Consider the following 57,671-nt stretch of genomic DNA (forward strand, 5'->3'; position numbering starts at 1 on the left):
GCAAGAGTGAACCACCTGATCCCTTCCCGAACTCAGAAGTGAAACCTCTTAGCGCTGATGGTAGTGTGGGGTTACCCATGTGAGAGTAAGTCATCGCCAGCTCATTATTCGAAAACACCCCCTGACTCGTGCAGGGGGTGTTTTTTTATGTGTGGAGAAAAGGGGGGAAAGAAGAAATGTAGAAGGACAAACTGGGAAATGATAGATATTTAAAAAGAATAAGGCTAAACAATGCTAAAAATTTACATCAAGGTGAGTTTATATTCTTTATAGTGAAGTACGGTCTCAATGTATAAAAAGAATAGGATGTACATATGCTCCAAAATCTCGATGAAGTCTCTATTTTAGAGATATTGCAGCAACGCTTTGAGGCAAACATGCAGCGTCATCCAGAATTGCTTTGGGATGATGTAAAAAAACAATTGATTGCACAGCCCTCAAAACTAAAAATTTTAATCGAAATGGAAAATACAGGCGGTGAGCCAGATATTGTGACGCTGAATCGGCAATCTCATGACCTGATATTTTATGATTGCAGCTTAGAGTCGCCAAAACCTAGACGAAGCTTATGTTATGACCGTGATGCCTTGGAGAATCGGAAGGATCATCCTCCCAAAAATAACGTTATAGATATGGTGCGAGACATCGGTGCTCAGCTGCTGACAGAAGAGGACTATCGTGCGTTACAGCAAGTTTTTCATTTCGATTTAAAGACTTCGAGTTGGATCGTAACGCCAGCGGATATTCGGCAAAAGGGCGGGGCACTGTTTTGTGATCGACGTTATGATCATGTATTTAGCTATCATAATAGCGCGCAGTCATATTATGCGTCTCGTGGATTTCGCTGTAAGCTAGTGATTGCTTAATCTCAGTGCTATCAAGGTATTTAAAACAATCAAGAGCGTTAAAGTGAGCTTTTCTAAAGATGTAATTGCGTTTGTTTTTTAGACATTTAAAATTTTTCTAAACTAAAGATAGAAATAAATGATGGTGTGTCGTTCTGAAGTTTAATGAAAGAATAGAAGAATTAGACCTGAAAATAAGAGTATTATTATTTAAAAAAATCAGTTAAATAATCATATATTGATAATGTTTAATAATTAAACTAAAACATGAAAAATAACACAATTAACATGCACTTATAAGCAATTCGATTTATTAAACATACGTCTAATATCCCTAGAAATTACTGTTCCGTATATTCCGTGGCTGTTGAATTTTACTTAAAAATTCAATGAATGTTATGGACAAGTACTCATGGGAGATGAGAACGATGACAACGGAAAAAATAGACATAAATTCTGTAGTCGATAAGGCTAAATTTACCCCGTTCCACTTCAATGTAGTGGCTTGGTGCTTATTGATTATTTTATTTGATGGCTACGATTTAGCGATTAATGGCGTGGTTTTACCATTATTGATGCAAGACTGGGGCTTAAGTGCAATGCAAGCGGGGATGCTTGCCAGTACTGCGCTCGCAGGCATGATGTTTGGTGCCATGTTCTTTGGCTCTTTAGCAGATAAGATTGGCCGTAAAAAAGTCATTATGATCTGTATTGTTTTATTTAGTGGTTTGACCTTTGCCGGTGGTTTTGCGTCGAATCCAACAGAATTTGGTATTTTGCGTTTCTTGGCTGGTTTAGGGATTGGCGGTGTCATGCCTAACCTTGTGGCTTTAACGTCTGAATACGCGCCGCAGAAGATGCGTAGCACACTGGTAACGACGATGTTTAGTGGTTATGCAGTCGGTGGTGTGATGGCGGCACTTTTAGGTTCATGGTTCACCCCTGATTTTGGTTGGCAAATCATGTTCTTTATTGCAGGTATTCCACTTTTCCTTTTACCTGTGATTTGGAAATTCTTACCTGAATCTTTGGCATTTATGGTGAAAGAAAACAAACAGGAAAAAGCCCGCAGTATCGTGAAGCGCTTAGCGCCTGAAGTGAAAGTTACTGAAAATACAGTGTTCACTTTACCGCAAGAAAATGTACCTGAAGCTGCTAACGTGGTGAGTTTGTTCCGCCGTGGTCGTGCCGTAAATACATTGCTGTTTTGGGTGGCGTTCTTTACGTGCCTATTGACCATGTATGCGCTAAGCAGCTGGTTACCAAAACTGATGATGGCAGCCGGTTATTCTATGGATAACAGCTTGATGTTCATGATGGTCATGAACGTTGGCGCAGTTGTGGGTATTGTTGGCGGTGGTATTTTGGCTGACCGTTTCCATTTAAAACCTGTGCTGATGGTTTTGGGTATGATGGGCGCGATTGTGATGAGCTTGATGGGCTTCCAGTCAAATCAATTCTTGCTATACATCTTGGTGTTCTTGGCAGGTGCTGCGTCTATTGGTTCGCAAATGCTGCTGTACAGCTATGTGGCGCAGTATTACCCACTTGCTGTACGTTCGACAGGTATTGGTTGGTCTTCTGCCATTGGTCGTATGGGTGCGATTGTAGGGCCGATTCTGATTGGTGGTTTGCTTGGTATGAACTTACCTGCGCATTTCAACTTTATGGCGGTAGGTTTACCTGTACTGATTACTGCAATCGCGGTTGCATTGATCATGCATGAAAATGACAGTGATAAGATTGATGTTAAAGAGGCAACTACAGCCAAAGCTTAAGTTGTGATTCTTTAAAAAGAAAAGCCTCCGAAAGGGGGTTTTTTTAATAGAGAAGTATTTTAATTTAAAAATTTATTGCATAGTATGATTAAGAATTAAACTATTTGAATTATATTACAATGACTTGGTATTCCGATAAAAAATTTGAAGAAAGTATTTTAAGTATTAAGTTCACAGGGGAAGGGCTAGATAAACATGGGGTTAGTATTTATGATTTATCTGAATGTCTTTTAAGTATCCAAAGAATTATTCATAAAGCTTATCTTGCTAAAGAAAATAAACTATATAAAGGTGCTTATCCCAAAAAAGAAATTAGAGAGAAACTTGCTCTTCAATTAGGAGAGCGTAGAAAGGGTTCGGATCTGTTTGGTCTTGTTCCTCTACTTAATCCTGATAGTATCAATAACGTATTAAAACAATGTATTGACTATACTATTTCAGGAGTTATGGGTTACTACATTGGTGATCTATTAAAAAGATTACATGATGAAAAAGATGATAATAAAAAAATTTTTATTGGTTCAATTTATCCCGAGATTAGTAATATTGTAAATAGAGTAGATACTATTGGCGGTATAGAAGCTATTTCTATTGGTACACCATTATTAGGTAGAGAAACAATAGCAGCGTTTGATTCAACTACCAAAGACTATCTTAATTCAATTAAAGATGAATATTGGCTCGGTAAATATCAAGAAATCCAAGGCAGTGTTTATAAATTATATCCGAACAGTAATATGGTTGGTATTCGTCGAGCAGGTGGAAGCACTGTTACAATTTGGTTGAATCCTGAAGATTTTTCAAAAATTAGATATTTAAAAGTATCAGATCCCTTCTTTATTTTTAAAGGACGGCCAAAATATAAATTAGGTATAGAGACTAAGAAAATTACTGAATTTGAGGCTGATGAAATCGAGTATATTGGTGACGATCTAATTGAAAAAGTTTAACTGAATTAAGGTAAGAATTATGAAATTTGATTCTATCTCCCCAATCCCTGAAGATGGTGATGAACTGCATTTGCCTGAACTGGTGTACTGGGCATCTTTAGGTGAACTCGCAGAAGTCGAAAAATCTTTAGCGAATGGCACAGACGTAAACACTGCCGATGAAGAAGGCTATAGCGCACTGCATGCAGCCGCAGAAAACGGCTATTTAGACGTGGTGAAGCTTTTGGTAGCTAATGGTGCAAATGTACAGCATAAGACCCAATACACAGCATTAGAGCTTGCAGAAATGGCAGGCAATGATGATGTGGTAGCTTACTTAAAAAATTTGTAAGCCATATATTTTATGAATCAACATTATAAAATACCCGCATGCAATATGCGGGTATTATCCATTTGTATTATTGTTGCTGTTGCTGTTGCTGTTGCTGTTGCTCAAGCTCCTGCTGAATCGCTTGATTAAACGCAGGCAAGTCATCTGGACAGCGAGAAGTAATGAGCACCCAACCGCCCGTATTACAGCGGTGCACCTGCTCATCGACCCAATGTGCACCCGCATTTTCCAAATCCAAACGAATGCTTTTATAAGACGTCAAAGTTTTATCACGAATTCTTTCAGCATTAATGAGCGCCCAAGGACCATGACAAATTGCAGCAATAGGTTTTTGATGGTTAGCAAAGTTTTGAATGAGCCGCAGCGCATCTTCATCGATCCGTAGATGATCTGCATTGACAGTTCCGCCCGGAATTACTAACACGTCATAGTCTTCAGCATTTACGCTGCTCAATTGGGCATTGGGTTGGACTTCAGCTTCGACCTTTTTGTCGGCTTTTACTGTCTGGACCGCAGCATGTTTAACAGCGGCATGAATGGCTTCAATTCCCTTTTCATTTAAATAATTTAAGGGTTGAATCAGCTCATCATGTTCAACACCGACATTTGACGTTATCACTAAAGCTTTTAAAGTCATGATTGACTCCTTGCAATGAGGATTGTCTACCACGCTAACAAGCTGACGGATTTGGGTATGTAATAATTTCGCAGGAAACTGTAAGAAGTTTTGACAGAGATGTTATGCGAAAGTTCTAGATTAGAGCGAACTTTTAAAAATCAGCTAGAAAAAGAAAACCCCAACATCCTGTTGGGGTTTTCTTCGTATTTCGTATTTTAGATACAACTCCATGTCATATCTCACGTCCTGATGCAGAAACTATTCTTATTGTTTTGGTGTTTCGGAAACTTCCTGTTTCCTGATAACTGTAGATTAGGCCTGTTTGAATAAATTGAATAGCAGCAATTTTCTGCATGTCATGTAAGCCAAAACGTACAAAATTATTCTGTTACCTTTCCAAAGAAAAATCATCTGATTAATTGATTAGAATCAAATGATTATAAAAGGGAAGGGAACAGTAAATGAAACAATGTATACAATATTTTCGAACGCCTAGCCTCATCGTCGGTATCTTGATGACAGCCGCATGCCATGCGGAAAACACCACAACTACAGCACAAGATCAAACACCAAGCCAAGCTCAAAAATCGGCACAAATCCAGCAAGAACAGCGCTTTAAAATACAAAAAATCGCTCAATTTAATGAGCCTTGGGCCATCCAGCCGCTCTCAGACGGACGTTTATTGCTGACAGAAAGAAAAGGCCAGCTGATCATCTTTAACCCGCAAAATCAGCAGAAAATACAGGTGAAAAACCTTCCCAAAGTAGCCTATGGCGGACAAGGCGGATTAGGTGATATTGCACTCGATCCACAGTTTGAAAAAAATCATCAGATATACTTGAGCTATGCAGAAGCCGGACAGGGCGGTTATGGCGCTGTCATCGAAAAAGCCACATTAAACCTCAATGAAGCTGTGCCAAGTTTAAAACAACGAAAAATCATTTGGAGGCAAATTCCAAAAGTAGAAGGTCAAGGCCATTATTCACACCGTATGCAATTTGGAACAGATGGAAAATTATGGGTGAGTTCGGGCGAACGTCAGAAGTTTGATCCTGCACAAGATCTACAGTCAAATTTGGGTAAAGTGCTGCGCTTAAATAGTGATGGAACGCCTGCTGCGGATAATCCATTTCAGACCCAAGGCGAAGTTGCCAAGCAAGTCTGGAGCTTCGGGCACCGTAATCCTTTAGGCATGGCATTTGATGCAAAACAGCAGCTTTGGGTGGCCGAAATGGGACCGAAAGGCGGCGATGAGTTAAATCTTGTGCAGCGTGGGAAAAACTATGGCTATCCGCATGTATCGAATGGTGATCATTATGATGATCAACCGATTCCTGATCATCATACACGGCCTGAATTTGAAGCGCCTGCCATCAGCTGGACACCGGTGATTTCACCGTCAAGTTTGATGTTTTACCAAGGGCAAAAGTTCCCCTTGTGGAAAAATAAAGCGCTGATTGGTGGCTTATCTTCAGAAGCGATTGTGATTGTTGATACAGAGCTTAAACCTGTCCAAGAAATACAACGAATTGCCATGCCACAGCGTATTCGAGGACTCATTGAAGCCAAAGACGGCAGTATTTGGGGCATTGAAGATGGAGAAAAGGCATGGTTATTCAAAATTGATCCAAAATAGTGTTTAAAAAAGAAACAAAAAATTCAAAAAATAAAAAAAAGCCCCTACGGGGCTTCTCACATACAGGCCTGCACGAATTTTAAATACGTCAGCTAAGCCGCATAGTGCTCATCGGCATTAAATGCATTGGCTTGAATTTGAATTAATTTACGATTTCCTTGTTCTCCATTCATCCGCCAATGCGCAATTTTAATATTATCCACAATAGCAACATCGCCTTTATACCACTTTAAAAGCAGGGCATCTTTATACATCGCATCAAAAAATTGCTGCTTTTCGGCATCGTTCCATTCAATTTGTTGACCTTCTGGCGTGTAAATTTCCCATGTCAGTTGCATGCCGTTCGCCGTTGAATCGATTTCAATCTCCCCGCGATTTTCAAAGCAATTTTTGGCCGCCTGATGGGCAAATGGATTGGTATTATTGGCAAAAGCCCACGGCTGAATCACATGCTTTTTCGTATCGGGGTGATGAATCACCAGTGGCGAACGCTGTAAGGTCAGTTTGGCTTTTTTATCTTGTCGAATCTCTAGACTAAACGGGCTCTTTTTCAGCAATAATCGGTCAAATAGTCCCACCTCACGTGCCGAAACATAAGAAAAATGGTTCCATGCGCCGAGATATTTTTCCTGTAAATGTTTCGGAAAATTCTCCCAAATTTGCTCTAAGTTATTAAATCCTGTTTCTGCCAAATACGTCGAAGGTTCCTGACAAAATAAGGCGATATAACGCGAGCGTTCTGAGCGCACGCCGCCTTCAACATGCGGGCCTTGTACCGAGTTTTCGACTGGACCCAATTGCACTGTGTTGCGGTCTATATAACGACGGTAGTCGCCAGCGCCGAGCAATTTCTCGCTGTATTTTCGCATCCATGATGCAACCCAGCTGGGCATATTGGGGTTAAATGCATTCCATGGGGTAATCTGAAAATATTGTTCAATCAGTTGGTTAAATTGTTCGGGTTGCTCGATGTTAAAACCACGAAACAGTAAGATGCCATTTTCATGGATTTGTTGTAAAAGCTCTTGTCGATGCGCGCCAATATATTGTGCAAGATCTTGCGGGCTATTGTGTTCTGGAGCGGCATGAAAAATGCGGGTAAAACTATTCAGTTGTTGCTGTTGCAATTGCATAGGTCATTCTCTAATTTTTTAATTCAATTTTTATTGTTGTCGCCTAATCCCTAAGCGCTGACAGTTCGAGCTGCTGAACTCGCAGCCGTTATTCTGTCTAAATTCTCTGCCGATTATAAGTACAGTTTTACTGTTGCGATGTAAGTATTGTTGATAAATTGCGATTTTTCGACGAATAGAGTGCGATCGCTGAATGAATGCCGACATGAAAAAAGCCCTCGACATCCTATCGAGGGCTTTTTAGATTCATTCTAAAGATATGACTCCTGTCATACCGATCAGCGTTCCTGCTGCATGTGCATTATTTATTTTTATTGCAAGACATCCTGTCTCTGTATGTTCTTACTATAGGCGCGTTGCTGTTAAGGCTACAGGCGTAATTACTGCAAGCGCTGTAGGTAAATGCCTACAGCAGAACGCCGCTAAATCCTGCTAGTGTAGTGATTTAAATAACAACAATGAGTTTCGCGCATGCCTGCAACACAAATCGATATACGGATGTAATACAGCATAGAACAAGAACAACAGCTGATAAATGCTGTTTTTTACGCCTTACAACAGAGTTTTCAACTGCCTCGATATGACCGCAATATACGTTTGCAAGTGCATGCGCCACATCGGTTTCAGGTATGTGATCATTTGACGCAGCCTGAGCGCTTTACACATATCACCATTGATTGTTTTGCGGGACGAACCGTAGCAACCAAGTGTAAGTTATATCAAATGCTCGTGCAGAATTTGGTGGAATTTGGCATTCCGGCCGACCATATCATCATTACCTTATGTGAAAGCCCCCAAGAAAACTGGGGGATTCGAGGTGGTCAAGCCGCTTGTGATGTTGATTTAGGTTTTCAGGTGGATGTTTAGTCTGTGCAAATACATGGATTGTTGCTTTCACGGAGCCTAAACGAAAAAGCCCCGACATCCTGTCGGGGCTTTTTCGGATTCATTCTAGCGGTATAACTCCTGTCCTACCGTAAGCTTCCTGCTCATTGTCTTATCATTGTTGTTTTATGTTCAGTGACATCCTGTCGCTGTATGACCTTAATATAAAAGTAATCCAATAACGTGAATAGTGTCTATTATCCGCATCTAATGTAAGCCAAAACGTACAACACCTAAATTATCATTCTGTCCGTCGCGTCAATGTATTGCACAGCATTAAGGCTATCGACCGATAGAACTATTGACCCAAATCGATCTAAACCTGTTTTAAAACAGTGGGAAGCTGGTTTTGATGAGATTAAAATCTTCATCAGCGGTGTTACATATTTTTGCGATTAATTGGTTGAATGGTGAACTAATTTATCAGACATTAAAAATTCATAATGAAAAATATACAGGGAATAAGATCGATGCTAAGAACACTTACACAACAACGGACGACATCAAAACTTCAGCTCGCATTAGGCTGCGTCATTGCGCTTAGTGCTTCAGCAAGTTGGGCAGCATCTCCACAAGAGATTATGCAAATTGCGGAAAGTCAAAAGCAAAGTTATTTAGAGACCTTGAAAACCTTGGTCAATATTGAATCCGGCAGTAAGGATCTTGAAGGCCTGAATCAAATGGCCAAAGTGGTGGCAGATCAGTTGAAGAATGTCGGTGCTGAAGTGAGTGTGATCGAAAGTACAGATATTTATCGCATGGACGATACACCTGAGAAAATGGGACCAATAGTTAAAGGGGTATTGAAAGGTCAAGGTAAAAGTAAAATCATGATGATCGCGCATATGGATACGGTTTATGAACGGGGAATGCTTAAAAACCAACCGTTTAAAATTGACGGTAATCAGGTCTATGGCTTAGGTATCATTGATGATAAACAAGGGGTAGCTGCAATTTTGCATGTTTTGAATACCCTTAAAAAATTGAATTATAAAGACTATGGCACGATCACTGTTTTGATGAATTCAGATGAGGAAATCAGCTCACCTGCCTCACGTAAGTTGATTACAGAAACAGCACAAGATCAGGATGTGGTGTTGTCTTTTGAAGGGGGCGGTAAAGATGGTAACTTACGTCTGGCAACCAGTGGCATTGGCGCAGCCTATTTAGAAATTAAAGGAAAATCTTCACATGCCGGTGTGAAACCTGAGGCAGGGGTGAATGCACTCACTGAGCTCTCTCACCAAATCGCACAAATGCAAAATCTATCTGATCCTAACACTGGGTTAAAGCTGAATTGGACTGTGGCGGAAGCGGGTAAAACACGCAATGTCATTCCAGAACATGCTGCTGCACAGGCGGATGTCAGAGCACTACGTGTCCAAGACTTTGAGGCCGTGGAAAAAACGTTAAATGAGAAAATCAAAAATAAAAAGTTATCAGATAGCCAAGTCAGTGTGAAATTTGAAGTCCGCCGTCCACCGTTGGCTGTAAATGATGCCTCTAAAAAGTTGGCTGAAAAAGCGCAAGACATCTATAAAAATGAGTTAAACATTCCATTGACTGTTTCTTTGACTCCAACAGGAGGCGGTACTGATGCTGCTTTTGCTGGAGTAAAGTCGAAAGCTGCTGTAATTGAGGGAATGGGATTATCAGGAGATGGGGCTCACTCAAGCAATGCAGAATATATTTTAAAAGACAGTATTATTCCGCGTTTGTATTTGGCAACACGATTAATTGTGGATGTGTCGAAAGCAAGATAATATTCTATATCGCAATGATTAGAAGGAGCCTACCTAGGTGGGCTTCATTATGATTAAGCATACAGAACGAAATGAAAAAGCCCCAACGTCCTGTTGGGGCTTTTTCGTATATTGCTAAGATTCAACTCCTGTCAAATCAATCGCTTCCTGCATGTTCCATTCTTTTTATTCTAGAAACTTCCTGTCTCTGTATGGTTTAACTATAAATTAGGTGCTTCAATTAGCATAGTGGTCAAGGACGCCATCTGCTGTAAGCATTTTCTTACATCGAACGCATGACATGAGTTAAGCACTGACATACTGCACCAATTTATCAAACACAGATTTTAGAGCTTTGTTATCAAACTCATTACCTTCAAAGGTTTCAGCACGGTTACGTGCGAAAATATCGCGAATCTCAACCACAGCATTCGAGTCAATCAACCCTAACTGTGTTGCCACTTGGCGAATTTGATCAATCGAACGTGAACCATTGGTGCCACCATAGCTAACGTATGCCGCAGGTTTTCCGGCCCATTCTTTACCGAGGTAATCCAATGCATTTTTGAGCGCAGGGCTGTAGCCGTGGTTATATTCAGGGCTAATGAAAATAAATGCGTCACCTTGTGCGATTTTATCTGCCCATGCTTGTTGTTTGGGTTGGTCATAAATCCCGGTTAATGGTGGATGTGCGCCTGCAAAAATAGGCAGATCCCATTCTTTTAAATCGACAATTTCAGTTTCTACGGTACTGTAGTCATAGCTTTCGATTTCTGAAAGTAGCCAGTTGGCAATCTTAATTGCCGTACGGCCTTCGCGGACACTGCCGACAATAATATGAAGTTTCATCGTATTTCCTGTCTTGTTTTAAAGTCTTGCATTAAATTAATATGAAAACGGTCCGTTGCATATACAGAAAATGTATCGAGTCGATTGATAGTTATAAAAATAGTGATAAAAAAAGCTCCCGAAGGAGCTTTTTATTTGCTGAAACTTAGATCAGTTTCACGCCTTGTTGACCGGCAGGGGTCACTTTGAAAATTTCAACTTCAAAGGTGATATTTTTACCAGCTAGAGGGTGGTTGAAATCCACTTCGGTAATGTCTTCACCGACGGTTTTGATTACTCCATACAGACTTTGTTTGGCTTTATCTTCAAACTCAATCATATGGCCTTCAACAGGACGTTGCTCAAATTTGACGGTATCAAATTTTTGTACGTTTTCTGGGTTCCATGGACCAAATGCATCTTCTGGAGGAAGGCTCACGGTACGACGGTCACCTGCACGTAAACCGAATAAAGCTTTCTCAAAACCCGGTAATAAGCTGCCATCACCCATGACAAGGCTGACAGGTTCAGCACGGCTACGGGTATTGTCAATTTCTACGCCATTTTCAATAGCAACAGAAAAGTGAAGGTCTACTTTAGAGCCTTCTTCAATACGAGTTTCCTCGTTAGGATTGATAAAATCAGTCATTTTGCGCTTCCGCACGTTGAATTCGGTGTTTTTCTAAGAAAAACGTATCGATAAGAAGCAGAATCGTGCCTAAAGTAATGGCACTGTCTGCAATATTAAATGCAGGAAAGTGGCTGTTGTTGTAATACACGTGAATGAAATCCACCACATAACCTAAAGATACACGGTCAATTAAGTTACCGATTGCGCCGCCTAAAATGAGGGCAATCGCAAGTGGTAAAACTTTCACGTTTTTTGGCATACGCATGAGCCAAAATACAAAAATGACAGACACAAGTCCTGCGAGTGAAGTAAAGAAATAACGTTGCCATCCACCAGCATCGGACAAGAAACTAAAGGCTGCGCCATAGTTATGTAGTAATGTCCAATTTAAAAAGGGCATGACAGGTACAGGATCTGCGTAGTTCAGATGTGTACTTGCAATCCATTTGGTCCATTGATCCAAAATAATGGCAACAATGGATAAGCCCACCCACACTAAATTGTGTGGGTAGAATTGAAAGAAGCCCTTTTTTTCTTGTGGATTAGGCATATTTTCTCTCTTCGCCTTGACCTGTAGGAAGGTTAATAATACAACGAGAACAAAGACCTGGATGTTCGTGATGTGTATTCACATCTGGCAGTACATGCCAGCAGCGTGCACATTTTTCACCGTCAGCAGCAGAGACTTTGACATTTAAACCATCAAGGTCAGAGGCTTCACCTTGCGCTGCATCAAACTCATTGACAATCACTTGAGAAGTGATGAGGACAAAACGCAGTTCTTCACCGAATTTGTCTAAAACAGCTTTCAGCTCAGCATTGGCCCAAAGTTCAACTTTGGCAGACAAGTTTGAACCCACAGTTTTTGCAGTACGTGCAGCTTCAATAAACTTGTTCACTGCAGATTTAACGGTGATCAAGGTTTGCCATTCAGCTTCAGTCACTAAATTTGCTGTAGAGACTACAGGAATGTCATACCACTCCGCAGTAAATACATATTTCTCAGATTGCTCTGGAATTAACGGCCAAGCTTCTTGTGCAGTGAAGGTCAAGATTGGTGCCATCCAACGTACGAAAGCTTGTACCAAGTGATACAACGCAGTTTGTGCCGAATGACGCGCTTGAGAGTCCGCTTTGGTGGTGTACTGACGGTCTTTGATGATGTCTAAATAGAAACCACCCAAGTCATTAATACAGAAGTTGGTCAATGCGCTGGTCACGATATGGAAGTTCATATCTTCATAAGCTTGTTGAATAGTTTTTTGCACTTCCGCAGCACGTTGCAAGATGTATTGATCAAGCGCGATCAATTGATCAACAGGCAAAGCATCCGTCGATGGTTTGAAGCCATTCAAGTTAGCCAACAAGAAACGCAATGTGTTACGGATACGGCGGTAACCATCTGATGCACGGCTAAAGATTTCTTTACCCGCAGTCATTTCATAACGGTAGTCTGCAGACGCGATCCAGAAACGTAGACCATCTGCACCCATGTCTTTGATGATGTCTTGTGGAGTGATCACGTTACCGATCGACTTCGACATTTTGCGGCCTTTCTCATCCACTACGAAGCCGTGAGTCAATAAGCCTTTGTACGGTGCGCGGTTATTAATCGCCATAGATGTTAACAATGAAGACTGGAACCAGCCACGATGTTGGTCAGAACCTTCAAGGTACAAGTCAGCAGGGTCTTGCAATTCTTCACGTTCACGAAGTACTGCAAAGTGTGTTGTTCCAGAGTCAAACCAAACGTCTAGAGTGTCACGAACCGCATTGTACTGCTCTGCATCTGCACCGATAAACTCAGACGCATCACGGTTATACCAACCATCAATACCTTCTTGTTCAATCAGCTTCGCCACTTCTTCGATCAGCTCAGGCGTACGCGGGTGAAGTTCGTTGGTGTCTTTATGCACGAAGAATGGAATTGGCACGCCCCATGTACGTTGACGTGAGATACACCAGTCTGGACGACTTTCAATCATCGATTGGATACGGTTTTTACCCCAATCCGGTACGAAGCTGATGTCATTTTCAATCGCGTTCAATGCACCTTGGCGTAAACCTTTTGCATCCATGCTGATGAACCATTGCGGTGTTGCACGGAAGATAATCGGTGTTTTATGGCGCCAGCAATGTGGATAGCTATGTTTGATCACCACATGTGCCCAAAGTTTGCCTGCTTCGGTTAAAGCAGCAATGATTTTTGGATTAGCTTTGTAGATGTGCTCGCCTGCAAAAATTGGTGCAGTCGGTAAATACACACCGTTGCCGCCAACTGGATTGTCGACTTTTAGGTTGTACTGTAAGCCAACTTTATAGTCGTCCACACCATGGCCTGGCGCGGTATGTACAGCACCTGTACCACTGCCGTCTGTGACATGCTCACCTAAGATTACTGGTACTTGGCGTTCAGCAATTAACGGATGTTGTAGTACTAGGTTTTCAAGTTTTGCACCAGCAAACTCAGCAATCACTTCAACTGCGTTAAAGCCATAACGCTGCGTTGCAGATTCAACTAATGATTTTGCAAGGATGAAGTTTTGCGCTGCTTTGTCTTCGCCAGTTGCTTTCACCAATTGGTATTCAAGCTCAGCATGTAGAGCAACCGCTTGGTTGGCAGGCATAGTCCAAGGCGTGGTTGTCCAGATTACGATATCTGTAGAATCGCTAACTGTAACACCTAGGCGTGCAGATAAATCAGCTAAATCAACAATGTTAAAACCAACGTCAATCGCATCTGATTTTTTGTCTTCGTATTCTACTTCAGCTTCAGCTAAGGCAGAACCACAGTCCAAACACCAGTTGACTGGTTTAAGACCCGGCTCAATATGGCCTGCTTTAGCAATTTCACCGAGCGAACGAACGATGTCGGCTTCTTGTTTGAAGTTCATGGTGAGGTAAGGGTTGTCCCAATCACCAAATACGCCCATACGCACGAAGTCTTTTTTCTGTAATTCGACTTGGGTGTAAGCATATTCACGGCACGCTTTACGGAAAGTGGAGGCATCTACTTTCACGCCGACTTTACCGACTTTTTCTTCAACTTTCAGTTCGATTGGAAGACCATGACAGTCCCAACCTGGTACATACGGCGCGTCAAAACCGTCCATCACACGGCTTTTGATGATGATGTCTTTCAGGACTTTATTCACCGCATGGCCTAAGTGAATTTGGCCATTTGCGTATGGAGGGCCGTCATGAAGCACATATTTTTTCTTGCCAATACGCGATGCACGAATCTGCTGATAAATGTTGTCGGCATACCACTCTTCTAACCATTTCGCTTCACGTACTGCGAGATTTGCTTTCATCGCAAATTCAGTACCTGGGAGGTTTAGCGTGGCTTTATAATCCACTGCATTTTCAGGAGTTTGCTTATCGCTCATGCAAGTTGTCTTCCAAATTTATCAGCCCGTTGACTGACGCGTTTTACAATAAATAATCGGGGTTTAAAAGGGGAAATGAGGGTGCTGACCTCGAAACTCAAGGAGCTTTTCGACGTCATCATCAATTCCCGCTTTCAGTGCTTCAAGCGAAGGGTAGTCCTTTTCGCCATGTAAAAAGTTCAAGAACGTCACCCGCATTAACAGGCCATACAGATTAGCAGAAACATCAGGAAAATGTACTTCTAATCGCCATTCAGGATGTTCCTGTTTAATCGCGGGACGCGTACCAACATGCCCTGCACCAAACAGGGCAGAGGGTGCATAACCTGCAACCCCTAATTTGTCAGCATTTTCGCTTTTTACTTTATCTGTTAAAGATTCGGTTTCACAAATGACATCGACTGCATAAATGCCATTTAAACAAGGTTTATGACGGTTTAAACGCACATTAATGGTAGGAAAATTAATCGTGCGACCGATTTGATCGCCATACTGTACACGACCTGTAATGCTATAAGGACGACCTAAAAGCTTTGCGGCATGGGCAAGGTCGCCTGCTTGTAATGTCTGACGAACCAGTGTTGAACTGACACGTTCGCCATCGACTTCGACATTTTGCAGGGCTGTGACTTGGAAGCCGTATTGGCGTAAAAATTCGCTATTGCCTTGACGGTTTTTGCCAAAGTGGTGATCTTCGCCCAAAACTAAACTTTGTGTATTGAGCTTATTTTTTAAAATATCGGCAAATTCTTCAGCGCTGAGATTACGAAAGGCATTGTCAAATTTCGCCACCACAATATAGTCGACGCCCAGTTCAGTTAAATATTCGACTTTTTCACGTAGTGAACTGATTCGAGGTGGAGCGTCATAAGCTTTAAAGAATTCAAGTGGTTGTGGCTCAAAAATCATCACAGCTGTTTTTAAGTTTTGTTGCTGTGCTATGTCTTTGAGCTGGCTGACCATCGCTTGATGACCCAAATGTACGCCATCAAAATTGCCAATGGTCACGGCAGTTTTGGGGAGTTCTAAGTGGGGCGCTAAAGCATTCAGACGGAGCAGCTTCATGGGCGAATCAATTGTTGAAAATGTTTGAGGGCTATATATTGCCATAATCTTCTGCGTTCGTCTTGTTGTTGTGTTTTTACTCAAGTTTTTTTATGCAGAGATGAATTTATTATCAGTAAAATAAATTATAAAAATAAATATTAATCAATTTTTCTTATTTAATGGTGTGCTTAAACTATAGACATTCCATTTTGATGAGCATCATGCGATGAAAATGCCATTTTATCAACTCCAGCATAAACAAGATTTGATTCGTCATTTCACCCCAAACTGGTTTACGGTGGTGATGGGCACAGGTGTGGTGGCCCTCATTTTACCATCTATAGCGGTGGCGCCGCAGTGGATGTGGTCCATCGGAGCAGGGTTGTGGCAGATCAGCATCGTGTTGTTCATATTGTTTAGTGGGATGTATCTCAGCCGATGGATCTTATACCCACAAGAAGCCAAGCAGATTTTTCAGCATCCGGTGATGAGTTTATTTCTTGGGGCGATCCCCATGGCACTGGCAACCCTGATCAATGGCGCATTGAAATTTGGCACCACGCTTTACACTGAGTTTTTGGGCGTAAGCATCATCACATGGGCTGAATATTTATGGTATGTCGATGTGTTGATGGCAATTGCGATTGCATGGTGTGTTCCATTTCTGATGTTTAGTCGTCAGCAACATGCGCTGCAAGGCATGACCGCAGTATGGTTATTGCCGATAGTGGCTTGCGAGGTGGCTGCCAGTTCAGGCGGTTTATTGTTGGCGCATTTACCTGCACAGGCTCATGCTGTCCATATTTTGCTGGGGAGTTATCTGCTTTGGGGAATCTCAGTATTTCCAGCATTTGCCATTTTAAGCATCTTGTTGCTGCGTCTGGCTTTACATCAATTGCCAAGCAAGGATATGGCGATCAGCAGTTGGTTGGCCTTAGGACCGATTGGGACAGCGGCTTTAGCGCTGTTAATTTTGGGAGAGCAAGCCCCACGTATTTTGACAGCAGTAAATTTGGTTGATTTAGGACAAGTATTACTTCAAGGTGGCGTGTTCGCAGCCCTTGTTCTACTCGGATTTGGTGTATGGTGGTTTGGAATCGCTATACTCACCACACTAAAACATTTACGAGATTTACCCTTTAATCTCGGGTGGTGGGCGACGACGTTTCCATTCGGCGTTTTTAGTTTGGCGGTCATCCATTTGGTGGAACAAACGCAGTTACACGCTATTCAACAGTTCGGTACTTTTTTTGCAGTATTGCTCTGTACGCTTTGGACATTGGTGATGCTGAAAACCATACAAGGGTTTTATTGCGGTAGCTTATTTTTTTCTCCGTGTTTAAAAGCGTATTGTGATGCTCAGCGCGCATCTTAATTGATGTCGGGTGAATGTAAATCCGTTGAAGAAAAATATAGCGCGTTGGCTTTGACGGATTTCAGCAAACAAATATAGAGCTTGTGCAAGCGTGTGATGCAGTTACGTTATTTTGCTATCCAAGCAAAACATTCATGTATAAAATTTGCGCGTATTTTCGAGAGATCAACAGGCTTCGAGATATAAACTTGCTTGTAGTGTAGGTGCTAGAGTAAGGATTATGGATTAAAACAAAAAAGATAAAAATAAGGATCGAATTATGTGTAATCAAACCTGTTTTTGGGATGATGCCAAAGGATTATTAGAAGAATGGTACGTCGCTTGTACCTCTAAAGAACTCAAAAAAGATCAGCCTTTTTCAGCCACCCTGTATGGTAAAAAAATTGTTCTGTTCCGACAAAAAGATGGAACAGCTGCTGCATTGCTCGATCAATGTGTACATCGTGGCGTGCCTTTGTCTCAGGGTAAGATGACTGATGGCTGCGTGACGTGTCCATATCATGGCTGGTCGTATCAGGGCGATGGGCATGTGGCGCATATTCCTAGTGTCAATGGACAATTTTTTCCAGAAAAACCGCATCCTTTTAAACAGCGTAGTTTTGATGTATGTGAGCAAGATGGGGTGGTATGGATTTATCTCGGTGAAAAGCCCAAACAGGAACGCCCAGAAATATTTAAATTACCGTTTTATGATCAAGCCGGCTGGGTCAGCTATTACATGGTCGGCAGTTATGATGGTGAGATGGGCGCTGTTGCACAAAATATTATGGATGTGACCCATACTATATTTGTCCATGAAGGCTGGTTTCGTTCAGAGTCCGGAAAAGCCGTAGATGCCACCATAGATGTCGGGCCGCGCAAAGTAGTCGTTGACTATCATGACCATGATGCAGATGTTGGCATGATGCCATGGCTGACCAATCCGCATGGTGCTGAACAGGTTCACCGCGACAGTTTTATCGCACCGAATATTACCTTGGTGGAATACCATTGGGGAGAGCCGTCGGGTATGGTGTTTAATAGTCTGATTAGCCCTGTGGGACCGTATGAGTCACGGGTTTATACCTGTGTCAGTTATAAATTTCCGATTCCAAAATTGTTGTCTAAGGCATTGATGCCGGCTGTGAATGCCTATACTTGGGTGGTCAACAAACAAGACATTAAAATTTTGTCAGCGCGAAGAGCTGGGATCGAGCATATGCCAATGACCCATTCGCATAGTGTACGAGGGGATATGGCGCATATTGCCTTAGAGAAGATTTTAGATGCCTTACGTCATGACCAACAATTGGCACCGTCATTTATTGGCAAACGTCCGATGCAATTTCAAATTTGATAACAGTTGAATCTGTTTGAGGAGTTTATTTTTCTGAGCAATGTGATTTTTGAAGATGATTTTTTCTGCGCACGTGCAAATGTATGCTATATGAAGGCATTAATTTGAGGAGACCGCTATGCGTCAGCAAATCGCTTTAATTATGGCACTGCCGAGTGAATCTAAAGGCTTATTTGAAGCTGCAGGCATTGAAGTGCATTACAGTGGTATTGGTAAAGTCAATGCCGCATTTAAAGCCTTTGATGTGATTCAAAAAACCGGATGTCATACTTTGCTGAATTTGGGCACTGCGGGAAGTTCACATTTTGATGCACATGCTTTGGTTGAAGTAGCTCAATTTGTACAACGGGATATGGATGTATCGCCTTTGGGTTTTGATGTCGGGGTGACCCCGATGGATACCGATCATCCTGCTGAAATTCAGCCAGAGAGCATGTTTAGTCATTTGCCTAAAGGAATTTGTGGTACAGGCGACAGCTTTGAAACTGGGCTGCCGAAAGTACCGTGTAATCTTGTCGATATGGAAGGCTACGCAATCGCTAAAGTATGTAAAAAACTGGGTGTTCGCTTTGTGTCGGTAAAATATATTACCGATGGTGCGAATGACACAGCACATCTGGATTGGGAAGAAAATTTATTATTCGGCGCAAAGAAATTATTGGAATTATATCAAACAGTAAAATAAGGCATTCAGCTAATTTCGGTCGGCGACCATAGAATGCTATGGTCGTATGCCAATTCGACCCAATTCAATTTACTTTTCTGGGCGTGGAATTACACCGTAAAGCATCATATGGACGGTATGTTGAATAATCCTTTGTTGCATACTGCGATTACGTAAGGTTTTTCCAGTGACCATTTCCATTTGGGTTGCAAAGTCAGCATAGTTTTGCGTGATTGCCCAAATGTTCAGAATTAAAAGTTCTGGATCAATATCTTTTGAAATTTTGCCTTGTTCTTGCCAGTTGCTAATGACTTTGGCTTTGCGTTTCACTAATTTTTTTAGTGGACCTTTTAAAATTTCAAGAATGTGTGGTGCGCCCTGAATGACTTCAAGTGCGAACAAACGTGAGGCTTTCGGTTGGGTACGAGATACTTCAATTTTCTGCAATAGATAATTGGTGATCGCTTCTTCGGGCTCAAGGTCTGCTTCCAACATTTGTAGCGGAGCAAGCCACTTTTGTAGAACCGTAGTCAGAACTTCAACATAAAGCGCTTCTTTATTTTCATAGTAATAGAAAATATTCGATTTATGCATTTCTGCAATCTGTGCGATCTCATCCAAGCTGGCGCCATTGAAGCCATACAGGGAAAAGACATCCAGTGCTGCATTAAGCAACTGGTGGCGTTTCTGGGTACTCTTTTTTTGTTCCATTAGCTCTTTTAAGAAAATGAAAAGGGAATATTGAATTGTACGGCAAATCAACAGATTTGTGCACAATCATCGTTTTTAATTTTATGAATTTTGGCAGTTTATTCTGTTCAACGGTCAAATAAATACGACGAATGCCATAATATTTCAAATAATCATTTTAGGGTGAAATTTAAATAAATCATTATTTTTAGTCATGGATTTATATGATTTGTCGTAATTTTTGTGATGTATTTGTCAACAGGCGATAAATCTACCCTCAATGCTAAATATGGTTTTGTTGCGATATTGTTCTTGAATAGTACAGGAAGTCACACGGTTTAAGTGATGATTTCCTGCACAAGTACAGCTTAAGTGGCCAAGACCGCTTGCAAGACTTGTTGTTCAAGTTCAGTAAATTCAATGCCTTTTTTTCGTGGGCGGGTCAAATCGACACTAAATTCTTTGGCAATATGGCCTTTATCAAGCAAGAGTATACGGTCTGCCAACTGTACGGCTTCACTCACATCATGCGTGACCAAAATCGCGGTAAATCCTTGTTCAGTCCAGAGTTTTTCAATCAAATTCTGCATATCTAAACGTGTCAAGGCATCGAGCGCACCCAGTGGTTCATCTAGCAGCAAAATGCGTGGTTTATGTGACAAAGCACGTGCCAGTGCAGTACGTTGACGTTGCCCCCCTGATAGCTGTGTTGGCCAAAGCCCTGCTTTGTCTTTTAAACCAACTTTCTCGAGGAGTGCTGTGGCATTGGCATGTTGGTCTTTGCTTAAACCGAGTTGCACATTTTTCTCAATGCTACGCCAAGGCAGGAGGCGAGGGTCTTGGAACATCACACGAATATCATCACTGGTGATGCCTTCACGAATATGACGTGCAGACTTAAATTTAATTTCGCCATAACTCGGCTTTTCTAAGTAGGCGATGAGGCGAAGCAGGGTACTTTTACCACAGCCACTACGACCGACAATCGCCAAGAATTCACCGGGTTGAATATGTAGGTCAAGGTCTTCAAGGACTTTAACATCGCCATAAAATTTGTGTAGTTGTTCAATCAGGATCTCTGCGCCCAACACCGCATGGGGGTTGATATCCTCGACAGAAGAACGCTGAGGTTGGGTTGAGTCGTCTGCATGACGGCTTATGCTTAAATCGGTCATCACATGCTCCTTATTTTTGGTAACCCGAGTGCCAACGGAGTAAATATTTTTCTAAGGTAACAGCCAGTACATCGGCCAATTTACCGAGTAGGGCATACAATAAAATGCCGACCAAGACGATGTCGGTTTGCAGGAATTCGCGTGCATTCATGGTCATATAACCGATGCCGGCTTGTGCAGAAATGGTTTCTGCCACAATCAACAAAACCCAAACGAGACCGAGTGAAAAACGCAGGCCAACCAAAATAGACGGCATCGCTCCCGGCAGAATGATTTCTTTATACAGTTGCCAGCCACTCAAACCGTAGCTTTTGCCCATTTCAATCAGTTGAGGGTCTACAGAGCGAATACCATGATAGGTATTGATATAAATAGGAAAGAATACGCCAATAGCGACTAAAAAAAGCTTGGCCGATTCATCGATCCCAAACCATAAAATCACCAATGGAATCAGGGCAAGAGCAGGAATGTTACGGATCATTTGCAGCGTGGTATCGAGTAGCGTCGATGCTGTTTTGGATGAACCATTCAGCAGCCCTAAAAAAAGACCTAATCCACCCCCAACTAAAAGCCCAACCAAAGCACGACCCGCACTGATTTGGACATGCTTCCACAGTTCACCACTGATCAGTAAGTTCCAAAAGGCTACCACCACCGCACTTGGCGCAGGCAAAATGCGACTTTCTAACAGCCCTGTAACAGAGGCAATTTGCCATACAATAATTAATGCAATAGGAAACAACCAAGGCAGCAAACGCTGCCCGAGTTGTGTTCCACGTGAAACCTTCGGTGCTTTGAAGGTTTCAACAGAAACAGTTTTGGACATTAGGCCGGCTCCTGAATCTTTCCAGCTTTTTTATTTTCATCTGGGGTGTAGTTGTTCGCGACGATCTCACCAAATGGGCCGGTTAAGTTAGGTTGAACCAATTTCTGACGCGTTTCCAATGGCAGTAGTGGGAACACCAATTCTGCGAAACGGATCGACTCTTCAAGGTGTGGGTAACCAGAGAAAATAAAGGTATTAATCCCGAGATCGGCATATTCTTGGATACGTGCGGCTACAGTTTCAGGATCACCAACGAGTGCCGTACCTGCACCACCACGAACCAATCCAACACCTGCCCATAAGTTTGGCGATACTTCTAATTTGCTACGGTCGCCATTGTGCAGTTCAGCCATACGGCGTTGACCAACAGAGTCCATGGTTTTGAACTTGGCTTGCGCGGCTGCAATGGTGGCATCGTCGACATATTGGATCAGCTCTTCTGCTGCTTTCCATGCTTCTTCATTGGTTTCGCGCACAATGACATGTAAACGAATGCCATAATTCAGTTCACGTCCTTTGGCTTTGGCTTTTTCACGCACCACTGCAATTTTTTCTTTTACCGCAGCAGGTGGCTCACCCCAAGTTAAATAGGTGTCAACTTGATCCGTTGCCAGTTCAACAGCTGCCTCTGAAGAACCGCCAAACCATAGTGGTGGATACGGTTTTTGTACCGGTGGATAAAGTAATTTTGCGTCGTCCACACTCAGGCGTGCGCCATGGAAGGTATAGCTTTCACCAGTATGTGAACGGGTTAAAATTTCACGCCAAATCGTGGTGTATTCTGCGGCAGTTTGGTAACGCGTCGCATGATCTTCATAGACACCATCACCCTTGAGTTCTTGCTCATCACCGCCTGTGACTAAGTTTAGTAAGATACGACCGCCAGATAAACGGTCAAAAGTTGCAGCCATACGTGCAGTCAGTGCAGGCGTTGTCACCCCCGGACGTAGAGCGACTAGAAATTTTAGATTTTTAGTGGCATCAATCAAGCTTGCAGCTGTAAGCCATGGATCTTCACATGAACGACCTGTCGGAATCAGAACGCCTTCATAGCCAAGATTATCCACCGCTACTGCAATTTGCTTCATGTAGGCATGATCGACTTGGCGTGCACCTTTACTTGTTCCTAAGTAGCGACTGTCACCGTGGGTAGGGATAAACCAGAAAATTTTCATGTTCAGTTCCTTGTATTTTTGATGGCTCGGGTATCAATGTGATGAAGGTGTCCAAACTTGCTTTTGGACTTGAATGTTGTTTGGAATCAGTTGGACTTGTTTAAATAAGTCCGCAATATTTTGCTGTGCTTGTATGACCTCGGGTGTCAGCGAGCGCACAGGAGATGGTTTAGACCGGCGTAAAAAGGCTTGTGCAGCAATATTCTTTTGCAGCCCTGTGCTGTTTTTATAAATCTCTAAAGCCACATTTTGGTTCTTCACAATCCACTGATCGGAAGCGTCTAAGGCCTTTAAAAATTTAGCTGGGGCATCAGGGTGCGCTTGAACGACTTTTGGATTTGCCACATAAAATGAATAGGTCTTTGGAAAATCACCAGATTGAATCAGCACTTTAGCTTGAGCATCCAACTCCGCTGCAGATAAAAACGGGTCCCAAATGGCCCATGCATCAATTGATTTTTTATCAAATGCGGCACGTGCATCTGCTGGTGGAATCCAAATCGGTTGAATGTCATTCCAAGTCAAACCGGCTTTTTCTAAAGTTTTGGCTAATAACTCATGCGCACTCGAGCCTTTTTGTACAGCAACGCGTTTGCCACGTAATTCTTGAATGGTTTTGATTGAGCTATCCGCTGGAATCACGACAGCAAGCGACTGTTCAGGCACCACTTCATAGCCAATATAATTCAGGTCTTTATTGGCAGCTTGGGCGAAAATAGGCGGGGTGTTGCCGACATAGCCATAATCCACCGCACCGACCGCAAGGGCTTCTAACATTTGTGGGCCAGCAGGGAACTCCTTCCACTCAATGTGAGCGCCGGGAAATTGTTGTTCAAAGAGCTTTTGTTCACGGGCAACCAGCAAATTTAAGGCTGATTTTTGGAAACCGATAACCAAGGTTTTTACGGCTGTTTCAGCTGGTTTTTCACGATCCTGCTGTGCTTTTTCTTGTTTTTGGCAGGCACTGAGTCCAAGGCCAAAAGTGGTTAAAGTCAGTATGGAAAATGTTCTTAGAATACGCATGGCATCGCCCTTATGCTGTGGTCGGCTTATTTGATAATGGCCGACTCAATATTTAATTTATTGGGAATTAATTTTTCGTTATAAAACGCATCAGCGACTTGCTGCTGCTCTTGCGCCACTTGTGCAGTAATCGGCGTCACTTGATTGCCTAAACGAGAAATTGATGTTTTAAGTACATCTAGACCTAAGCCGGTTTTGCCTTCGAGTAACTTGGCCGCTTCATCTTGATTTTTTGAGACCCATTGCGTGGTCAAATTCAACTCATTCACCACAGCTTGCAGGACTTTTGGATTTTCCTGAGCAAATTTACGATCGGCCAAATAGAACTGGTAGTTCTTCACCAAGTTTTCGCCATTGGCAATGGTGCGAGCATTAAGTTGATGCTCAGCGGCAGAAAGGAACGGGTCCCAAATTACCCATGCATCAACTGCACCTTTTTCAAAAGCAGCACGTGCGTCGGCAGGTGGTAAATACACGACATTGATGTCGCTAAATTTAAGCTGATTAGCTTCCAACAACTTGAGCAACAGGTAATGCACGTTTGAGCCTTTGTTTAAGGCCACACGTTTACCTTTTAAGTCCTGAATACTGTGAATAGCCGAATCTTTTTGCACAATTAACGCTTCAGCTTTTGGAACAGCAGGTTGGTTGGCAATGTAAACCAAATCGGTTTGAGCGGCTTGAGCAAAGATAGGCGGTGCTTCACCGACTTCACCAAATGACACGCTGCCCACATTGAGCCCTTCAAGCAGCTGTGGACCCGCAGGAAATTCCACCCATTTGATATTTACACCTTGGCTTTTTAAGGCTGTTTCTAAGGTTCCGCGTTCTTTTAAAATTGGCAATAAGCCATATTTTTGGAAGCCGATATTTAAGGTGACATTTTCTTCAGCCTCTTTTTTGCCACAGCCCGACATCATCATGGCACCCACAACCGCTGCAGACAGTACAAGTGTTTTTGTCCAAAGTTTTGCTTTGTGAGTACGCATGTGTTGCTCCTATAAAGGTCTAAATGTGCAGAACTGTTGATTTATGAACACATAAGCTAAAGAGTTTTCTTTTTCGAAAAAAATAAGAAAACTTAAATTTAAAATCAGGAAAAAAGATAAATAAAAATTAGCAAAAGTTATGAAAAAATATGATTTTAGAAAAACATATAATGTGTCTAAGTGTTATTTTAAGTTATTGAAATTATTTTATTTATTATGGTTATTTAAATGGTAGATATGGTTATTCTGTGGCTTGCAAAGTGATTTGAGGGGGATAGCCAAGGGATTCGGCATAACCTTATGCAAAATAATGCTATTCAGCACATAAAAAAAGCCACTTTAAAGTGACTTTTTACAAACCAATGAGTTTCTTTGATAGTTATATAAGGCCTGACGGGCATTAGGTAAGTCATCGACACTGACTTGTTCAAATCCTTGTTCAAGGAACCAATGCGCTGTCCGTGTGGTCAAAATAAACAATTGTTCAATACCTAAATCTCGCGCTTTTTCTTCTAAATAATGCAAAATTTGGCTGCCACGATTCGATTTTCGATACCCCGGATGCACAGCCACACATGCGATTTCAGCAGAGCGTTTTTCATTCCCTGTGACAGGAATCGGGTATAACGCAGCGCAGGCCAAAATCGTACCGTCACGTTCAATCACTGCAAATTGTCCAATTTCATTTTCCAGACGTTCGCGTGAGCGATAAACCAAGATACCTTCTTGTTCGAGAGGGCGTAACAGATTGATTAAGCCACCCACATCTTGAATATCGGCAGTACGCACTTCTTCATAATGCGCATCAGTGATCATGGTGCCAGAACCGTCACGCGTGAACAATTCTTCGATCAATGCGCCATCATAAGCATAGGAAATAAGATGAACACGGTGCACGCCTTGTAGGGAGGCATCTTTGGCAACGCTTAAATGCAGGGCAATATCGGGATTAGAATCTTGATATTGCAAAATATGCTGATCAAGTTGATGAGGTGTAATTTCACGTTGTAGCTGCCCATGTTCATTGTGCAAACCGTGTTGTTTGCCCAAGAAAATCAACTTATCCGCTTTTAAGCTTATGGCGGTTTTGGTCGCAACTTCTTCAGCCAATAAATTAAACACTTCTCCTGTAGTGGAATAACCTGTCGGCCCAAGCACCACAATATTTTGGCTATCTAAATGACGTTGAATTGCATCGATATCGACGGAACGAACTTCACCAGACAGTTGAAAATCGATACCATCACGAATGCCATACGGTTTTGCCGTGACTAAATTACCTGAGACCACATCAATACGCGCGCCGTACATCGGTGAGTTGGCTAAACCCATAGATAGGAGGGCTTCAATTTGCAGACGAATGGAGCCAACAGCATTCATCACTGCAGGTAAGGATTCGCGAGTGGTAATGCGACGATGATGATGAAATGGTGTCTGGATGCCGCTGCTTTGTAAATTATGATTGATTTGCGGACGGGCACCATGCACCAAAATTAGACGAATACCAAGCGAGTGTAATAAGGCAATATCGTGAATAATGTGTTGAAAATTTTCATGTTGCAGCGCTTCACCATCAAACATGATGACAAAGGTTTTGTTGCGATGCGCATTAATATAGGGTGCAGAATGACGGAACCAATGCACATACTGTAAGGTTGTGCTAGAAGATGGTTCAGTGATATTCGTTTGCATGCCTATGCCTGTTTATTCGCTTTGGTATGGATGATTCTAAACAAAAACATATGACAGCGGAAAGCAAATATAAAAAAACACCTGAACAGTGTTCAGGTGTTGGGAAAGGGATTTAAGAGATCGTCGAATGATTAGCCATTCTTAATGCGAATGATGCGATCGGTACGATCATTGACTAGCACGTAGTCACCATTGATTTTGTACCATTGTTGATAACGACCGGTGTTCGGTAAGCGGCGCGCTTCACGATCACTCACTTTGTAGCGGCTTGAATCGAAATAACGAGGAAAGCTTTGACCAACACGCCAATCGCGGCTTGGATTTACACGACGAAAGTCATTACGGTCGTAGCGATTATTGTCATAACGGTTGTTGTTATTCCAATTGCTCGGACGGTGATCTTTGTCCCAACGGTTGTCTTGATGTTGGTATGACGGATGGTAACGGCGGTCATCTTGACGATGGTCTGGCGCAGCAATGGCTGCTGTTGTTGCCATCAAAGCCGATACGGAAAGAACTAAACTCGATACGATTTTGTTCATGGGACACCTCTATACATTTCTAATCTGTTTTTCGATGATTCAAAATTAGCGAGAAAGTTCAGAGAAAGCGTGGGGGCAATATAGTTGAATTGTGAAATGTATGGAGGAAATTTGAAGGTGTGTAAATGATCTGAACGCTAGGCAGCATCAGCTTTTGCGGTTAAACATTAAAAAAACCTCATAAAAAAAGCCCAGAGTTGATCTGGGCTTTAAAAAAAATGGCGAAATTAAATTCAAAACGGCTTACATACCTAAAATTTTCAGAATACTGTTACTATCTGAGTTGACCAATATGTAGTCATTATTGATTTTATACCATTGCTGATTACGCGATGGTTTAGGTAAGTTATGGTCTTTATAATCGACTTTATAACCATTACCACGATAATGCTGTGGCATCACATAGCCCGTTTGCCATTTATGTTGTTGCAAACGTTTGACTCCACGTTGTTCACGCATACGGCGTCGATCTTCAAGATCGTCATCGTCCTGATAACCACGGAAATCACGATCTTTTTTCATTTGACCATATGCATTGCCGCGTGGGCCATCAAAGCCACGTTCATCGTTCTTGAAGTGAGGCGCTGCAGACGTGATGCTGCTTGCTATTAAAGCACTGAAAGAAATAGCCAAAATTGGCAAAATCTTTTTCATGTTCAACCCTCATGAGTAATTTATCTTCAATATCACTACTGTACGCATTAAATGCAGAGAAACTGTGAAGAAAGATGAATATTTCTTTAAATAAAACGAAGAGATTACGGATATTATGCGATAAATTTGGCGCCGAGAACAATCTTTCCATCTTGAAAGCGATGGTCCGATAATGCGTGCTTTTTATCCTTGCAATGCAGTCTTGATCAAATTTGAGGTCTATTGTAAGCACGATCAAAAACGCCCATCAAGTCTTGATGGGCAAATAGGGTAGAGATACTGGAATGAAAACGGTGGGTAAATTCGGGTTTTAGTACCACTGCTCATAGAGGCATTGGAGTGAATAAATCGCTTGAGCCACAGATTCAGCTTGCTCGGCATCGTCCATTGCAGAGATCAAATTTTCAGTCAGTTGTAAGTTTTTAATTGAACGAATGGTTTCAATTTTGCGTTTTTGATCAGCCATTTGGGTCTCCTTGCCGTCGGTCTATGTCATGGCCAGCAGTCTATGCTTTTATACTTAATTTGAAAAACCGAATATTATTATAAAAATAATTTAAAAATACGATCAATGGCAAGTTGGGTAATGAAGCTGTCTATTGATCAAAGCTTGTTGAATTTCAAGGTTAAAAAAAGGGCATCAAATGGCCCTTTTTAAACATGAATTTTTCACTTGGAACACACTTAGTATGCGTATTTCAGGTCGGTATAATCTGTTAATGATTTTTGAATATGAGCTTGAATAAATTCATTAATATCTTCAGGTGTCATTGCTGCACCTTGTTTGGTAATCACATGCTCAAACGGTGCTTGATCTTGCGCAATGATGCGATAAACAAAGTTAGTGATCACTTGAAAGCCTGCTTCTTGCTTTTGAATGCAAGTGATATAGAAATAGGCATGCTCAAAGTTTAAGTCAGTATGCGAAAAAATAAATTGTTCAAATAATTTTGCATTTTGACCGACATCTAATCCTTTTAAATCGTCCACGATACTCGGGTCGAATTTCATCCCATATTTTGCTGAAATCGGTTGACCATCGACCAGTAGGTTAACCATGCCATCCTCAGTTGGAGTCACTGTAATATTGCTAAAGTCAGACATGTATCAATCCAATGTTTTTAAAGAATGCCCCAAGTATCGGCAAATTTGCTAAAAACTCAAGTCGACTTTCGCGTGGTCACTGCAAAATCAGTCGGTTAATGATGTTTTGTAGGCATTCAATACATAGAAAAGGAAGCTCGCGCTTCCTTTTTTAAATTGGCTTTCAGCTTATTCATCTTGGGCATCTATGCTGGCACCGGTTAAATGCAAGCTGTCGTCACCCATTAAATATAAATATGCAGGCATGATGCTTTCAGGCGTAGGCAAAGTTTTTGGATCTTCGTCTGGATACGCCTTTGCACGCATGGCAGTACGTGTCGCACCGGGATTAATGCAGTTAAAACGAATATTGGGGTGTTCATTTTCTTTGGCGAACAATGTACTCACGGCTTCAATGGCAATTTTTGAGACCGAGTACGCGCCCCAACGTTCACGGGCTTCACGTCCCACACCCGAACTGGCAAAGACCACTGAGGCATGCTCAGATTTTTGCAGTAATGGCATTAGCTCTTGAGTCAGTACAAAAGGCGCACGAAGGTTCACCGCCATAACATCATCCCAAACATCCACAGGATAATGTTCTAGTTCAGTTCGCTCACCCAAAATCCCGGCATTATGCAAAATGCCGTCTAGGCGACCAAATTGCTTTTCTAAGGTGTCGACCAATAGCTCATAATCACGAGGAGAGGCACTAGACAGTTGTAGCGGTAAAATCGCCGGTTGGGGGGCACCCAATCCTTCAATTTCATCGTAAATCACTTCTAGTTTATTCAGTGTGCGTCCATGTAAAACCACGGTTGCGCCATGCAAGGCATAGCTGAGGGCAGCCGCACGGCCAATACCATCGCCCGCACCTGTAATCAGGATAATGCGATCTTTGAGCAGATCGGGGCGAGGTTGATATTCTGAATATTTCATCCGTACCTCCTCGTTTTATTGTGTTGTGTTCTATCGTTATAAAGTCGCTGTGTTTAGCGTTTTCGGTTTGATGACCAAATCATGAATGACTTCATGCAATTCAGCAACAGTCTTCACTATACAATCTGCATGCCAAGCTGTTAAGTCATCTTTGTGTTGTAAAGGTAAATAGCCATAAGCCGCAAGAATTGTGTACATCTGCGCATTACGACCGGCATCGATATCACGTGGATGATCACCGACATAGATACAGTCTTGAGCATCTAGATGAATGTGCTTGGCTGCTAAATACATCGGCTCTGGGTCTGGCTTGGTTTTACTGACATCGTCTGGGCAAACCAATACCGAGCAGCGTTCAGTTAAATTCAACGCTTTGAGCAACGCTTCACTGAGTGAACGCGGCTTATTGGTGACAATGCCCCACGGAATTTGATGTTGTTCTAACTCTGCGAGTAGTGGATACATGCCTTCAAATAGGTCTGTATCGACGGCTATATCAGCACCATACAGATCTAAAAAGCGTTGACGATGTGCCAGAAAGACAGGATCTTCAACGTCTAACTCTGGATAGACCAGTTTGACCATCGCACGCGCGCCTTCAGATACTTGTACACGAATATCTTCTGCACTGACCACCGCAATGCCTTTGTCACGGCACATGTCTTGAATAATACGAATAAAATCAGCCGCGGTATCAATCAGTGTACCGTCAAGATCAAAGAGTACAGCTTTCATTAGGCTTCTTTCACCGTATGAACCATGTAGTTCACATCCACATTGGGTGCGAGCCAATAGCGTTTGGTGATCGGGTTATAATGTAAACCTGTCATATCTTTGAGTTTTAACTCGGCTTGACGAATATCATGAGCTAATTCTGAAGGTTTAATAAACTTTGAATAATCATGAGTGCCTTTCGCCAACATACGTAAAACATATTCCGCACCAATAATCGCAAACAAATACGCTTTAGGATTACGGTTAATGGTCGAGAAGAATACATGACCACCCGGTTTTACCAGTTTTTGACACGCTAAAATAATTGATGCTGGATCAGGTACATGTTCGAGCATTTCCATACAGGTAACGACGTCATATTGACCTGCTTGTTCTTCTGCCAATTGCTCTACAGGCACTTGGCGATATTCAATATTTTGCACATTTTCTTGTTCGGCATGTAGGCGTGCAACATTTAATGGCGCTTCGCCCATGTCGATACCTAATACTTGCGCGCCACGACGTGCCATGCTTTCAGCTAAAATACCGCCGCCACAGCCTACATCTAATACTTTCTTGCCAGTGATGCCATTTGAATGCTCATCAATCCAGTTCAAACGCAGGGGATTAATCATGTGCAAAGGGCGGAACTCAGAATGCTGATCCCACCATATGGCTGCGAAAGCTTCAAATTTGGCAATTTCTTGTGGATCAACATTCAATTGCGACATCGGTTGCACCTCAATCAAGTCTTTATATTTTAGAAAAAAGTTTATGGGAGTTAGTGTAGCGCGTCCTGAAAAAAAAGCGATAAAAGCCTTAAAAAAGTTCACAGAATGAAAACGAAATCGACAGATTTGATTTATAGTGTTGCCATAAACTAATCATAATGATTTTGAGGACGATAAGTTCAATGAAAAAATTCCTTTTAGGCACGATTACAACAGCTATTTTGGCTTTTTCTGGCAGTGCGATGGCAGCGCAATTTGTCGCGGGGACTGATTACACAGTTATTCCAAAACCGATTAAAGTCGAACGTCCGGGTAAAATCGAAGTCCGTGAGTTCTTTTGGTATGGCTGCCCACATTGTTTTACATTAGAACCGCATATGCAAACGTGGTTAAAGCAATTGCCTAAAGATGTACGTTTTGTCCGTACACCTGCAGCAATGAATCCACTTTGGGAACAAGGCGCGCGTGCTTACTATGCATCGGAAGCACTGGGCGTTCGTCAAAAAGCACATTTACAATTGTTCCATGACATTCATGTGGGTCAAAAAAATATCTTAGAACAAGGCGCATTTGCTAAGTTCTACACCCGTTATGGTGTTCCTGAAGCGAAATTTAACAGCACATTTAAATCATTTGCTGTGTCTTCAAAAATTGCTCAAGCGAAAAGCTTAGCGGCTCAATATCAATTGAGCGGCGTGCCTGCGATTACCGTCAATGGTAAATACATCGTACAAGGTGAAGATGCACGTACCGTTGAAATCGTGAAATTCCTTGTTGATAAAGAGCGTAAAGCAAAATAACAGATGTTTTGAAAAAGCCGCACTCAATGCGGCTTTTTTATGGCGATAAATTTTGCGGATCAGAGATTTGAGCCAAAGATCGATCCCAGTGCAAGATGCCACGAAATAAGAGCTGAACTTGGGTCTGAGCTTGGCGGCGAAATTGTTGTAGCGCATCCGTACGTTGTGGAAGCTCAACATGTCGATGTAAGTCAATCCACTGCATTGCCCAACTCAAGGCCAATTCAAACAAAATTTGTCCCAATACTTTGAGGTCTTGTTCGGATTGAATATGTTGAGTCGCTTCAACTTGAGCCAGTGCATGGGCCAAATCGGTACTGAGAAAATTAAACTCACGAGTAATGGCTTGTCTTAAGAATGCTGAACCACCCCAACGTTCAGCAATAAGAAACATCCATGCCTCAGGAAATTGCTCAACGGCATGAAATAAATAATCCAGACTTTGTCGTGTGCGTGCATCTGGTGCTTGAAAGCATTGCTGACTCAGTTGATTGAGGACATTCCGAAGGTGCAGGGCCATTTGGTCGACTAGTTCCAAACCGAGTTCGTCCATGTCTTGAAAATGGCGATAAAACGCAGCAGGAACCAAGCCGACATGACGGGAAATTTCGCGTAAGCTCAGACTGCTAAAAGAACGGCCTGTGGTACTCAATGCAAGCGCTGCATCAAGGATAGCTTTACGACTTTGTTGCTTACGTTCTTCCCGTATCGACATGCAATTCGTCCTGAATTTTGCGTGGCTTCAGTCTAACAAATTTCCTGATGTCGTACGATGGGCCTATCAAAACTTGGATGAATGGATTTTGTAAATGCGCACGAATGCGTCCCGAATCTGGCTGTACCTTCTGTTATAATGTACCGCAATCAATTTTGTCAGATTAAGGACTCATCATGCGTATCGACCAACGAGCATTAGATCAATTACGTGAAGTAAAAATTACCCGTAACTACACACGTTATGCGGAAGGTTCTGTATTGGTTGAATTTGGTCATACAAAAGTTCTTTGTACTGCAAGTGTCGACAACTCAGTACCGCGTTTCCTTAAAGGTAAAGGTCAGGGTTGGGTGACTGCTGAATATGGTATGTTACCTCGTTCTACACATACCCGTACTGACCGTGAAGCGGCACGTGGTAAACAAAGCGGTCGTACTCAAGAAATTCAACGTCTGATTGGTCGTAGCTTACGTGCGATGGTCGATTTGAAAAAATTGGGTGAAAATACAATTAGCATCGACTGTGATGTGATTCAAGCAGATGGCGGTACACGCACAGCATCAATCACAGGTGCAGCTGTTGCTTTGGTCGATGCGATGAATGTCTTGCTTGAAAATAAAAAAATCAAACAAGATCCGCTTAAAGGCTTAGTTGCAGCTGTTTCTGTAGGTATGTATCAAGATGAAGCATTACTTGATCTTTGCTATGAAGAAGATTCAAACTGCCAAACTGACTTAAATGTGGTCATGACACAAGCAGGTGAGTTCATTGAACTTCAAGGCACAGCTGAAGACAAACCATTTACGCGTGCACAGTGTAATGAAATGCTTGAATTGGCTGAAAAAGGCATTCAAGAATTGATCAAAAAACAACAAGAAGCTTTAGGCTGGTAAGTTGTTTGATTCATTTTAAACTGAATAAAGAACGCATCTTCGGATGCGTTTTTTTATGCGCTGAATATAGAAAATCCAACAAGAATCGGCTATTCAGTAGCGTGTCTTTGACTCAAATTAATAGGATCAGAATGCTTTGAAGGACTAAAAATGAAAAATTGGATGATGTATTTTTCTTTATTCAGCGTATTTTTGATCAGTGGTTGTGATTTTTTGGGAAATCAGGTTCAAGAGCGAGAAGGTGGTCGTTTTTCTGAACAAAGTGAAAACTCAAAAGATCAGGACGATGATCAAGATGAGCGCGAGCAGCATGAAGACGATTTGGCGCATGAAAAGGATTCTGAACATGAAACTGAATGAGTTAAACAACAGCAAGATGATGATTAAGTCATGCTAGTAAGCATCAAAAAGGGTGCAACAGCACCCTTTATTTGCGTTTAGAGTATGTCTAAAGCTTAGGCATTAAAGCGCATTGATAAATCAATCGCTGTGACATCTTTGGTAAGCACACCCATCGAGATATAATCGACTCCAGTTGTTGCCACTTCACGTAAATTTGCAATAGTGATATTGCCTGAGGCTTCAAGTTTGCAACGACCATTCACATGTTTGACGGCATCAATCATTTGTTGCTGACTAAAGTTATCCAACATCACAATATCCGCACCTGCTTCCAACGCTTGGTTGAGTTCGTCCCAAGTTTCTACTTCCACTTCAACGGGTTTACCCGGTGCAATCTGGTGTGCTTTGACAATCGCTTGTTGGATTCCGCCTGCTGCCATGATGTGATTTTCTTTAATTAAAAATGCATCAAATAAACCTAAGCGATGGTTTTGACCACCTCCGACAGCAACTGCATATTTTTGTGCAATACGTAGGCCTGGTAAGGTTTTACGGGTATCGAGTAGACGAGTATGCAAACCTTCAAGCTGCTGGACATAGGCAGCAGTTTTGGTCGCTACTGCAGATAATGTTTGTATAAAATTTAAGGCTGGACGCTCAACCGTCAGTAAGCTACGCGCAGAACCTGCGAGTTTTAAAAAGGCTTCGCCTGCGGCAACACGGTCACCATCATGTTTCAACCAAGTGACTTGGACAGCGGCATCATAAGCCTGAATGAGCGCATTGACCCACGGTTGCCCTGCTAGCACCATATCTTCACGACTAATAATTGTTGCGGTCGCTTGTTCATCTTCTGGAGTTAAAAGGGCAGTGATATCGCCTTCGCCAATATCTTCTTGTAGTGCGTGTTGAATATTGATTTGGATAGATTGTTCAAGCAAAGATTGCGATATGCTCATAAGAAGTTCCGTATCTTTTTAACCCAGGAAAATGTGCGCGTTATATTAGCATTGTTCCTTAAAAATGAGCGATTTTTAACTCCTTTCACAGACTTGAATTGAGATTTCAATGTGAAAGTTTTAGCATTAAACCTTTCAAGTAGGGCTCGGCGTTTTGATCTGCAGCATTGCAGGCCAGCTTAGACACAGGATTTTTTTATGTCACAAGCAACAACATTTCAGGTGCAGGATGGGCAATTGCTAGGTGCGCGTCAAATTCCATCACCGAATTTTAACCAACGTCCTGAAGATACCGAAATTCAGCTTGTCGTCATTCATAATATTAGTTTGCCACCTTCTCAGTTCGGCGGTGGTTATATCGAACAATTTTTCCAAAATCAGTTGGATTGGTCGAAACATCCTTATTTTCAAACTATTGAAGGGATGCAAGTATCGACACATTTATTGATCCTGCGCACAGGCGAAGTTCTACAGTTTGTCAATTTTAATGATCGAGCTTGGCATGCAGGTCGCTCAACCTATTTAGCACAAAAAGAATGCAATGATTATTCGATAGGCATCGAACTCGAAGGAAGTGATGATTTACCTTTTGAAGCTGCACAATATGCCGTGCTGACCGAGGTCGTGGCGTGTTTACAACAGGCTTATCCTAAAATTCAACAACATATTGCAGGGCATTCAGATATTGCACCGGGACGTAAAACTGATCCGGGTCCATTTTTTGAGTGGAACGCTTTTCGTCAACAGCTACATCATTTTAAAAACAAATAAACAATACATACTGCGTTTAATAAACCAATGAAATTCCTTGACGAGTTTCATTACAATAGGCGCACTTTCAAAAGTGAGAAATACCGATGGCGCTTTGGCGTTCGACAGTCATTGTCAGTGCAATGACTATGTTGTCCCGTGTATTGGGACTGGTACGGGATATTGTCCTGTTAAATGTATTTGGTGCAGGTAAAGACTTCGATACCTTCGTGGTTGCCTTTCGTATTCCTAACTTTTTTAGGCGCTTATTCGCAGAAGGGGCATTTTCACAAGCCTTTATTCCTGTATTGACTGAATATAAAACCAGTCGAACCCATGCCGAAGTCCAGATTCTGATTAGCCGTGTTTTTGGCTGTTTAGGTCTGGTGATGACTAGTTTGACGTTCATCGCGATGGTGGCGGCACCCGCGATTATTTATATCTATGCACCGGGTTTCCATGGTGATGCAGACAAGTTTGCGTTAGCTACCGATATGTTCCGCCTAACGATTCCTTACTTATTGTTTATGTCCTTAACGGCATTTGCCAGCAGTATTTTGAATAGTTATGGCTCATTCAGTACACCTGCGTTCGCTCCAGTGTTACTCAATGTCGCGATGATTGCCGGTGCGCTGTGGTTAACCCCTTATATGGCTGAGCCAATTATGGCTTTGGGTTGGTCTGTTGTCGCGGCAGGATTCTTGCAATTGGCGATTCAGATTCCAGAGCTGTGGCGTAAAAAATTACTGATTCCACCGAAAGTTGACTTCAAACACGAAGGTGTCGATCGGATCATGAAGTTGATGCTGCCAGCACTGTTTGGTGTCTCAGTGACGCAGATCAACTTACTGTTGAACACCATTTGGGCGTCTTTCATGCAAGATGGTTCAGTATCATGGCTATATAGTGCTGAACGTATGACCGAGCTACCTTTAGGTTTGATTGGGGTAGCTATTGGTACCGTGATTTTACCGTCATTGTCTGCACGCCACGCTGAACAAGATCAGGACAAATTCCGCCGTATGATTGATTGGGCAGCTAAGGTCATTATTTTGGTGGGTGTGCCTGCCAGTATTGCGCTTTTCATGCTCTCTACACCTATTATTCAGGCCTTATTTGAACGTGGTCAATTTAGCTTTGAAGATACACAGATGACCGCATTGGCATTGCAATGTATGAGTGCCGGTGTGATTTCATTCATGCTCATTAAAGTGTTTGCACCAGGGTTTTATGCGCAACAAGATACCAAAACTCCAGTACGTGTAGGTTTAATGGCGGTCGCAGCCAATGCCATTCTTAATGTGGTGTTTATTGGATTCTTTAAACTGATTGATTGGCATGCTGAGCATATGGCTTTGGCATTGGCATCATCGGGTTCCGCATTAGTGAATGCAGGGATGCTGTATTTCTATTTACATAAGCGCAATATTTTCCGTTTTGGGGCGCATTGGAAAAAATTGGTGATTCAGTTTGCGATTGCCAATGCTGTGATGATTGCTGCACTGTGGTACGGCTTAACATGGTACAACGGTGATGTGTCTGCGTGGATACGTGTCGCGGAAGTGATCATCTTATGTGTGATTGGTGTTGCTGCTTATGGTATCGCCTTAATTGCAACAGGCTTTAGACCACGTCATTTAAAACCATAAAGCTAAAACCATATAACGTAGTAAGTTTACGTGGATGTAAAAAAATAAGAGCTCATAGGCTCTTATTTTTTTCATTGACACTCAAGATGATAAAAACCTACGTTTCTTATCCATGAGTCTAAGGGGGGGGGAATTTGTAGTTTAAAACGACATACAATCCGTCGCCTAAACTTTTCCTCGAGAGAGGAAACCAACAATTGCAAGGATAACTGCAATAACCAAAAGAATAACAGCAAAGTCTTTGGATAAGCCTGCCACACCACCAAAACCTAGCAGACTCGCAATCAATGCAATTACAGCGAAAATAATAGCCCAGCGGAACATAGTTTTATCTCCATGTGATTTTTTATTCTGTATGCCCATTATAAGAGGCTAAAAAAACCTACTCTGTAGTCTTTTGTTTATTTAATGTTCAATATTCGGTAACTTAAACAAAGAATTAATGTGCAGGTTCAGTTAATATGCCTGCCACCTTTGTTGCGAGCGAGAAGATGACCGATACTCTACGCCCACATTTTTGGAAAAAGCATGCTTTGACTGAACTCACCCATTTGGAGTGGGAGTCACTCTGTGATGGTTGCGGGCTTTGCTGTTTAATTAAGCTTGAAGATGAAGATACTCATGAGGTTGCCTACACCAAAGTGGCATGCAAACTTTTAGATTGTGAAAAGGCATCTTGCTCCGATTATCCAAATCGTCAATCACATGTTCCAGACTGTATACAGCTGACGCCACATCAGATTCACCAATTTCATTGGCTACCACCGAGCTGTGCTTATCGTAGAATTTCTGAAGGTAAAGATTTACCACGTTGGCATCATCTAGTGACGGGAAATCGTGACAGTATTTTGAAGGCACGAAAGTCTGCCGCAGGGCGTTGCATCAGTGAAGAAGACGTCAACCCTGATGATATTGAAGATTATATTGTACGTTGGGTACGCTAAAGGACACAGATACGCTCTATCTTGGATCTAGAGTTGATCTTGTATCATAGCCAGAAAGTCTTGTTCTGACAGAACCTGAAAACCGTGCTGTTTGAGGAGTGCTGTGGTTACTCCATAGCCTTCAATTTTCGTACGGGTAAAGCTGCCGTCATAAATATAATGGCTGCCGCAAGACGGGCTGCGATCTTTCAAGACAACAACATCAACTTTGTGTAATTGGGCCAATTCTAACATTTGTTGAGCACCTGCAATAAATTCAGCACTAACGTCTGTCCCCAAAACATCTTTAACTTGAGCTGTACCATTGAGCACATCAGTGGCTTGACCATTTTGAATTTCTGCAGGAAAACGTGGACAGCTCAGGCCGCCCATCATTTCTGGGCAGGCCGTAATGACTTGGTGAGTCTGCATCAGTTGGCAAATCGCTTGTTGTGTATTTGATTTGGCATCATAACGAACGGGTTGGCCTGCCAGACAGGCACTGACTAAATACTTCAGTGTCATCGTGTCTTGCTCCACAAGTTTTAGTGACTCAAAAGTTCCATCGCATGGTCATAACTGAGCGGACGATAAAAGTAAAAACCTTGTCCAGTATGACAATTACATTCTTTTAAGGTATCGACCTGTTCCGGTTTCTCTATACCTTCGACTAGTATATTCAGGGAAACACTCGCACCAATTTGGGTAATCGCTTTGACAATGGCAAGTGCTGAACAGTCGGTATGCATGCGTTCCACAAAATTACGGTCTATCTTAATACAGTCGACAGGGTAATTACTCAAACGTGTTAATGATGAATGACCTGTACCAAAATCATCTAAAGAAATGTGTATGCCATGCTCTTTTAATAAATGGAGAGCGCGAATCACATAATTTGAGCCACGTTCTGACAGGCTTTGCTCGGTAATTTCGACCTCAATAATATCTGGTGATATACCAAACTGCTTTAAGCGATTCAGTAATTTTTCCGCATAGTCATCACGTAAAAATTCGACAGGTGCAGCATTTATTGAAATCGGTAGCGGTTGCAGTCCAAGTTCAATCCATTTTTGAATATCTTGAAAGATTTTAATTTGCATTGTTTCACTAATGCGTGAAGCCAATTCATAATCTTGAAATGCAGCAAAAATTTGAGAAGGTAATTGTAATTGTTGGTCTTTATCATACCAACGTAACAAGGCTTCAAAGCCGATAACTTGACTGTCAGAAAGACGAACTTTGGGTTGATAAAACGGAATAATTTGATTGGACTTAATCAAGCTGCGTGCAAGCGTTAATTGGCGAGTAGTATTTTCAAGGGTTTTTAACATAGTATGGTTGAACATTCGTACACCACCACGACCACTGCTTTTTAAATCATTTAGCGCAATATCAGCACATTTAAGTAAATTGGAGGTATTTTGTGCATCGCGAGGGTAGATCGCACAGCCAATACTCATACCAATATTGATACTTTGCCCATTATAGAAAATGGGCATGTCCATTTGCTGACAGGCGATGCTGGCAAAATTCTTTAATTGTTGTTGCGATTTTAAATTTGGAATAGAAATGGCAAATTCATCGCCACCTAAACGTGAAACTACAATATTTGTATCAAAACATTGCTGAAAACGCTGCCCAAGGGTATGCAGTAAATGGTCTCCTGCACTATGACCTAAGGTGTCGTTAATATGCTTAAAATAATCTAGATCGATTAATAACAAACCCAGTTGTTGCTGATGTTCTCGCGCCACTTTTAATTGGCTTTTAAATACTCGACTAAACGCACGGCGGTTTAATAAACCTGTTAAATCATCTCGTTCAATGATGCGTTGAAGTTTATTTTCTGCAAGTCGCTGTATCGTAATATCACGTGATACACAGAGGATTTCTTTGACTTGGCCATATTCGTTGAATACTGGGCTGAGCATATTATCCCAATAAGCCAAGGGTTCATCTGCTACTTGGCTCATGCCGACAAAGCGAGATATTTTACCTTCTTTGGCTTCGGCAAAAGCATTCAAACACGCGTCACGGACTTCTTCAGGCAGTAATTTATGCCAAGACATACCAAACTCAGTTTCAGTTAGAGGTACGCCCAGAGCTAAACATCCCGCGCGGTTCATATGCAGAACATGACCGTCTAGACTTAATAATTTTATACAGTCGACACTAGCATCTAACATTTGATTACGACTATTCAGTTTTTCTCGTAATTCAGCGCATTGATTATCTTGTAATTGTATATTCTTGGCTTGGGGCATTTTTTGAAATAAATTTATAGGTAGATCAATGCCTTGTTGAACTTGAACGATTCGCTTTTGCTTTGTTGATTGCTTCATACAATCTGTCCAATTGGGTCAGGCAAGTCTAAAATGGGATATCTTGCCGATGATACTTTAATTTGATCAATAAGGGCTAGGAAGTCTTGTTACATTATAGTTAACATTCGCCTAAGCTTTTTTACATGCAAGATACTTAAATAACGACATTAAACCACCCTCCTAAATTGAATACCGAATAAAGCAAAGATTCTGCCAAGGCAGTGTTAGAATAGAAAAAACGTCCCCAATTGCCGGAAACGAAATAATAAGATGTCAGACAGCCAAATTCCTCTTCCTGAACGCATGCGTCCTCATGATTTATCTCAAATTATTGGACAAGATCACCTTTTAGGTGAAGATGCACCGTTACGCCAGATGATTGACCAAGGGCATTTGCCATCGATTATTTTTTGGGGACCTCCGGGTGTAGGTAAAACCACAATTGCATTGTTGTTAGCGCAGGCCGTTGACCGACCATTTATTAGTTTATCTGCGCTCAATACTGGGGTGAAAGAGTTACGTGAAATCATCGCCGATGGTGGAGATTTATTGACACCTGTGGTGTTTATTGATGAAATTCATCGTTTTAATAAGTCACAACAAGATGCCTTACTGAATGCAGTTGAAAAGGGCAAAATTACCCTGATTGGTGCAACCACAGAAAACCCTTCATTTGAAGTTAATAATGCCTTATTGTCCCGTTGTCAGGTGTATACCTTAAATGCTCTGGATAATGATGCAATTCAGCGCTTATTGGATCAAGCCATTCAGCAAGATTCGTTTTTAAAAGAGCGTTATATTCAAATCGAAGAATATGAAGCTTTATTTCAATTTGCCGCAGGTGATGCTCGTAAAGCATTAAATCTTTTAGATTTAATCGCCAGTACGTTTGAGCCAGACTTAGAGAATATCATTAACAATGCGGTGGTAGTCAAAGTTGCGCAGCAAAATATTGCACGCTATGACAAATCGGGCGAACAGCATTATGATCTAGTTTCGGCTTTTATTAAGTCGATTCGAGGCAGTGATCCAGATGCCGCTTTGTATTGGATGGCTCGAATGCTCAAAGGTGGTGAAGACCCCGTCTTTATTGCACGTCGTATGTTGATTGCTGCTTCAGAAGATATTGGTAATTCCAACCCAAATGCATTATTGCTGGCTGGAGAATGTTTCCGATCTGTGCAGGCAATTGGTATGCCCGAATGTCGAATCATTTTGGGGCAATGTGCGGTGTATTTGGCAACCAGTGCTAAAAGTAACAGTACTTATTTGGCCATCAACAAAGCCTTAGATTTGGCAGAAAAAACCTCGAATCTACCTGTGCCACTACATTTGAGAAATGCACCAACCAAATTGATGAAAGAGCAAGGCTATGGCGTGGACTATTTATATCCACATAATTATCCTGAACATTTTGTCATGCAGGATTATATGCCGCCTGAACTGAAAGGCACTAAGCTGTATGAGTCTGCACGTAATAAACGTGAAGTTGAAGGTGAGCGTTTGCAGCAACGACGTTGGATGCAACAACAGCAACAATGATTTGAATGATCATAATGGCAAGGCGCTTCGGCGCCCTTTTTTATGTCTATGTCATGCAAAAAAAAGCCCAACTCAAGGCGAGCTGGGCTGAAAAAATAGGATGTCTTTGGGGGAGATACATCCTAGAGGGTAGATGGAAAATCTGGTCGGCATACACATTGGAGACGTATAGATCCTGGTGCTGCCTGATATGTAGCTATCTTAGTGTGAACGTGGGTAAATGTGAAACAGAGGTTTTTTATGGTTAACATTTGTTTTTTCGATCATGGATTAATCGAGTAATATTTCATTAAAAAACCGAGCTAAAGAGCTCGGTTTTTATAATCGATGGACGATTTAGATATCAGAAAGGTCGATACCTAAACGTGCAGCAACTTCTTCATAAGCTTCAACTACACCGCCTAAACCTTGACGGAAACGGTCTTTGTCGAGTTTTTTCTTAGTGTCTTTGTCCCATAGACGGCAGCCGTCTGGAGAGAATTCGTCACCGAGTACGATACGGTCGTGGAACACGCCAAATTCAAGTTTAAAGTCAACAAGCAGCATGTTGCCTGCATCGAATAGACCTTTAAGTACTTCGTTTACTTTATAAGTCAATTCTTTCATTTGAGCGAGTTGTTCTGCAGTCGCCCAACCTAATGCAATCGCTTGTGATTCATTCACCATTGGGTCGCCTAACGCATCGTCTTTGAAGAACAATTCGAAAGTTGGCGGAGTAAGTTCTTTACCTTCTTCAACGCCTAAACGACGGCAAAGTGAACCTGCTGCATAGTTACGGATTACGCACTCTACAGGAACCATAGTCAATTTTTTCACTAAAACTTCAGTTGGAGAAAGAAGTTTTTCGAAATGAGTTTCGATACCAGCCGCAGCCAATTTTTCCATGATAAAGGCGTTAAAACGGTTGTTCACCTTACCTTTGCGATCCAGTTGTTCAATTTTTTCACCGTTGAATGCAGAAGCATCGTCACGGAAAACTAGGATGAGGTGGTCAGAACTATCTGTTTCATAAACAGATTTCGCTTTACCAGTATAGAGCAAGGTTTGTTTTAACATGAGGGAACCTTTTTCGAGAAAAAATGCCTAGTACGACTAGGCTGGCCAATTTTGGTAAATCTGAGCTAACAGATCTGCAGCTTTTTCTTTGTCTGCAAAACTGTTATCGGCATTGAACACAGCGATGTTATTGCTTGAACCTACAGAAGAAAGTCTTAAGACATAGGTCTGCTGATCGACCTTGACGGTTACTTCGTAACGGTTTTTGCTCTGACCAACAATGGTATGGTTAAGGCTGCTGAGGGTAGCAAGTGTGTATTGCCAAATTGTAGCAGAATTTCCTTCAACTTTGATCAGTGGATTTTGATTTCCATCCACCAATAGTTGAGGGCGGCTAATATTTGTACTGTCTGTTGAGGAATCTGCAACGACATTATTTTTTTCCGCGGCTGGACGCGGAAGGGCATAGCGATTGCCGCGCTTATTTTCAAGCTTTGGTGCATGCTCAATTGCTAGTGGGTCAACAGATGGAGCAGGATACAAAGGCGTTGCAGGACGAACCATCGACCCTTCAGGGTATTTCAGCGGTTCAACATCTGTGGTTTGTTTATAGTCCAGTGTGCCATTATTAAAGGCAAGTGAACTACAACCGGCTAATGTAAATACTGAAAGTGCCAGGCTAAGTCCTAAACGTAATTGCATGATGTTTGCTCTTCTTTATTTGATAACGCCCGCAGTGATGAGTGCTTCACGAAGCGGAGTACGATATTGTTCTGCAAGGGGTGTTAATGGTAAGCGAATGCCTGTTTCAATCAGGTTCATCTCATGAAGTGCCCATTTCACAGGAATTGGGTTCGATTCGCAAAATAAAATTTGATGTAAATTTGCAACAGTATTGTTTTGTTGCTCGGCTTGGACTGCGTCACCCGCCAAAGCGCTTGCACACACTTCGCTCATTTCTTTTGGCGCCACGTTCGCAGTAACCGAAATGTTGCCTTTAGCACCTAAACCCATTAACTGATAAGCCGTTGCATCATCACCTGAGTACACCACCATATCTTTGCCTTTAAGGCCTTCAATGAGTTCTTGACCACGAGGAACATCGCCAGTGGCGTCTTTAATGCCCACGATTTGTGGAATATCAGCAAGACGGATCACGGTGTCGTTGTGCATGTCAACACCGGTTCGGCCAGGTACATTGTACAAAATTTGAGGTAAATCAACAGCTTCAGCAATCGCTTTGTAGTGTTGATACAGGCCTTCTTGGGTAGGTTTGTTATAGTATGGTGTAACTAATAATGCCGCATCTGCACCTAATTCTTTGGCTTCTTTGGTGAGTTCAATTGCTTCGTGGGTTGAGTTTGCACCTGTGCCGGCAATAATTGGAATGCGTTTGTTCGCCACACGGATGATTTCTTTGATCACCTGAGTGTGTTCGGCCATGCTCAAGGTAGAAGCTTCACCTGTAGTCCCAACAGCAACAATACTATTGGTGCCTTGCTTTATATGCCACTCAACCAGCTTCTCGAGGCTCTTCCAATCTACGCTGCCATCTTCAAACATTGGGGTGACGATTGCGACAATTGAACCTTGAATGGTCTGAGCTTGCTGAGTCATTTTGAAAAGCTATCCTATTTGTCCATCCGACAAGATGAAATATTGATTTCTGGATGGTTTCGAATTTTGATTTGTAGCATGTTCATTGGGCTATACCCAAATTGAATAATGCTTACGCAAATTATGACTGATCAAACGCATAAGAACAATATGCTTTGGTCAAAGCCATAAAATTCTTTATACAAATCAAACTTAAAACAATCAAGTGTAAAATAGCGGTTTTTTTGCAGCCTGAAAATTGTTCAGCAAGGGCTGAATCTTGAAAATGTGTTATTCAATCGAGAGGGTTGGCATGGTTGATGGGATTGATTAAATCATCAGCAAAAGGTTGATCTATGTGTATTCCGTGCTTTTTAATCAGAATTTAAGATTAAATAACAATGACTAAAGATTTAAAAACTATATCAATTCGCTCGGGTTTTATTACAAATGATTGTTAAAAACTTGGGTAATAATCTTTTTTATATCTAATAGAAATAGACATGTTTTTATGAGTGTTTAAAAAGATCGCTTGATTTGACTGTTCATTGCACGATTCATATTTTTTTATTTTAAATTTTTAATTGTTTTTACGACTTTGTGACTTAAAGCACAAAAACTATTACACCATGCACGTAATCCAATTTTGGACGAAAGGCTTCAACTTATTGGTAGTTATATCTTTTATAAGGCTCAGCGATGATGCGACTTAATTTGAACGCTGATGACAACAAGGATTCTCCAATGGAAAAGTCAGATAATAAGCATGCTATTGTCACGGTAGCAATCTGCTTCCTTATTGCCGTAATCGAAGGTCTGGATATTCAGGCTGCAGGTATTGCAGCAGCAGGGATTCGTGAATATTTCGGGCTGGATAGCTCGCAGCTAGGGGTGTTTTTTAGTGCCGGTATTTTAGGATTATTACCTGGTGCTTTGTTGGGTGGTCGGATTGCAGACCGAATGGGCCGTAAAAAAGTATTAATTTGGTCTACGGGGATGTTCGCCATCTTTACCTTATGTACGGTATGGGTAAATAGCTTCCATAGCTTACTCACTGTACGTTTTCTTGCAGGTGCAGGTTTAGGTGCAGCAATGCCAATTTTAATTACCTTGGCATCTGAAGCGGTAACGCCACAAAATCGTGGTCGTGCAGTCGGTTTGATGTACTGTGGTATGCCTGTGGGTGCGGCAATCTTGTCATTAGTTGCAATGACGGACTTCGGTGCAAACTGGAAAAATATTTTCTATTTAGGCGGTTTATTACCGATTGTTGTGATTCCATTGATGATTTGGTTCCTGCCCGAATCGCGTGAATTCTTGAAAGCCAAAGATCAAGCGGTTCAAGCGACCGCCAATGGCGAAGTGCAACAAGGTGCTTTCAAAAACCTCTTTAACACAGAAAACCGTTTACGTACTTTCTCAATTTGGGTGAGCTACTTCTTCACCTTGATGGTGGTGTACATCATGTTGAGCTGGTTACCGTCGTTGTTCACCGAACTCGGTTTCACTCGTAAAGATGGTGCAACTGCGCAGTTCTACTTCATGGTGAGTGCAACCATTGGTACGATCATTTTAGGTATGTTGACTGATCGTTGGAAGAAAGCTTATGTGATCATTTTGATGTACGGCGGTATTTTGGCAGGTCTATTTGCGCTGAATGGTGCAGGTTCATTGACTCAAATGTACATGGCATCAGCTTTAGTCGGTGCATTCGTGATTGGTTGCCAAGGTGTATTGTATGCCTTCGGTGGTATCGTGTATCCGACACAGTTACGTGGTACGGGTGTTGGTGTAGCTTCAGCCGTTGGTCGTGTCGGTGCAATGTTAGGCCCTGCAATTGCGGGTCAGTTATTGGCAGCAGGTTTTGGTGCAGCAGGGGTGATTACCGCGGCAATTCCATGTATCGCAATCTCTGCAATATTTATGTTGTTATTGGTACGTCGTATTCCATCATAAGGAACATGCCATATCAAAAAAAGCCCGCATATTGCGGGCTTTTTTATGGCGACAATAGAAGTCGCACTAATGCTCTAAGCCAAGATAAATAAATGTATTTTATGTAAAAATACAGCAGAAAGAGAAAACAAAAAATCAACGTAGAGGGGCTATGTCAGCAAGAAAACTGGTCGCAATTTTTAAAGTTGATCAACGTGAATTTAGTTTGTATCTACATCAGCACGAATTTATCTTGGAACTCAAACCTGTATTTCAAAGAAACCGCCAACAGCCGAGAAAAAATGCGTGGTTGGCCTTTGCCGATGAACCTACCCTAGAAGATGTTGCTGAAAATATTAATGCATTTGAGGTCATGCAACAGACACGCAGCCATTTATTAAAATATATCTTTAAACATCAACCGCGATATTTTTATTTTCATGCTTCGACTCGGCGAAAAGCCCCTATTTACCCACGATTTGCACAGCGGCTGGTTGAGCATTTGCCCAAGTATCGGTATTGTCAGGAAGGACAGTCATTTTATTTTTATGCACAGGACTGAATACTAAGGCTTTTAAAATATGAGCGAATCAGTAGAGTCGCCGAAAATGCATGACAACGGATGGAGAGATATGCAAAAAAATACAGCGCTGATTGTGGTTGATGTACAAAATGGTTTTACCCCGGGTGGTCAGTTGGCTGTTGCCAATGCCGATCAAATTATTCCAGGGATTAATCAACTGGGGCAATACTTTACGAATATTGTGCTGACTCAAGATTGGCATCCAGCCGACCATATCTCTTTTGCTGAAAATCATCCTGAGCATGTACCTTATGACAGCATAGAGCTGAATTATGGAACGCAAGTATTGTGGCCGACGCATTGTGTACAAGGCACACAGGATGCCGAATTGCATCCTGATTTAAATTTACCAACGGCGCAGCTAATTATCCGTAAAGGTTTTCATCAGCATATCGACAGCTACTCTGCTTTTATGGAAGCAGATCAGAAAACTTCAACAGGTTTGGCGGGCTATTTGCGCGAACGTGGTATTGATACAGTCTTTGTGGTGGGCATTGCCACGGATTTCTGTGTTGCATGGACGGCAATGGATGCACGTAAGCTTGGTTTTGAAACTTTTGTGATTGCTGATTTGACCAAAGGGATCGATTTACAGGGTTCGCTTCAGCATGCATGGCAAGACATGTTGGCGAATGGGGTGAAGCGTATTTACCTGAAAGATATTGTGCAGCAGCATGCACAGGCATTATCTTTGGCATGACCCAGTGGGCTCAGTTGAGAAAAGGCACAAGGGTGTGCCTTTTTTTGTCCCTGTTTTTAAATGGAAGATGCCTATGTCGGCTTTCTTAAAATTCACTCAATTTGTGCAGAAAACATTTGCGATTTGGGTGGTGATGTTTGCAGCGCTCGCCATGTTTTTTCCTGATGTATTTGTTTGGTTAAAAGCATATATCCCATGGATGCTAGGCATCATTATGTTGGGTATGGGCATGACCATGACACTGCAAGATTTTAAAAGTGTATTGCAAAGTCCAAAAGCTGTGATGATCGGGGTTTTAGCACAGTTTATTGTGATGCCGGGATTGGCATTTTTCTTGTGTAAATTATTACAACTGCCGACAGAAATCGCGATCGGGGTCATTCTTGTCGGTTGCTGTCCGGGTGGAACGGCCTCTAATGTCATCACCTATATGGCAAAAGGCAATACCGCATTATCTGTTGCCTGTACCTCTGTTTCGACATTACTCGCACCGGTTTTAACCCCTGCGATTTTCTATTTGCTGGCAAGCCAATGGATTGAAATTAATGCGGCATCGATGTTGGTTTCAATTTTACAAGTGGTTTTATTTCCGATCATTGTGGGGTTAATGATTCGAACTGTATTTAAGCACCGAGTGGATGCCTATATACAGGTCATGCCATTGGTTTCTGTTGTGGCAATTGTGGCGATTGTGGCGGCAATCATTGCGGGTAGCCGAACACAGATTTTGCAATCAGGTTTACTGATTCTTGGGGTAGTGGCCTTACATAATGGCTTGGGCTATCTATTGGGTTTTTGGGCCAGCCGACTGTTTAAATTGCCCTATGCAGACTGTAAAGCAGTGTCGATTGAAGTTGGGATGCAAAACTCAGGTTTGGGTGTGGCATTGGCGGCGACCCATTTTGCTGCTTCACCTCTGACCGCTGTGCCGAGTGCGATTTTTAGTTTGTGGCACAATATTTCGGGTCCCGCACTGGCAACCTATTGGGCAGCACGGACGAGTGAGCCCAAAGCATTGGAACAAGACAAGCCTGTGCAATAAACAAAAAAACAATTCAGTAAAATAGAGGGCAATGTCCCTCTTTTTTGATGTCGAAAATAAATTTTACGATTTGATGAACAGGGCTTTAGGGAATTGCATGCTTTTTTAATTGATTAATGCTATTTGTAACATAAGTGTCATCTCCGCTGCCTAACATGCCGGCAACCACTTTAGATATAGACTGTTTCAAACAGCATTGAGAGGGTATGCAACATTTTCAGCATTCATCAGAGACCTATTATAATCGTGAATTGTCACTTTTAGATTTCAATCGGCGGGTCTTGGCTCAGGCACTCGATTCAAGTTTACCTTTACTTGAACGCTTGAATTTTCTCATCATTTTTTCACGCAATTTAGATGAATTCTTTGAAATTCGCATTGCGGGGCTGATGAAACAACGAGATTTGAATGCGATTGCACGGACGCCAGATGCCATTCCGACTGAAGTGGTCTTAGATGAACTTTCCCAAGTGATTCATGACACGGTTGCAGAGCAATACCAGACCCTCAATCATGCTGTATTGCCTGCATTACAAAGTGAAGGCATTCGCTTTATTCAATTTAAAGATATTTTAGAAAAACATCGGGCGTGGATTAGCCATTATTTTAGTAAAGAAGTTCAACCAGTCTTAACACCAATTAGCTTAGATCCATCGCATCCGTTTCCACGCTTGGTCAATAAAAGCCTCAACTTTATTGTGAGTCTAGAAGGCAAAGATGCCTTTGGTCGTGCCATTGAAATGGCAATTGTGCCTGCGCCACGCTCATTGCCGCGTTTAATCAAAATGCCCGCCGAGGTTGAAGGCAGTGCAGAGACACAAATTTTCCTGACCGCCATTATTCAGCAACACATCAATGACCTATTTCCGGGGATGAAAGCGACGGGCTGTTATGCCTTTCGAGTGACACGCAATGCAGATTTAGTTCTGGCTGAAGATGTGGATGACTTGGCGGTGGCATTAAAAGATGAATTGTCTTCGCGGCGATTTGGTCGGGCAGTTCGCTTAGAAATTGAAGATGATTGTCCGCAAAGCATTATTGATTATTTGTTAGATGAATTTGATTTGAGTGAGCAGGAGCTCTATCGCATTGACGGCCCGATCAATTTATCGCGTCTCAGTGCCAGTTTTAATCGACCTGAACTGAAATATCCGGTCTATACACCGATTATTCCTAAAGTTTTTCGTAAACAAACCGCGATTTTTGATGTATTAAAAACACAAGATGTGTTGTTACATCATCCGTTTGACTCCTTTCAACCGGTTATTAACCTATTACGTGAAGCTGCAAAAGACCCTCAGGTTTTAGCCATTAAGCAGACGCTTTATCGCAGTGGGCCAGATTCGGACATCGTACAAGTTTTGGCGGAGGCGGCTCGCAACGGTAAGGAAGTAACCGCAGTTATAGAACTTCGGGCGCGGTTTGATGAAGAATCCAATATTACCGTGGCCAATATATTGCAAGAAGCTGGGGCTGTCGTGGTGTATGGCATTGTGGGCTATAAAACCCATGCCAAGATGATTTTGATTGTGCGCCGTGAAAATAATCAACTATTGCGCTACGCCCATTTGGGAACAGGTAATTACCACGCAGGCAATGCGCGGATGTATACCGATTATGGCCTGATGACGACGCATCCCGATATTTGCGAGGATGTGCATCGCATGTTTCAGGAACTGACAGGCATGGGCAAGATGGCGAAACTAAAAGCCTTACTGCATGCACCATTTACCCTGCATACCGAACTATTGAAACTGATTGAACAGGAAATTATTGCCGCGCAAGCGGGAAAATACGCACGAATTATTGTGAAGGTCAATGCACTCACGGAACCGCAACTGATTGCTGCTTTGTATCGTGCATCGCAAGCAGGGGTATCTGTAGATTTAATTATCCGTTCGATTTGTTGTTTGATTCCTCAGGTCAAAGGGATGTCTGAGAATATTCATGTGAGATCTATCGTCGGACGCTTCTTAGAGCATACTCGAGTGTATTATTTTGAGCATGCAGGCGAAAAACGATTGTACTGTGCCAGTGCCGATTGGATGGGACGTAACTTATTTTCACGGGTCGAAACCTGTTTTCCCATTTTAGAAAGCCGTTTGAAAAAACGCATTATGAAAGATTGTTTACTTAACTATTTGGAAGATAATCAAAATGCATGGGAAATGCAGTCGAATGGGCAATGGGAGAAAGTCGCGGTTGAAGCAGGTACCGAACCGCATAACGCGCAAAAATATTTGATTGCACAGAAAATTTCGACTGTTTAAGACAAAAAATCCCGACTTAAGTCGGGATTTTTGATTTCGCTCAAACCTTTACGAGGCTTTTGACTGTTTGGATTTTAAAATTTCAGTTCTGAAGTTTTGAGCCAATTCAGCAGCATCACTGTCCATCCCATTGAGCATAAATGCATGACGAGTGAGCACATTGGTCGGATTTGGCAAGCTCACCAATTGGAAATGATCTGAAATCTCTTTGAGCAAAGTTGTCGGCACATGAATGGCACTTTCTTTGGCAACCAATTGTTGTACTAAACGTTCAGCCGCTTGTACAGAAGACAATTGCATGGCTTCGACAGAGCTTGAAATTGCACTACGGGTTTGTAAAACGAAACGTTTTTCTTCACGGTAGCGTTTATATAAAACATCAGAAAGCAATTGGAATACTGAGCTGATCATGGTGAGGCAACGCAGCGCATCTGGAGTGTCAGCGGTCATGCTGATGGTTGCGCCATGTTCATCAAACTTATGTACCGTACTGATGTCAGAACTGTTCAATTTGTAATGTTGAACACAGAGTTCTGTGGTTTTATTTAAGAAAATTTGGCAGAGATTAAAATACGGCACAGACACGGTTTTGTTGACGCTATCGAGCAGCTGTTTCGGATCATAAAATTGAATATTTAATGCCAAGCTGTTGCTGTCGAGAACCACTGGTTTCATGTCTTTATGTTGTTTTGCTTTGGCCTGCGCATTTTGCTGCGCTTGAGCAATCGCCACAGCGGCATTATGTTTTTCTTGTTCTAAAGCCTGCGCTAGCGTTTGAATTTCATGTTTTAGACGTGATTCATTGTTGATTCGCGCTAAATATTCAGTACGACTTGGACGCGCAATAGCGCGATACGCCAACCATAACAAGCCATGTAAGAATAATGAAAATAGAATCGCAGCCCATTGGGTACGTAAGATTTCACCAATACTTGGTTTAATTAAGGTGATTTCAACCGTTCCAACTTTCTTTTCGTTTTGCAGCGCATCTCGAACAAAGATTTCACCGTCACGGGTTTTGGTCAAACCGCCTGTGGCCAAAACTTGATTATTGGCATTTAAAATGCGGATGGAAGCCACGCTCGGGTTGGTTGCATAGCGGTCAGCAAGTAAGGCTAATGATACGGTATTGGCCGGCTCAAGCTCAGATAGGCTGTCTGTAACCAATTGACTGGTCATCAGTTGTCCCTGACTGGCACGGTTTTCGTTCAGTTGGTGGGTTGTTGCCAATACCAATAAAAAGGTATGCAAAGCAAAACAAACTACTAATAGGCTAGCAAATAGCCCTTGTCTAGGCGCATTCAACGTAAACTTCCAAGGCAATTCTATTCAATTTAGATTATGATTCTTACATTAGTTGTAGCTCAGACCCGAGTCAATTCATGCGAGAAATCATTCTTATATCACTTTTAGGACCTGACCAACCTAATCAATTTACACGATTAATGCAGGTTTTGTCCGCACATTCCTTACAGATTTTAGATGTCGGACAAGCAGTCATCCACAATCAGCTGACTTTAGGTATTGTTGTTTCGTCGGAAGACCAGACTGCGACAGCATTAGCCATGAAGGAGATGTTGATTTTAGCACATGATATTGGCTTAACTGTGCGCTTTAAACCAATCTCTACAACAGAATATCAACAATGGGTAAATGAGGGAGGCCGCACACGCTATATCGTTACGGCACTTGCGCCAGAATTACAGGCGTCTCATTTACAGGCAGTTACAAATATTGTGTCGAGCCAAGGCTTCAATATTGAAACTGTGACTCGTTTATCTGGCCGTCCAGAATTAGATGGATCAAGCGAAGGTCCACGCCGTGCCTGCGTTCAATTTGGTTTAAAAGGCCAGATGTTGGATGCCACTGCGATGCGTGCAGCATGTTTACGTCTATCTACCGAACTAGGGGTAGATGTTGCCGTTCAAGAGGACAATGCTTACCGTCGTAATCGTCGTTTAGTCTGCTTTGATATGGACTCAACGCTGATTGAGCAAGAAGTGATTGACGAATTGGCGATTGAAGCGGGTGTCGGCGCTCAAGTGGCTGAAATCACTGAACGTGCTATGCAAGGTGAACTCGATTTCCAACAAAGTTTCCGTGCACGTGTGGCACTGCTCAAAGGTATGGATGCTTCGGTATTGCCTAAAATTGCAGAACGTCTGACTGTCACAGAAGGTGCGGAACGTCTGATTTCAACGCTTAAATCATTGGGTTATCGCACGGCTATTTTGTCAGGTGGTTTTCAGTATTTTGCTGAATATCTACAAGCAAAACTGGGTATCGATGAAGTCCATGCCAATGTACTGGACGTCCAAGATGGCGCGGTAACCGGTGAAGTGAAAGGCCATATTGTGGATGGTGCCCGCAAAGCCTTCTTGTTGACTCAAATCGCTGAAGAAATGGGGATTTCATTAGAACAAGCCATTGCAGTCGGTGATGGTGCGAATGACTTGCCAATGTTGTCTTTAGCTGGCTTAGGCGTTGCCTTCCGTGCGAAACCTTTGGTGCGTCAAAATGCCAATCAAGCCATTTCAAGCGTGGGTTTAGATGGTGTTCTTTACCTGCTTGGTGTGCATGATAAAGATTTAAATCGTGCTTAAAACCATTTAAGGCACAGTCAAAAACGTAGCCAAAAGGCTGCGTTTTTTTATGCCAAGAATTCAGTTCATCGGATGAACGGTAGAAGAAAATTGTCGATAAAAACAACGATTAACAGCATTCGAAAAATTAATTTTTTTAGCCTAAAACCAGCTGTTTTTTTTGTAATGACACTCGAAACGAGATGCCATCATTGTTCTAGAATTTCTTTAAAAAGAAAAAATGTAATGACAAAATAATGTTGCGACAAGGTGTGTCGCATGGACAAAAAACGAGACTTTTTTTATGCAAAAAACTCAGCATAATGCTTGCAAGAGATTGAGATCGACCAAATCTATTTACTGAAGATACAGTAGTGAGACGGCTCAGCATCCTGTAAGACAAGAGATGTCAGTTGTCAAATGACGGAGGTTTTTATGTTAACAGCGAATTTAGCAACAATCGTTGGCCTGAGCTTGGTATCGGCGGCTGTGATTGCTGTTTTCTTCTCGCCTTATCGTCGCTGGTTAAGTTTTATGCTGGCGGGGATGCTGGTGTGGGGACTCATTGAAGTGATTCGATTTGGCACACAAACCATGTTTGAATTATCAGTGACCTATAGTTATTTAACGGCATTAATGGCCGCAATGGTGGTATTCACTTTAGTATTGTTACGTGAAGACCGCCGTGCAGAGCGTGCGATGGCAAAGCGCCAATGTATAGAGCACACGCCTGTATATGATGAAGAACAGCAATGTTCGAGCCGATAAGTGCCAGAACAAAATTTCAATGAAAATGCGCCTAAGGGCGCATTTTTTTATGAACGCATTAGTCCGATTTGAGATACAAAGCCTTACTTCTCAAAAGCCAAGTTATGGTAGGATGAAGCCAGTCAATTTTCCAACAATTACAATAGGCTTTAAGTCATGAAACTATCATCAATTCCTGTCGTAAAACTACCTTTAGTTGATGTCAGCACGGATCCACTTGATTTACTCGTGGCAGGTTTAGCGCTTCGTATGAAACAGCTTGCACGTACTAGCCCTAAATTCATTGAATTGGTTCATGAACGTCAATTCCGCATTCAAATCGGCACGGATTTAGGTGTTGCACGTCAAATTATTGTAAATAACGGACAGATTGATACTGTTTCAGGCGATGCTGAAAAAGCAGACTTTATTTTGCAATTTGCGGACAGCGAACAGGGCGTGAAAACCCTAATGAAAGGTGACCCAACAGCATTTATGACGGGTATGCAAAATGGCAGTATTAAAATGGAAGGTGATTTTGGTCTACTGGTTTGGTTTAACCAAGTGGCGAAGTTAATTCCACCTAAACTTCCAAAACCAGTTAAAGAAAAAATCAAAATCGCACGTGCGTTTATTAAAGAAAAAACAGGTAAGTAAGATTTACGCCTTGTTCTCCTCCTTTAGCGGGAGGATTAAAAAAAAGCCCTCTTTTGAGGGCTTTTTTAATGCTTCAGTGGTTATTCAACTTCTAAATTAAAGGTCACTGGACCGTCATTAACCAAATGCACTTTCATGTCGGCAGCAAAGATACCTGTTTGTACATGGTCATATTGGCGCTTGGCATAATCGACCAGCTGTTCATACAGTGCTTTGGCATCGCTTGGCGGCATGGCAGGGCCAAAATCGGGGCGCAGGCCTTTTTGCGTTTGCGCCATCAGGGTAAATTGAGACACCAAGAGGATACCGCCGCCGGCTTGACTGACATTCCAGCCCATCTTGCCTTGTTCATCATCAAAAAAACGGTATTTCAAGATCTTATCGATCAGCTTTTTGCCTTTTTCTAAATCGTCAGCTTTGCCAAGTCCTAAAAACACCAAAATACCGTGATTAATTTCACCCGTGATCTCACCATCCACCACCACTTTGGCTTCTAAAACACGTTGTAACAAGGCCCGCATAACTTCTTCCGAGTAGAAAATTGAACATAGGGCAGGGATTGTAGCAAAGACAGCATTCTTTCGAAGCGATGTTTAGAAAACTTTGGGCTCAAACATTTGAAAATGAACTGTATATTTTTTATAAATCTAATAATACGATTGAATTTATGAAAATAATCTGTTTTATCTATTTATTAAATATCAGTATCTTTGCGGGGCAGGAAAGGTATTTAACAGAGAGATTAAGACGATGTTTAAGCGTTCTTTATTGGTTGCGATGTTAGCAACAGCAACAACGGCGACTCAAGCAGCGCCATTAACCAAAGACAATGGTGCACCAGTAGGCGATAACCAAAACTCGATTACTGCGGGTCCAAATGGTTCAGTTCTACTTCAAGACGTACAATTGGTTCAAAAATTACAACGTTTTGGTCGTGAGCGTATTCCTGAGCGTGTGGTACATGCCCGTGGCACAGGTGCGTATGGTGAATTCGTTGCAACTAAAGATTTATCTGATCTCACCATTGCTTCATTGTTCAAAGCAGGTACTAAGACTCCAGTTTTCTTACGTTTCTCGACTGTAATTCATGGTAAAGGTTCTCCAGAAACTTTACGTGACCCGCACGGTTTCGCGATCAAGTTCTATACGCAAGAAGGCAACTGGGACTTAGTGGGTAACCAAACTCCAGTATTCTTCATCCGTGATGCGATCAAATTCCCAGACTTCATCCATGCCATGAAGCCTAGCCCAATCAACAACGTTCAAGACGCAAACCGCGTATTTGATTTCTTGTCTAGCCAGCCATGGGCAACCAACATGTTGACTTATGTGTATGGTAACCAAGGCGTGCCTACCAGCTACCGCGAACAAGACGGCTTTGGTGTACATGCGTACAAGCTTTATAACGACAAAGGCGAATACAAATACGTTAAATTCAACTTCCGCTCTAAACAAGGCGTGAAAGGTCTGAACGTTAAAGAAGCTGCTGAGCAACAAGGTAAAGATTTTAATCACTTGACTAACGATCTTTATAACAACATCAACGCTGGTAAATTCCCGAAATGGGATCTTTATATCCAAGTGTTAGATCCTAAAGATTTAAACAGCTTTGATTTTGACCCGCTTGATCCAACAAAAATCTGGCCGACGAACCTAGTTCCAGAAACTAAAGTCGGTACGTTAACGCTGAACCGTATGCCGAAAAACTTCTTCAATGAAACTGAACAAGTGGCATTGGCTCCAGGTAACTTAGTCCCAGGTATCGAGCCTTCAGAAGACCGTCTATTACAAGGTCGTATCTTCTCTTACTCAGATACTCAAATGTACCGTTTAGGCGCGAACCACCAGCAAATTCCAGTCAACCGTCCGCTTGTTGCTGTTAACAACAACAACCAAGATGGCTACATGAATGTTAGCGAGCGTGATTCTGACGTGAACTACGAGCCAAGCCGTAAAGTGCCTAAAGCTGCCACTGAGAAAGCACGCGCTGTTCAAACTCCGCTGACAGGCACAGTTCAACAGATCGGTACCAAAGAGCAAAACTTCAAGCAAGCGGGTGAGCTTTACCGTTCATACTCTGCTAAAGAAAAAGAAAACTTAATCATGAACTTGGCTGCGGATCTTGGCAACGTAAAAGATTCTGAAACCAAGCACATCATGTTGTCTTACTTCTACAAAGCAGATGCAGACTACGGTATGCGTATGACTAAAGCAGTAAACGGCAACCTTGCAACAGTAAAAGC

At 42.1% G+C, this 57,671-nt stretch carries 57 protein-coding genes and 1 rRNA gene (1 of these 58 running past the window's edge); 27 read left to right on the forward strand and 31 right to left on the reverse strand.

All coding sequences use genetic code 11. The features are described from left to right. The 5 genes from rrf to FTU02_RS06600 all read left to right on the forward strand — a co-directional run. Positions 1 to 102: ribosomal RNA gene (gene rrf / locus FTU02_RS06580) — 5S ribosomal RNA — on the forward strand; the annotation flags it as partial. 212 nt (positions 103 to 314) lie between these two features. Continuing rightward, positions 315 to 866, forward strand: a complete 552-nt coding sequence (locus FTU02_RS06585; protein WP_180078483.1) for a DUF4256 domain-containing protein — start codon at positions 315 to 317, stop codon at positions 864 to 866. 407 nt (positions 867 to 1,273) lie between these two features. After that, complete coding sequence (locus FTU02_RS06590; protein WP_180107421.1) at positions 1,274 to 2,623, forward strand: MFS transporter; 1,350 nt, start codon at positions 1,274 to 1,276, stop codon at positions 2,621 to 2,623. A 119-nt stretch (positions 2,624 to 2,742) separates the two neighbouring features. Beyond that, positions 2,743 to 3,573, forward strand: a complete 831-nt coding sequence (locus tag FTU02_RS06595) for a hypothetical protein (RefSeq protein ID WP_180156417.1) — start codon at positions 2,743 to 2,745, stop codon at positions 3,571 to 3,573. Positions 3,574 to 3,592: 19 nt separating this feature from the next. Beyond that, complete coding sequence (locus FTU02_RS06600) at positions 3,593 to 3,904, forward strand: ankyrin repeat domain-containing protein (RefSeq protein ID WP_180156418.1); 312 nt, start codon at positions 3,593 to 3,595, stop codon at positions 3,902 to 3,904. A 67-nt stretch (positions 3,905 to 3,971) separates the two neighbouring features. Here FTU02_RS06600 and FTU02_RS06605 read toward each other — a convergent pair whose 3' ends face one another. Further along, positions 3,972 to 4,541 (reverse strand): type 1 glutamine amidotransferase domain-containing protein, encoded by a 570-nt coding sequence (locus FTU02_RS06605; RefSeq protein ID WP_180156420.1) that lies wholly within the window; start codon positions 4,539 to 4,541, stop codon positions 3,972 to 3,974. Positions 4,542 to 4,984: 443 nt separating this feature from the next. On the opposite strand from FTU02_RS06605, the gene FTU02_RS06610 reads away from it, so the two are divergent. After that, positions 4,985 to 6,160, forward strand: coding sequence for a PQQ-dependent sugar dehydrogenase (locus FTU02_RS06610; RefSeq protein ID WP_180084485.1), 1,176 nt, complete (start codon positions 4,985 to 4,987; stop codon positions 6,158 to 6,160). A gap of 92 nt (positions 6,161 to 6,252) precedes the next feature. Here the strand turns inward: FTU02_RS06610 and FTU02_RS06615 are convergent, their stop codons facing one another. Continuing rightward, positions 6,253 to 7,293, reverse strand: a complete 1,041-nt coding sequence (locus FTU02_RS06615; protein WP_180156422.1) for a TauD/TfdA family dioxygenase — start codon at positions 7,291 to 7,293, stop codon at positions 6,253 to 6,255. 591 nt (positions 7,294 to 7,884) lie between these two features. Between FTU02_RS06615 and FTU02_RS06620 the strand changes: the two genes are divergently transcribed. Further along, positions 7,885 to 8,160: a tautomerase family protein gene (locus FTU02_RS06620; protein ID WP_373684220.1), complete on the forward strand. Its 276-nt coding sequence runs from the start codon at positions 7,885 to 7,887 to the stop codon at positions 8,158 to 8,160. Positions 8,161 to 8,648: 488 nt separating this feature from the next. Continuing rightward, positions 8,649 to 9,941 carry a glutamate carboxypeptidase gene (locus FTU02_RS06625; protein ID WP_180092619.1) on the forward strand — a complete coding sequence of 431 codons (1,293 nt, stop codon included), beginning with the start codon at positions 8,649 to 8,651 and terminating at the stop codon, positions 9,939 to 9,941. A gap of 285 nt (positions 9,942 to 10,226) precedes the next feature. Here FTU02_RS06625 and FTU02_RS06630 read toward each other — a convergent pair whose 3' ends face one another. From FTU02_RS06630 to ribF, 5 genes are all read right to left on the reverse strand, one after another. After that, positions 10,227 to 10,769 (reverse strand): NADPH-dependent FMN reductase, encoded by a 543-nt coding sequence (locus FTU02_RS06630; protein WP_180024676.1) that lies wholly within the window; start codon positions 10,767 to 10,769, stop codon positions 10,227 to 10,229. A gap of 145 nt (positions 10,770 to 10,914) precedes the next feature. Beyond that, a complete protein-coding gene (locus FTU02_RS06635; RefSeq protein ID WP_078190656.1) occupies positions 10,915 to 11,397 on the reverse strand; it encodes a peptidylprolyl isomerase in 483 nt (160 codons plus the stop codon). Continuing rightward, a complete protein-coding gene (lspA, locus tag FTU02_RS06640; protein ID WP_180084480.1) occupies positions 11,390 to 11,929 on the reverse strand; it encodes a signal peptidase II in 540 nt (179 codons plus the stop codon). Before lspA ends, FTU02_RS06635 begins: the two co-directional genes overlap by 8 nt. Next, positions 11,922 to 14,768 (reverse strand): isoleucine--tRNA ligase, encoded by a 2,847-nt coding sequence (gene ileS, locus FTU02_RS06645; RefSeq protein ID WP_180156424.1) that lies wholly within the window; start codon positions 14,766 to 14,768, stop codon positions 11,922 to 11,924. Before ileS ends, lspA begins: the two co-directional genes overlap by 8 nt. 63 nt (positions 14,769 to 14,831) lie before the next feature. Next, positions 14,832 to 15,833 carry a riboflavin biosynthesis protein RibF gene (gene ribF, locus FTU02_RS06650; protein ID WP_111886018.1) on the reverse strand — a complete coding sequence of 334 codons (1,002 nt, stop codon included), beginning with the start codon at positions 15,831 to 15,833 and terminating at the stop codon, positions 14,832 to 14,834. A 208-nt stretch (positions 15,834 to 16,041) separates the two neighbouring features. Between ribF and FTU02_RS06655 the strand changes: the two genes are divergently transcribed. From FTU02_RS06655 to FTU02_RS06665, 3 genes are all read left to right on the forward strand, one after another. After that, complete coding sequence (locus tag FTU02_RS06655) at positions 16,042 to 17,190, forward strand: TDT family transporter (protein ID WP_180156426.1); 1,149 nt, start codon at positions 16,042 to 16,044, stop codon at positions 17,188 to 17,190. Between the two features lie 259 nt (positions 17,191 to 17,449). Then, entirely contained in the window at positions 17,450 to 18,526 is a 1,077-nt protein-coding gene (locus tag FTU02_RS06660) for an aromatic ring-hydroxylating dioxygenase subunit alpha (protein WP_180156427.1), read from the forward strand. 118 nt (positions 18,527 to 18,644) lie between these two features. Then, positions 18,645 to 19,211: a 5'-nucleosidase gene (locus tag FTU02_RS06665; RefSeq protein ID WP_078190650.1), complete on the forward strand. Its 567-nt coding sequence runs from the start codon at positions 18,645 to 18,647 to the stop codon at positions 19,209 to 19,211. Between the two features lie 69 nt (positions 19,212 to 19,280). Here FTU02_RS06665 and FTU02_RS06670 read toward each other — a convergent pair whose 3' ends face one another. From FTU02_RS06670 to ubiG, 14 genes are all read right to left on the reverse strand, one after another. Then, complete coding sequence (locus FTU02_RS06670; RefSeq protein ID WP_078190649.1) at positions 19,281 to 19,901, reverse strand: TetR/AcrR family transcriptional regulator; 621 nt, start codon at positions 19,899 to 19,901, stop codon at positions 19,281 to 19,283. A 347-nt stretch (positions 19,902 to 20,248) separates the two neighbouring features. Continuing rightward, positions 20,249 to 21,055 (reverse strand): ABC transporter ATP-binding protein, encoded by an 807-nt coding sequence (locus FTU02_RS06675; RefSeq protein ID WP_180156429.1) that lies wholly within the window; start codon positions 21,053 to 21,055, stop codon positions 20,249 to 20,251. A gap of 10 nt (positions 21,056 to 21,065) precedes the next feature. Continuing rightward, positions 21,066 to 21,881: an aliphatic sulfonate ABC transporter permease SsuC gene (gene ssuC, locus FTU02_RS06680; protein ID WP_180084476.1), complete on the reverse strand. Its 816-nt coding sequence runs from the start codon at positions 21,879 to 21,881 to the stop codon at positions 21,066 to 21,068. Then, positions 21,881 to 23,056, reverse strand: coding sequence for an FMNH2-dependent alkanesulfonate monooxygenase (ssuD, locus tag FTU02_RS06685; protein WP_180132830.1), 1,176 nt, complete (start codon positions 23,054 to 23,056; stop codon positions 21,881 to 21,883). The genes ssuC and ssuD overlap by 1 nt, the downstream gene beginning before the upstream one ends. 33 nt (positions 23,057 to 23,089) lie before the next feature. Further along, a complete protein-coding gene (locus FTU02_RS06690) occupies positions 23,090 to 24,079 on the reverse strand; it encodes an aliphatic sulfonate ABC transporter substrate-binding protein (protein ID WP_180132829.1) in 990 nt (329 codons plus the stop codon). Positions 24,080 to 24,105: 26 nt separating this feature from the next. Continuing rightward, on the reverse strand, positions 24,106 to 25,068 hold the full coding sequence (locus tag FTU02_RS06695) for a sulfonate ABC transporter substrate-binding protein (protein WP_180156431.1): 963 nt from the start codon (positions 25,066 to 25,068) through the stop codon (positions 24,106 to 24,108). 339 nt (positions 25,069 to 25,407) lie between these two features. Next, on the reverse strand, positions 25,408 to 26,760 hold the full coding sequence (argA, locus tag FTU02_RS06700; protein WP_078193276.1) for an amino-acid N-acetyltransferase: 1,353 nt from the start codon (positions 26,758 to 26,760) through the stop codon (positions 25,408 to 25,410). Positions 26,761 to 26,891: 131 nt separating this feature from the next. Beyond that, the gene (locus tag FTU02_RS06705) at positions 26,892 to 27,302 is read right to left on the reverse strand and encodes an RcnB family protein (protein WP_168379728.1); all 411 of its coding nucleotides are present in this window, start codon (positions 27,300 to 27,302) and stop codon (positions 26,892 to 26,894) included. A gap of 243 nt (positions 27,303 to 27,545) precedes the next feature. Next, a complete protein-coding gene (locus FTU02_RS06710; RefSeq protein WP_078193274.1) occupies positions 27,546 to 27,956 on the reverse strand; it encodes an RcnB family protein in 411 nt (136 codons plus the stop codon). Positions 27,957 to 28,266: 310 nt separating this feature from the next. Then, on the reverse strand, positions 28,267 to 28,422 hold the full coding sequence (locus FTU02_RS06715) for a hypothetical protein (RefSeq protein WP_180156433.1): 156 nt from the start codon (positions 28,420 to 28,422) through the stop codon (positions 28,267 to 28,269). A gap of 218 nt (positions 28,423 to 28,640) precedes the next feature. Further along, positions 28,641 to 29,060: a hypothetical protein gene (locus FTU02_RS06720; RefSeq protein WP_180063057.1), complete on the reverse strand. Its 420-nt coding sequence runs from the start codon at positions 29,058 to 29,060 to the stop codon at positions 28,641 to 28,643. Positions 29,061 to 29,228: 168 nt separating this feature from the next. Then, a complete protein-coding gene (locus FTU02_RS06725; protein ID WP_078190639.1) occupies positions 29,229 to 29,978 on the reverse strand; it encodes a YciK family oxidoreductase in 750 nt (249 codons plus the stop codon). 36 nt (positions 29,979 to 30,014) lie between these two features. Continuing rightward, positions 30,015 to 30,713: an HAD family hydrolase gene (locus tag FTU02_RS06730; RefSeq protein ID WP_078193272.1), complete on the reverse strand. Its 699-nt coding sequence runs from the start codon at positions 30,711 to 30,713 to the stop codon at positions 30,015 to 30,017. After that, a complete protein-coding gene (gene ubiG, locus FTU02_RS06735; protein WP_078190637.1) occupies positions 30,713 to 31,423 on the reverse strand; it encodes a bifunctional 2-polyprenyl-6-hydroxyphenol methylase/3-demethylubiquinol 3-O-methyltransferase UbiG in 711 nt (236 codons plus the stop codon). The genes FTU02_RS06730 and ubiG overlap by 1 nt, the downstream gene beginning before the upstream one ends. A 182-nt stretch (positions 31,424 to 31,605) precedes the next feature. Here ubiG and FTU02_RS06740 point away from each other — a divergent pair, with 182 nt between their 5' ends. After that, the gene (locus tag FTU02_RS06740) at positions 31,606 to 32,223 is read left to right on the forward strand and encodes a thiol:disulfide interchange protein DsbA/DsbL (RefSeq protein WP_111885097.1); all 618 of its coding nucleotides are present in this window, start codon (positions 31,606 to 31,608) and stop codon (positions 32,221 to 32,223) included. A 37-nt stretch (positions 32,224 to 32,260) separates the two neighbouring features. On the opposite strand, the gene FTU02_RS06745 is transcribed toward FTU02_RS06740, so the two are convergent. Further along, positions 32,261 to 32,938 carry a TetR family transcriptional regulator gene (locus tag FTU02_RS06745; protein WP_180156435.1) on the reverse strand — a complete coding sequence of 226 codons (678 nt, stop codon included), beginning with the start codon at positions 32,936 to 32,938 and terminating at the stop codon, positions 32,261 to 32,263. A gap of 176 nt (positions 32,939 to 33,114) precedes the next feature. Between FTU02_RS06745 and rph the strand changes: the two genes are divergently transcribed. Further along, on the forward strand, positions 33,115 to 33,831 hold the full coding sequence (gene rph / locus FTU02_RS06750) for a ribonuclease PH (RefSeq protein ID WP_078193269.1): 717 nt from the start codon (positions 33,115 to 33,117) through the stop codon (positions 33,829 to 33,831). A 150-nt stretch (positions 33,832 to 33,981) separates the two neighbouring features. Next, positions 33,982 to 34,191 carry a hypothetical protein gene (locus FTU02_RS06755; protein ID WP_180156437.1) on the forward strand — a complete coding sequence of 70 codons (210 nt, stop codon included), beginning with the start codon at positions 33,982 to 33,984 and terminating at the stop codon, positions 34,189 to 34,191. Positions 34,192 to 34,286: 95 nt separating this feature from the next. Here FTU02_RS06755 and nadC read toward each other — a convergent pair whose 3' ends face one another. Then, positions 34,287 to 35,132, reverse strand: coding sequence for a carboxylating nicotinate-nucleotide diphosphorylase (gene nadC / locus FTU02_RS06760; RefSeq protein ID WP_180156439.1), 846 nt, complete (start codon positions 35,130 to 35,132; stop codon positions 34,287 to 34,289). A 198-nt stretch (positions 35,133 to 35,330) separates the two neighbouring features. Between nadC and ampD the strand changes: the two genes are divergently transcribed. Then, positions 35,331 to 35,903 (forward strand): 1,6-anhydro-N-acetylmuramyl-L-alanine amidase AmpD, encoded by a 573-nt coding sequence (gene ampD, locus FTU02_RS06765; RefSeq protein ID WP_078190631.1) that lies wholly within the window; start codon positions 35,331 to 35,333, stop codon positions 35,901 to 35,903. Between the two features lie 86 nt (positions 35,904 to 35,989). Continuing rightward, the gene (gene murJ / locus FTU02_RS06770; protein ID WP_180156441.1) at positions 35,990 to 37,531 is read left to right on the forward strand and encodes a murein biosynthesis integral membrane protein MurJ; all 1,542 of its coding nucleotides are present in this window, start codon (positions 35,990 to 35,992) and stop codon (positions 37,529 to 37,531) included. Between the two features lie 165 nt (positions 37,532 to 37,696). On the opposite strand, the gene FTU02_RS06775 is transcribed toward murJ, so the two are convergent. Beyond that, positions 37,697 to 37,855: a DUF1328 domain-containing protein gene (locus tag FTU02_RS06775; RefSeq protein WP_005006601.1), complete on the reverse strand. Its 159-nt coding sequence runs from the start codon at positions 37,853 to 37,855 to the stop codon at positions 37,697 to 37,699. Between the two features lie 167 nt (positions 37,856 to 38,022). Here FTU02_RS06775 and FTU02_RS06780 point away from each other — a divergent pair, with 167 nt between their 5' ends. Next, a complete protein-coding gene (locus tag FTU02_RS06780; RefSeq protein ID WP_180036044.1) occupies positions 38,023 to 38,475 on the forward strand; it encodes a YcgN family cysteine cluster protein in 453 nt (150 codons plus the stop codon). Between the two features lie 27 nt (positions 38,476 to 38,502). On the opposite strand, the gene FTU02_RS06785 is transcribed toward FTU02_RS06780, so the two are convergent. Continuing rightward, positions 38,503 to 38,979, reverse strand: a complete 477-nt coding sequence (locus FTU02_RS06785; protein WP_180107828.1) for a DUF523 domain-containing protein — start codon at positions 38,977 to 38,979, stop codon at positions 38,503 to 38,505. Between the two features lie 20 nt (positions 38,980 to 38,999). After that, complete coding sequence (locus FTU02_RS06790) at positions 39,000 to 40,796, reverse strand: EAL domain-containing protein (protein WP_180156443.1); 1,797 nt, start codon at positions 40,794 to 40,796, stop codon at positions 39,000 to 39,002. Positions 40,797 to 41,048: 252 nt separating this feature from the next. On the opposite strand from FTU02_RS06790, the gene FTU02_RS06795 reads away from it, so the two are divergent. Next, entirely contained in the window at positions 41,049 to 42,320 is a 1,272-nt protein-coding gene (locus FTU02_RS06795; protein WP_111885104.1) for a replication-associated recombination protein A, read from the forward strand. A 336-nt stretch (positions 42,321 to 42,656) separates the two neighbouring features. On the opposite strand, the gene purC is transcribed toward FTU02_RS06795, so the two are convergent. Genes purC through dapA form a run of 3 tightly spaced genes read right to left on the reverse strand, consistent with a single transcriptional unit; the run spans position 42,657 to position 44,933 of the window. Next, positions 42,657 to 43,376 (reverse strand): phosphoribosylaminoimidazolesuccinocarboxamide synthase, encoded by a 720-nt coding sequence (gene purC, locus FTU02_RS06800; RefSeq protein WP_078190626.1) that lies wholly within the window; start codon positions 43,374 to 43,376, stop codon positions 42,657 to 42,659. A gap of 36 nt (positions 43,377 to 43,412) precedes the next feature. Next, the gene (locus FTU02_RS06805; RefSeq protein WP_078193263.1) at positions 43,413 to 44,018 is read right to left on the reverse strand and encodes a lipoprotein-34 precursor (NlpB); all 606 of its coding nucleotides are present in this window, start codon (positions 44,016 to 44,018) and stop codon (positions 43,413 to 43,415) included. Between the two features lie 15 nt (positions 44,019 to 44,033). Then, a complete protein-coding gene (dapA, locus tag FTU02_RS06810; RefSeq protein ID WP_078193262.1) occupies positions 44,034 to 44,933 on the reverse strand; it encodes a 4-hydroxy-tetrahydrodipicolinate synthase in 900 nt (299 codons plus the stop codon). Positions 44,934 to 45,656: 723 nt separating this feature from the next. On the opposite strand from dapA, the gene mhpT reads away from it, so the two are divergent. From mhpT to ppk1, 5 genes are all read left to right on the forward strand, one after another. Continuing rightward, positions 45,657 to 46,868, forward strand: coding sequence for a 3-(3-hydroxy-phenyl)propionate transporter MhpT (mhpT, locus tag FTU02_RS06815; protein WP_180156445.1), 1,212 nt, complete (start codon positions 45,657 to 45,659; stop codon positions 46,866 to 46,868). A 151-nt stretch (positions 46,869 to 47,019) separates the two neighbouring features. Then, the gene (locus FTU02_RS06820; RefSeq protein ID WP_180156446.1) at positions 47,020 to 47,409 is read left to right on the forward strand and encodes a hypothetical protein; all 390 of its coding nucleotides are present in this window, start codon (positions 47,020 to 47,022) and stop codon (positions 47,407 to 47,409) included. A 70-nt stretch (positions 47,410 to 47,479) separates the two neighbouring features. Beyond that, complete coding sequence (gene pncA / locus FTU02_RS06825) at positions 47,480 to 48,130, forward strand: bifunctional nicotinamidase/pyrazinamidase (RefSeq protein ID WP_078193259.1); 651 nt, start codon at positions 47,480 to 47,482, stop codon at positions 48,128 to 48,130. Positions 48,131 to 48,203: 73 nt separating this feature from the next. After that, positions 48,204 to 49,172, forward strand: coding sequence for a bile acid:sodium symporter family protein (locus FTU02_RS06830; RefSeq protein ID WP_180156448.1), 969 nt, complete (start codon positions 48,204 to 48,206; stop codon positions 49,170 to 49,172). Positions 49,173 to 49,378: 206 nt separating this feature from the next. After that, complete coding sequence (gene ppk1 / locus FTU02_RS06835; RefSeq protein ID WP_180156449.1) at positions 49,379 to 51,442, forward strand: polyphosphate kinase 1; 2,064 nt, start codon at positions 49,379 to 49,381, stop codon at positions 51,440 to 51,442. Positions 51,443 to 51,490: 48 nt separating this feature from the next. Here the strand turns inward: ppk1 and FTU02_RS06840 are convergent, their stop codons facing one another. Continuing rightward, positions 51,491 to 52,747, reverse strand: coding sequence for a hypothetical protein (locus tag FTU02_RS06840; RefSeq protein ID WP_078190618.1), 1,257 nt, complete (start codon positions 52,745 to 52,747; stop codon positions 51,491 to 51,493). 77 nt (positions 52,748 to 52,824) lie between these two features. Between FTU02_RS06840 and serB the strand changes: the two genes are divergently transcribed. The 3 genes from serB (at position 52,825) to FTU02_RS06855 (ending at position 55,428) form a co-directional block, all read left to right on the forward strand. Further along, positions 52,825 to 54,045 carry a phosphoserine phosphatase SerB gene (gene serB / locus FTU02_RS06845; RefSeq protein ID WP_078193257.1) on the forward strand — a complete coding sequence of 407 codons (1,221 nt, stop codon included), beginning with the start codon at positions 52,825 to 52,827 and terminating at the stop codon, positions 54,043 to 54,045. 414 nt (positions 54,046 to 54,459) lie between these two features. After that, the gene (gene aciT / locus FTU02_RS06850) at positions 54,460 to 54,792 is read left to right on the forward strand and encodes an AciT family ciprofloxacin tolerance protein (RefSeq protein ID WP_078190616.1); all 333 of its coding nucleotides are present in this window, start codon (positions 54,460 to 54,462) and stop codon (positions 54,790 to 54,792) included. Between the two features lie 156 nt (positions 54,793 to 54,948). Further along, positions 54,949 to 55,428, forward strand: a complete 480-nt coding sequence (locus tag FTU02_RS06855; RefSeq protein ID WP_078190615.1) for an SCP2 sterol-binding domain-containing protein — start codon at positions 54,949 to 54,951, stop codon at positions 55,426 to 55,428. An 80-nt stretch (positions 55,429 to 55,508) separates the two neighbouring features. Here FTU02_RS06855 and dtd read toward each other — a convergent pair whose 3' ends face one another. Then, positions 55,509 to 55,949, reverse strand: a complete 441-nt coding sequence (dtd, locus tag FTU02_RS06860) for a D-aminoacyl-tRNA deacylase (protein ID WP_180108877.1) — start codon at positions 55,947 to 55,949, stop codon at positions 55,509 to 55,511. Between the two features lie 229 nt (positions 55,950 to 56,178). Here dtd and FTU02_RS06865 point away from each other — a divergent pair, with 229 nt between their 5' ends. Beyond that, on the forward strand, positions 56,179 to 57,671 hold the 5' portion of the coding sequence (locus FTU02_RS06865; protein ID WP_180156451.1) for a catalase. The gene runs 25 nt beyond the window's last position; only the first 1,493 of its 1,518 coding nucleotides appear in the window; the start codon lies at positions 56,179 to 56,181; the stop codon falls past the right edge of the window.

The sequence above is a fragment of the Acinetobacter sp. YH12045 genome, assembly GCF_013419925.1.
GTDB lineage: Bacteria > Pseudomonadota > Gammaproteobacteria > Pseudomonadales > Moraxellaceae > Acinetobacter > Acinetobacter amyesii.

Coding starts and splice junctions, on each gene's coding strand:
- lspA (WP_180084480.1), bottom strand. CDS start 11,929: ATGCCTAATCCACAAGAAAAAAAGGGCTTCTTTCAATTCTACCCACAC.
- ubiG (WP_078190637.1), bottom strand. CDS start 31,423: ATGTCGCAATTGAATGTTGATCCACAAGAAATTGCCAAATTTGAAGCT.
- mhpT (WP_180156445.1), top strand. CDS start 45,657: ATGGAAAAGTCAGATAATAAGCATGCTATTGTCACGGTAGCAATCTGC.
- FTU02_RS06780 (WP_180036044.1), top strand. CDS start 38,023: ATGACCGATACTCTACGCCCACATTTTTGGAAAAAGCATGCTTTGACT.
- FTU02_RS06695 (WP_180156431.1), bottom strand. CDS start 25,068: ATGCGTACTCACAAAGCAAAACTTTGGACAAAAACACTTGTACTGTCT.
- FTU02_RS06740 (WP_111885097.1), top strand. CDS start 31,606: ATGAAAAAATTCCTTTTAGGCACGATTACAACAGCTATTTTGGCTTTT.
- aciT (WP_078190616.1), top strand. CDS start 54,460: ATGTTAACAGCGAATTTAGCAACAATCGTTGGCCTGAGCTTGGTATCG.
- FTU02_RS06715 (WP_180156433.1), bottom strand. CDS start 28,422: ATGGCTGATCAAAAACGCAAAATTGAAACCATTCGTTCAATTAAAAAC.
- FTU02_RS06820 (WP_180156446.1), top strand. CDS start 47,020: ATGTCAGCAAGAAAACTGGTCGCAATTTTTAAAGTTGATCAACGTGAA.
- FTU02_RS06785 (WP_180107828.1), bottom strand. CDS start 38,979: ATGACACTGAAGTATTTAGTCAGTGCCTGTCTGGCAGGCCAACCCGTT.
- nadC (WP_180156439.1), bottom strand. CDS start 35,132: ATGAGCATATCGCAATCTTTGCTTGAACAATCTATCCAAATCAATATT.
- FTU02_RS06745 (WP_180156435.1), bottom strand. CDS start 32,938: ATGTCGATACGGGAAGAACGTAAGCAACAAAGTCGTAAAGCTATCCTT.
- FTU02_RS06655 (WP_180156426.1), top strand. CDS start 16,042: ATGAAAATGCCATTTTATCAACTCCAGCATAAACAAGATTTGATTCGT.
- FTU02_RS06675 (WP_180156429.1), bottom strand. CDS start 21,055: ATGACCGATTTAAGCATAAGCCGTCATGCAGACGACTCAACCCAACCT.
- ppk1 (WP_180156449.1), top strand. CDS start 49,379: ATGCAACATTTTCAGCATTCATCAGAGACCTATTATAATCGTGAATTG.
- FTU02_RS06610 (WP_180084485.1), top strand. CDS start 4,985: ATGAAACAATGTATACAATATTTTCGAACGCCTAGCCTCATCGTCGGT.
- ampD (WP_078190631.1), top strand. CDS start 35,331: ATGTCACAAGCAACAACATTTCAGGTGCAGGATGGGCAATTGCTAGGT.
- FTU02_RS06705 (WP_168379728.1), bottom strand. CDS start 27,302: ATGAACAAAATCGTATCGAGTTTAGTTCTTTCCGTATCGGCTTTGATG.
- FTU02_RS06595 (WP_180156417.1), top strand. CDS start 2,743: ATGACTTGGTATTCCGATAAAAAATTTGAAGAAAGTATTTTAAGTATT.
- FTU02_RS06730 (WP_078193272.1), bottom strand. CDS start 30,713: ATGAAAGCTGTACTCTTTGATCTTGACGGTACACTGATTGATACCGCG.
- FTU02_RS06630 (WP_180024676.1), bottom strand. CDS start 10,769: ATGAAACTTCATATTATTGTCGGCAGTGTCCGCGAAGGCCGTACGGCA.
- FTU02_RS06585 (WP_180078483.1), top strand. CDS start 315: ATGCTCCAAAATCTCGATGAAGTCTCTATTTTAGAGATATTGCAGCAA.
- FTU02_RS06790 (WP_180156443.1), bottom strand. CDS start 40,796: ATGAAGCAATCAACAAAGCAAAAGCGAATCGTTCAAGTTCAACAAGGC.
- ileS (WP_180156424.1), bottom strand. CDS start 14,768: ATGAGCGATAAGCAAACTCCTGAAAATGCAGTGGATTATAAAGCCACG.
- serB (WP_078193257.1), top strand. CDS start 52,825: ATGCGAGAAATCATTCTTATATCACTTTTAGGACCTGACCAACCTAAT.
- pncA (WP_078193259.1), top strand. CDS start 47,480: ATGCAAAAAAATACAGCGCTGATTGTGGTTGATGTACAAAATGGTTTT.
- FTU02_RS06775 (WP_005006601.1), bottom strand. CDS start 37,855: ATGTTCCGCTGGGCTATTATTTTCGCTGTAATTGCATTGATTGCGAGT.
- rph (WP_078193269.1), top strand. CDS start 33,115: ATGCGTATCGACCAACGAGCATTAGATCAATTACGTGAAGTAAAAATT.
- ssuD (WP_180132830.1), bottom strand. CDS start 23,056: ATGAAAATTTTCTGGTTTATCCCTACCCACGGTGACAGTCGCTACTTA.
- argA (WP_078193276.1), bottom strand. CDS start 26,760: ATGCAAACGAATATCACTGAACCATCTTCTAGCACAACCTTACAGTAT.
- ribF (WP_111886018.1), bottom strand. CDS start 15,833: ATGAAGCTGCTCCGTCTGAATGCTTTAGCGCCCCACTTAGAACTCCCC.
- FTU02_RS06805 (WP_078193263.1), bottom strand. CDS start 44,018: ATGCAATTACGTTTAGGACTTAGCCTGGCACTTTCAGTATTTACATTA.
- FTU02_RS06665 (WP_078190650.1), top strand. CDS start 18,645: ATGCGTCAGCAAATCGCTTTAATTATGGCACTGCCGAGTGAATCTAAA.
- FTU02_RS06830 (WP_180156448.1), top strand. CDS start 48,204: ATGTCGGCTTTCTTAAAATTCACTCAATTTGTGCAGAAAACATTTGCG.
- purC (WP_078190626.1), bottom strand. CDS start 43,376: ATGTTAAAACAAACCTTGCTCTATACTGGTAAAGCGAAATCTGTTTAT.
- FTU02_RS06720 (WP_180063057.1), bottom strand. CDS start 29,060: ATGTCTGACTTTAGCAATATTACAGTGACTCCAACTGAGGATGGCATG.
- FTU02_RS06600 (WP_180156418.1), top strand. CDS start 3,593: ATGAAATTTGATTCTATCTCCCCAATCCCTGAAGATGGTGATGAACTG.
- dtd (WP_180108877.1), bottom strand. CDS start 55,949: ATGCGGGCCTTGTTACAACGTGTTTTAGAAGCCAAAGTGGTGGTGGAT.
- FTU02_RS06615 (WP_180156422.1), bottom strand. CDS start 7,293: ATGCAATTGCAACAGCAACAACTGAATAGTTTTACCCGCATTTTTCAT.
- FTU02_RS06710 (WP_078193274.1), bottom strand. CDS start 27,956: ATGAAAAAGATTTTGCCAATTTTGGCTATTTCTTTCAGTGCTTTAATA.
- FTU02_RS06605 (WP_180156420.1), bottom strand. CDS start 4,541: ATGACTTTAAAAGCTTTAGTGATAACGTCAAATGTCGGTGTTGAACAT.
- FTU02_RS06635 (WP_078190656.1), bottom strand. CDS start 11,397: ATGACTGATTTTATCAATCCTAACGAGGAAACTCGTATTGAAGAAGGC.
- ssuC (WP_180084476.1), bottom strand. CDS start 21,881: ATGTCCAAAACTGTTTCTGTTGAAACCTTCAAAGCACCGAAGGTTTCA.
- FTU02_RS06795 (WP_111885104.1), top strand. CDS start 41,049: ATGTCAGACAGCCAAATTCCTCTTCCTGAACGCATGCGTCCTCATGAT.
- FTU02_RS06660 (WP_180156427.1), top strand. CDS start 17,450: ATGTGTAATCAAACCTGTTTTTGGGATGATGCCAAAGGATTATTAGAA.
- FTU02_RS06590 (WP_180107421.1), top strand. CDS start 1,274: ATGACAACGGAAAAAATAGACATAAATTCTGTAGTCGATAAGGCTAAA.
- FTU02_RS06755 (WP_180156437.1), top strand. CDS start 33,982: ATGAAAAATTGGATGATGTATTTTTCTTTATTCAGCGTATTTTTGATC.
- FTU02_RS06670 (WP_078190649.1), bottom strand. CDS start 19,901: ATGGAACAAAAAAAGAGTACCCAGAAACGCCACCAGTTGCTTAATGCA.
- FTU02_RS06625 (WP_180092619.1), top strand. CDS start 8,649: ATGCTAAGAACACTTACACAACAACGGACGACATCAAAACTTCAGCTC.
- FTU02_RS06690 (WP_180132829.1), bottom strand. CDS start 24,079: ATGCGTATTCTAAGAACATTTTCCATACTGACTTTAACCACTTTTGGC.
- murJ (WP_180156441.1), top strand. CDS start 35,990: ATGGCGCTTTGGCGTTCGACAGTCATTGTCAGTGCAATGACTATGTTG.
- dapA (WP_078193262.1), bottom strand. CDS start 44,933: ATGACTCAGCAAGCTCAGACCATTCAAGGTTCAATTGTCGCAATCGTC.
- FTU02_RS06855 (WP_078190615.1), top strand. CDS start 54,949: ATGAAACTATCATCAATTCCTGTCGTAAAACTACCTTTAGTTGATGTC.
- FTU02_RS06725 (WP_078190639.1), bottom strand. CDS start 29,978: ATGAAATATTCAGAATATCAACCTCGCCCCGATCTGCTCAAAGATCGC.